General features: G+C 59.8%; 59 protein-coding genes (1 of these 59 only partly in view). 23 read left to right on the top strand and 36 right to left on the bottom strand.

The window, feature by feature from the left end; all coding sequences use genetic code 11:
• The 5 genes from EJA71_RS20560 to EJA71_RS20540 all read right to left on the bottom strand — a co-directional run.
• Nucleotides 1-775: the beginning of a GGDEF domain-containing protein gene (locus EJA71_RS20560; protein ID WP_158959402.1), read on the bottom strand. 1301 nt of this gene lie to the left of the window's left edge; 775 of the gene's 2076 nt are visible here — the first part of the coding sequence; it begins with the start codon at nt 773-775; the stop codon falls past the left edge of the window.
• The gene (locus tag EJA71_RS20555; RefSeq protein ID WP_158959401.1) at nt 772-1650 is read right to left on the bottom strand and encodes an endonuclease/exonuclease/phosphatase family protein; all 879 of its coding nucleotides are present in this window, start codon (nt 1648-1650) and stop codon (nt 772-774) included. The genes EJA71_RS20560 and EJA71_RS20555 overlap by 4 nt, the downstream gene beginning before the upstream one ends.
• 14 nt (nt 1651-1664) lie before the next feature.
• Nucleotides 1665-2306 (bottom strand): thiol:disulfide interchange protein DsbA/DsbL, encoded by a 642-nt coding sequence (locus EJA71_RS20550; protein WP_034152237.1) that lies wholly within the window; start codon nt 2304-2306, stop codon nt 1665-1667.
• Nucleotides 2307-2506: 200 nt separating this feature from the next.
• Nucleotides 2507-3124 carry a cytochrome c gene (locus EJA71_RS20545; RefSeq protein WP_158959400.1) on the bottom strand — a complete coding sequence of 206 codons (618 nt, stop codon included), beginning with the start codon at nt 3122-3124 and terminating at the stop codon, nt 2507-2509.
• A gap of 43 nt (nt 3125-3167) precedes the next feature.
• Nucleotides 3168-3458, bottom strand: coding sequence for a cytochrome c5 family protein (locus EJA71_RS20540; RefSeq protein WP_038365005.1), 291 nt, complete (start codon nt 3456-3458; stop codon nt 3168-3170).
• Between the two features lie 191 nt (nt 3459-3649).
• Here EJA71_RS20540 and yihA point away from each other — a divergent pair, with 191 nt between their 5' ends.
• On the top strand, nt 3650-4294 hold the full coding sequence (yihA, locus tag EJA71_RS20535; protein ID WP_158959399.1) for a ribosome biogenesis GTP-binding protein YihA/YsxC: 645 nt from the start codon (nt 3650-3652) through the stop codon (nt 4292-4294).
• Between the two features lie 281 nt (nt 4295-4575).
• Here yihA and polA read toward each other — a convergent pair whose 3' ends face one another.
• Entirely contained in the window at nt 4576-7380 is a 2805-nt protein-coding gene (gene polA / locus EJA71_RS20530) for a DNA polymerase I (protein ID WP_158959398.1), read from the bottom strand.
• 74 nt (nt 7381-7454) lie between these two features.
• Here polA and EJA71_RS20525 point away from each other — a divergent pair, with 74 nt between their 5' ends.
• Both EJA71_RS20525 and EJA71_RS20520 read left to right on the top strand, forming a co-directional pair.
• Nucleotides 7455-7751, top strand: coding sequence for a DUF2782 domain-containing protein (locus tag EJA71_RS20525; RefSeq protein WP_158959397.1), 297 nt, complete (start codon nt 7455-7457; stop codon nt 7749-7751).
• Nucleotides 7752-7812: 61 nt separating this feature from the next.
• Complete coding sequence (locus tag EJA71_RS20520; protein ID WP_158959396.1) at nt 7813-8766, top strand: homoserine kinase; 954 nt, start codon at nt 7813-7815, stop codon at nt 8764-8766.
• A 91-nt stretch (nt 8767-8857) separates the two neighbouring features.
• Here the strand turns inward: EJA71_RS20520 and EJA71_RS20515 are convergent, their stop codons facing one another.
• Complete coding sequence (locus EJA71_RS20515; RefSeq protein ID WP_158959395.1) at nt 8858-9778, bottom strand: zinc ABC transporter substrate-binding protein; 921 nt, start codon at nt 9776-9778, stop codon at nt 8858-8860.
• Between the two features lie 66 nt (nt 9779-9844).
• Between EJA71_RS20515 and EJA71_RS20510 the strand changes: the two genes are divergently transcribed.
• Genes EJA71_RS20510 through EJA71_RS20495 form a run of 4 tightly spaced genes read left to right on the top strand, consistent with a single transcriptional unit; the run spans nt 9845 to nt 12644 of the window.
• Entirely contained in the window at nt 9845-10327 is a 483-nt protein-coding gene (locus EJA71_RS20510) for a Fur family transcriptional regulator (protein WP_007911760.1), read from the top strand.
• Entirely contained in the window at nt 10327-11112 is a 786-nt protein-coding gene (znuC, locus tag EJA71_RS20505; RefSeq protein ID WP_007911759.1) for a zinc ABC transporter ATP-binding protein ZnuC, read from the top strand. Before EJA71_RS20510 ends, znuC begins: the two co-directional genes overlap by 1 nt.
• Complete coding sequence (znuB, locus tag EJA71_RS20500) at nt 11105-11893, top strand: zinc ABC transporter permease subunit ZnuB (RefSeq protein ID WP_008081222.1); 789 nt, start codon at nt 11105-11107, stop codon at nt 11891-11893. The genes znuC and znuB overlap by 8 nt, the downstream gene beginning before the upstream one ends.
• Nucleotides 11894-11930: 37 nt before the next feature.
• A complete protein-coding gene (locus EJA71_RS20495) occupies nt 11931-12644 on the top strand; it encodes a PA5502 family lipoprotein (protein ID WP_158959394.1) in 714 nt (237 codons plus the stop codon).
• Between the two features lie 76 nt (nt 12645-12720).
• Here EJA71_RS20495 and katE read toward each other — a convergent pair whose 3' ends face one another.
• Nucleotides 12721-14862: a catalase HPII gene (gene katE / locus EJA71_RS20490; RefSeq protein WP_158959425.1), complete on the bottom strand. Its 2142-nt coding sequence runs from the start codon at nt 14860-14862 to the stop codon at nt 12721-12723.
• Between the two features lie 260 nt (nt 14863-15122).
• Between katE and EJA71_RS20485 the strand changes: the two genes are divergently transcribed.
• The 3 genes from EJA71_RS20485 to EJA71_RS20475 all read left to right on the top strand — a co-directional run bounded on the left by EJA71_RS20485 (nt 15123) and on the right by EJA71_RS20475 (nt 17652).
• Nucleotides 15123-16130, top strand: a complete 1008-nt coding sequence (locus EJA71_RS20485) for a methionine ABC transporter ATP-binding protein (RefSeq protein WP_158959393.1) — start codon at nt 15123-15125, stop codon at nt 16128-16130.
• Complete coding sequence (locus EJA71_RS20480; RefSeq protein WP_016986455.1) at nt 16130-16804, top strand: methionine ABC transporter permease; 675 nt, start codon at nt 16130-16132, stop codon at nt 16802-16804. Before EJA71_RS20485 ends, EJA71_RS20480 begins: the two co-directional genes overlap by 1 nt.
• A 77-nt stretch (nt 16805-16881) precedes the next feature.
• Nucleotides 16882-17652, top strand: coding sequence for a MetQ/NlpA family ABC transporter substrate-binding protein (locus EJA71_RS20475; protein WP_122593150.1), 771 nt, complete (start codon nt 16882-16884; stop codon nt 17650-17652).
• Between the two features lie 280 nt (nt 17653-17932).
• Here the strand turns inward: EJA71_RS20475 and EJA71_RS20470 are convergent, their stop codons facing one another.
• The 5 genes from EJA71_RS20470 to EJA71_RS20450 are packed head-to-tail and all read right to left on the bottom strand — an operon-like array spanning nt 17933 to nt 21841.
• Nucleotides 17933-18568 (bottom strand): SCO family protein, encoded by a 636-nt coding sequence (locus EJA71_RS20470; RefSeq protein WP_007911741.1) that lies wholly within the window; start codon nt 18566-18568, stop codon nt 17933-17935.
• Nucleotides 18565-19464, bottom strand: coding sequence for a heme o synthase (gene cyoE / locus EJA71_RS20465; protein ID WP_158959392.1), 900 nt, complete (start codon nt 19462-19464; stop codon nt 18565-18567). Before cyoE ends, EJA71_RS20470 begins: the two co-directional genes overlap by 4 nt.
• Nucleotides 19452-20531: a heme A synthase gene (locus tag EJA71_RS20460; RefSeq protein WP_158959391.1), complete on the bottom strand. Its 1080-nt coding sequence runs from the start codon at nt 20529-20531 to the stop codon at nt 19452-19454. The genes cyoE and EJA71_RS20460 overlap by 13 nt, the downstream gene beginning before the upstream one ends.
• A 10-nt stretch (nt 20532-20541) precedes the next feature.
• Nucleotides 20542-21135: a hypothetical protein gene (locus EJA71_RS20455; RefSeq protein WP_158959390.1), complete on the bottom strand. Its 594-nt coding sequence runs from the start codon at nt 21133-21135 to the stop codon at nt 20542-20544.
• Complete coding sequence (locus tag EJA71_RS20450; protein WP_158959389.1) at nt 21101-21841, bottom strand: SURF1 family protein; 741 nt, start codon at nt 21839-21841, stop codon at nt 21101-21103. The genes EJA71_RS20455 and EJA71_RS20450 overlap by 35 nt, the downstream gene beginning before the upstream one ends.
• Nucleotides 21842-21912: 71 nt before the next feature.
• On the opposite strand from EJA71_RS20450, the gene EJA71_RS20445 reads away from it, so the two are divergent.
• On the top strand, nt 21913-22116 hold the full coding sequence (locus tag EJA71_RS20445; RefSeq protein WP_158959388.1) for a twin transmembrane helix small protein: 204 nt from the start codon (nt 21913-21915) through the stop codon (nt 22114-22116).
• Between the two features lie 9 nt (nt 22117-22125).
• On the opposite strand, the gene EJA71_RS20440 is transcribed toward EJA71_RS20445, so the two are convergent.
• The 4 genes from EJA71_RS20440 to coxB form a co-directional block, all read right to left on the bottom strand.
• Nucleotides 22126-23013, bottom strand: coding sequence for a cytochrome c oxidase subunit 3 (locus EJA71_RS20440; protein WP_122593163.1), 888 nt, complete (start codon nt 23011-23013; stop codon nt 22126-22128).
• 25 nt (nt 23014-23038) lie between these two features.
• Nucleotides 23039-23590, bottom strand: a complete 552-nt coding sequence (locus EJA71_RS20435; protein ID WP_158959387.1) for a cytochrome c oxidase assembly protein — start codon at nt 23588-23590, stop codon at nt 23039-23041.
• A 114-nt stretch (nt 23591-23704) separates the two neighbouring features.
• Nucleotides 23705-25291, bottom strand: coding sequence for a cytochrome c oxidase subunit I (ctaD, locus tag EJA71_RS20430; protein WP_007911725.1), 1587 nt, complete (start codon nt 25289-25291; stop codon nt 23705-23707).
• Between the two features lie 82 nt (nt 25292-25373).
• Complete coding sequence (gene coxB, locus EJA71_RS20425) at nt 25374-26501, bottom strand: cytochrome c oxidase subunit II (RefSeq protein WP_158959386.1); 1128 nt, start codon at nt 26499-26501, stop codon at nt 25374-25376.
• A 369-nt stretch (nt 26502-26870) separates the two neighbouring features.
• Between coxB and EJA71_RS20420 the strand changes: the two genes are divergently transcribed.
• Nucleotides 26871-27521 (top strand): hypothetical protein, encoded by a 651-nt coding sequence (locus tag EJA71_RS20420; RefSeq protein WP_158959385.1) that lies wholly within the window; start codon nt 26871-26873, stop codon nt 27519-27521.
• A gap of 135 nt (nt 27522-27656) precedes the next feature.
• Here the strand turns inward: EJA71_RS20420 and EJA71_RS20415 are convergent, their stop codons facing one another.
• The 3 genes from EJA71_RS20415 to EJA71_RS20405 all read right to left on the bottom strand — a co-directional run bounded on the left by EJA71_RS20415 (nt 27657) and on the right by EJA71_RS20405 (nt 31299).
• Entirely contained in the window at nt 27657-29183 is a 1527-nt protein-coding gene (locus tag EJA71_RS20415; protein WP_158959384.1) for a SulP family inorganic anion transporter, read from the bottom strand.
• Between the two features lie 90 nt (nt 29184-29273).
• Nucleotides 29274-30002, bottom strand: a complete 729-nt coding sequence (locus EJA71_RS20410) for a carbonic anhydrase (protein ID WP_064116616.1) — start codon at nt 30000-30002, stop codon at nt 29274-29276.
• Nucleotides 30003-30240: 238 nt separating this feature from the next.
• A complete protein-coding gene (locus EJA71_RS20405) occupies nt 30241-31299 on the bottom strand; it encodes a PA0069 family radical SAM protein (protein ID WP_158959383.1) in 1059 nt (352 codons plus the stop codon).
• A gap of 227 nt (nt 31300-31526) precedes the next feature.
• Here EJA71_RS20405 and EJA71_RS20400 point away from each other — a divergent pair, with 227 nt between their 5' ends.
• Complete coding sequence (locus EJA71_RS20400; protein ID WP_158959382.1) at nt 31527-31829, top strand: hypothetical protein; 303 nt, start codon at nt 31527-31529, stop codon at nt 31827-31829.
• Between the two features lie 150 nt (nt 31830-31979).
• Here EJA71_RS20400 and EJA71_RS20395 read toward each other — a convergent pair whose 3' ends face one another.
• The 3 genes from EJA71_RS20395 to EJA71_RS20385 are packed head-to-tail and all read right to left on the bottom strand — an operon-like array spanning nt 31980 to nt 35797.
• Nucleotides 31980-33251 carry a cytochrome c gene (locus tag EJA71_RS20395; RefSeq protein ID WP_158959381.1) on the bottom strand — a complete coding sequence of 424 codons (1272 nt, stop codon included), beginning with the start codon at nt 33249-33251 and terminating at the stop codon, nt 31980-31982.
• Nucleotides 33252-33263: 12 nt separating this feature from the next.
• A complete protein-coding gene (locus EJA71_RS20390; RefSeq protein ID WP_158959380.1) occupies nt 33264-35048 on the bottom strand; it encodes a GMC family oxidoreductase in 1785 nt (594 codons plus the stop codon).
• A gap of 2 nt (nt 35049-35050) precedes the next feature.
• Complete coding sequence (locus tag EJA71_RS20385; protein WP_158959379.1) at nt 35051-35797, bottom strand: gluconate 2-dehydrogenase subunit 3 family protein; 747 nt, start codon at nt 35795-35797, stop codon at nt 35051-35053.
• Between the two features lie 307 nt (nt 35798-36104).
• On the opposite strand from EJA71_RS20385, the gene EJA71_RS20380 reads away from it, so the two are divergent.
• The gene (locus EJA71_RS20380; protein WP_158959378.1) at nt 36105-36749 is read left to right on the top strand and encodes a dual specificity protein phosphatase family protein; all 645 of its coding nucleotides are present in this window, start codon (nt 36105-36107) and stop codon (nt 36747-36749) included.
• Here the strand turns inward: EJA71_RS20380 and EJA71_RS20375 are convergent, their stop codons facing one another.
• The 3 genes from EJA71_RS20375 to prlC form a co-directional block, all read right to left on the bottom strand.
• On the bottom strand, nt 36750-38780 hold the full coding sequence (locus EJA71_RS20375) for a M3 family metallopeptidase (RefSeq protein ID WP_158959377.1): 2031 nt from the start codon (nt 38778-38780) through the stop codon (nt 36750-36752).
• 112 nt (nt 38781-38892) lie between these two features.
• On the bottom strand, nt 38893-39186 hold the full coding sequence (locus EJA71_RS20370; protein WP_122593187.1) for a YheV family putative zinc ribbon protein: 294 nt from the start codon (nt 39184-39186) through the stop codon (nt 38893-38895).
• Complete coding sequence (gene prlC / locus EJA71_RS20365; RefSeq protein WP_158959376.1) at nt 39183-41234, bottom strand: oligopeptidase A; 2052 nt, start codon at nt 41232-41234, stop codon at nt 39183-39185. The genes EJA71_RS20370 and prlC overlap by 4 nt, the downstream gene beginning before the upstream one ends.
• 88 nt (nt 41235-41322) lie before the next feature.
• Between prlC and EJA71_RS20360 the strand changes: the two genes are divergently transcribed.
• Nucleotides 41323-41868 (top strand): gamma carbonic anhydrase family protein, encoded by a 546-nt coding sequence (locus EJA71_RS20360; RefSeq protein WP_158959375.1) that lies wholly within the window; start codon nt 41323-41325, stop codon nt 41866-41868.
• 29 nt (nt 41869-41897) lie between these two features.
• Nucleotides 41898-42548 (top strand): HAD family hydrolase, encoded by a 651-nt coding sequence (locus EJA71_RS20355; protein WP_158959374.1) that lies wholly within the window; start codon nt 41898-41900, stop codon nt 42546-42548.
• Nucleotides 42549-42663: 115 nt separating this feature from the next.
• On the opposite strand, the gene EJA71_RS20350 is transcribed toward EJA71_RS20355, so the two are convergent.
• On the bottom strand, nt 42664-43740 hold the full coding sequence (locus tag EJA71_RS20350) for an aminopeptidase (protein ID WP_158959373.1): 1077 nt from the start codon (nt 43738-43740) through the stop codon (nt 42664-42666).
• Between the two features lie 59 nt (nt 43741-43799).
• On the opposite strand from EJA71_RS20350, the gene EJA71_RS20345 reads away from it, so the two are divergent.
• Together EJA71_RS20345 and EJA71_RS20340 are read left to right on the top strand one after the other, a co-directional pair.
• A complete protein-coding gene (locus EJA71_RS20345) occupies nt 43800-44222 on the top strand; it encodes a hypothetical protein (protein ID WP_158959372.1) in 423 nt (140 codons plus the stop codon).
• Between the two features lie 40 nt (nt 44223-44262).
• Nucleotides 44263-44682, top strand: a complete 420-nt coding sequence (locus tag EJA71_RS20340) for a hypothetical protein (RefSeq protein WP_158959371.1) — start codon at nt 44263-44265, stop codon at nt 44680-44682.
• A gap of 6 nt (nt 44683-44688) precedes the next feature.
• Here EJA71_RS20340 and EJA71_RS20335 read toward each other — a convergent pair whose 3' ends face one another.
• Nucleotides 44689-44928 (bottom strand): DUF1161 domain-containing protein, encoded by a 240-nt coding sequence (locus EJA71_RS20335; protein ID WP_158959370.1) that lies wholly within the window; start codon nt 44926-44928, stop codon nt 44689-44691.
• A 267-nt stretch (nt 44929-45195) separates the two neighbouring features.
• On the bottom strand, nt 45196-45627 hold the full coding sequence (locus EJA71_RS20330; protein ID WP_158959369.1) for an OsmC family protein: 432 nt from the start codon (nt 45625-45627) through the stop codon (nt 45196-45198).
• Between the two features lie 242 nt (nt 45628-45869).
• On the opposite strand from EJA71_RS20330, the gene EJA71_RS20325 reads away from it, so the two are divergent.
• Complete coding sequence (locus tag EJA71_RS20325) at nt 45870-46871, top strand: LLM class flavin-dependent oxidoreductase (protein ID WP_158959368.1); 1002 nt, start codon at nt 45870-45872, stop codon at nt 46869-46871.
• Nucleotides 46872-47020: 149 nt separating this feature from the next.
• Here the strand turns inward: EJA71_RS20325 and EJA71_RS20320 are convergent, their stop codons facing one another.
• Nucleotides 47021-47242 carry a DUF1161 domain-containing protein gene (locus EJA71_RS20320; protein ID WP_158959367.1) on the bottom strand — a complete coding sequence of 74 codons (222 nt, stop codon included), beginning with the start codon at nt 47240-47242 and terminating at the stop codon, nt 47021-47023.
• 128 nt (nt 47243-47370) lie between these two features.
• Nucleotides 47371-47586 carry a dodecin gene (locus EJA71_RS20315; RefSeq protein WP_122593208.1) on the bottom strand — a complete coding sequence of 72 codons (216 nt, stop codon included), beginning with the start codon at nt 47584-47586 and terminating at the stop codon, nt 47371-47373.
• Between the two features lie 157 nt (nt 47587-47743).
• On the opposite strand from EJA71_RS20315, the gene EJA71_RS20310 reads away from it, so the two are divergent.
• Nucleotides 47744-48070, top strand: coding sequence for a YqjD family protein (locus tag EJA71_RS20310; RefSeq protein WP_007911686.1), 327 nt, complete (start codon nt 47744-47746; stop codon nt 48068-48070).
• On the opposite strand, the gene EJA71_RS20305 is transcribed toward EJA71_RS20310, so the two are convergent.
• Nucleotides 48043-48960: a LysR family transcriptional regulator gene (locus tag EJA71_RS20305; protein ID WP_158959366.1), complete on the bottom strand. Its 918-nt coding sequence runs from the start codon at nt 48958-48960 to the stop codon at nt 48043-48045. The two genes, EJA71_RS20310 and EJA71_RS20305, sit on opposite strands and share 28 nt — an antisense overlap.
• 114 nt (nt 48961-49074) lie before the next feature.
• Between EJA71_RS20305 and trpB the strand changes: the two genes are divergently transcribed.
• From trpB to EJA71_RS20290, 3 genes are all read left to right on the top strand, one after another.
• The gene (gene trpB, locus EJA71_RS20300) at nt 49075-50307 is read left to right on the top strand and encodes a tryptophan synthase subunit beta (RefSeq protein ID WP_105704795.1); all 1233 of its coding nucleotides are present in this window, start codon (nt 49075-49077) and stop codon (nt 50305-50307) included.
• Complete coding sequence (trpA, locus tag EJA71_RS20295; protein ID WP_158959365.1) at nt 50307-51119, top strand: tryptophan synthase subunit alpha; 813 nt, start codon at nt 50307-50309, stop codon at nt 51117-51119. The genes trpB and trpA overlap by 1 nt, the downstream gene beginning before the upstream one ends.
• A gap of 122 nt (nt 51120-51241) precedes the next feature.
• Nucleotides 51242-51697 carry an anti-virulence regulator CigR family protein gene (locus EJA71_RS20290; RefSeq protein ID WP_122593216.1) on the top strand — a complete coding sequence of 152 codons (456 nt, stop codon included), beginning with the start codon at nt 51242-51244 and terminating at the stop codon, nt 51695-51697.
• 95 nt (nt 51698-51792) lie between these two features.
• On the opposite strand, the gene EJA71_RS20285 is transcribed toward EJA71_RS20290, so the two are convergent.
• The 4 genes from EJA71_RS20285 to EJA71_RS20270 all read right to left on the bottom strand — a co-directional run bounded on the left by EJA71_RS20285 (nt 51793) and on the right by EJA71_RS20270 (nt 54842).
• Nucleotides 51793-53754, bottom strand: coding sequence for a DUF4105 domain-containing protein (locus EJA71_RS20285; protein WP_158959364.1), 1962 nt, complete (start codon nt 53752-53754; stop codon nt 51793-51795).
• Complete coding sequence (locus EJA71_RS20280) at nt 53751-54071, bottom strand: DUF2388 domain-containing protein (RefSeq protein ID WP_007911662.1); 321 nt, start codon at nt 54069-54071, stop codon at nt 53751-53753. The genes EJA71_RS20285 and EJA71_RS20280 overlap by 4 nt, the downstream gene beginning before the upstream one ends.
• Nucleotides 54072-54098: 27 nt before the next feature.
• Complete coding sequence (locus tag EJA71_RS20275; protein ID WP_158959363.1) at nt 54099-54416, bottom strand: DUF2388 domain-containing protein; 318 nt, start codon at nt 54414-54416, stop codon at nt 54099-54101.
• 108 nt (nt 54417-54524) lie between these two features.
• On the bottom strand, nt 54525-54842 hold the full coding sequence (locus EJA71_RS20270) for a DUF2388 domain-containing protein (protein WP_064389772.1): 318 nt from the start codon (nt 54840-54842) through the stop codon (nt 54525-54527).
• Nucleotides 54843-55044 lie beyond the last annotated feature (202 nt).

Raw genomic sequence — 55044 nt, 5'->3', positions numbered from 1 at the left:
CGCGGGCAATGGTAGGTGGTTCGAACGCAGCTACGTCGGGTTCCGCCTGGTGCTCTGAGAGCGGCGAGGGCGCCTCAGTCGCGGGCTCGGGCTGTTTGATAACGGCAGCGGCGATGACCGGCGCTGCAACAGCGGCAGTCTGCGCGGGCGCTGGTTCTGGCTCGGCTTCTGACGCGGCTGGCGTTTGCACTTCACGCGTTACCGGCGCCAGCACGGGTGCTTCTGCGTTCGGAGCTGGCGCTTCTTCGTTGTCACGAGTCCCAAACAAACGCTGCAGCAAGCCCGGGCGTCCCGGTTCGGCGGGCGTTTCCAGCTGACTCAACGCCTTGCCTTGCAAGCCGCTGAGCTCACTCAGCAGCAATGGCATTTCCCGCGCCGAACCGACGCGGCTATCCAGTTGCTTGGCGAATTTTTTCAGCGGCTGGGCGACTTCACGCGGCAGCGGCAACGCCTGCAACTGGCTGACCAGCGAGGTCAGTGCGGTGCTGACCTGATCGATGCGGGTTTCGCGGCGCTGCTCGGAATCGAGCACGGCTTTTTCCAGGCGCGGCAGCAGTGCGGCGAGGCCAGCGTCCATGTCGTCGGTGCGCACCACATCGCGCATCTCTTTCATGCACTGATCAACGACCTTGTCGGTGCCCTCAGCCGCCAGCGTGCTGCGTACCAGACCACGTCGAAGCAAGTCGAGCCGGGCGGCCCAGCGGCGTTCGAGTTTGTCCTGCTGTTCGATGCTTTTGAGGTACTTCTCTTTCCAGCGCTGGGCTTCGTCGCTCATTCAGGGGTTCCGCGAGGGGCAGGACTCATCGCGGGCAATGCATCGGCCGTGAGCGAACCCGGCAGACGAATCTCTACCGCGACCGGCAGGTGATCGGAAATCGGTTGGGCCAGCACTTCGACCTTTTCCAGGGTCAGGGTCGGGCTGAGCAAAATATGATCAAGGCAACGCTGAGGGCGCCAGCTGGGGAATGTCGCTTCCACCTGCGGAGCCAGCAAACCGAGATCGCGTAACGGTGACTGTTGTAGCAGATCGCTGGCGTGGGTGTTCATGTCACCCATCAATATTTGATGTTTATAGCCGCCGATCAACTCTCGAATGTAGCCCAGTTGCAGGCTGCGCGTACGCGCGCCGAGGGCCAGGTGCATCATCACCACCACCAGCGCTTCCGGGCCTTCGCCGAAGCGCAGCAGGATCGCGCCGCGACCTTTCGGGCCGGGCAGCGGATGATCTTCGATCGCCCACGGTTTCAGGCGACTGAGCACGCCATTGCTGTGCTGGGCCAGTCGACCGAGGTTGCGATTGAGTTGTTGATACCAGTAGGGGAAGGCGCCGAGATGGGCCAGGTGTTCGACCTGATTGACGTAGCCTGAACGCAGGCTGCCGCCATCGGCTTCCTGCAGGGCGACCAGATCGAAGTCGCCAAGCAGGTCGCCGATCTTTTGCAGATTGCCTGAGCGCCCGGTGTGCGGCAGCAGATGCTGCCAGCTGCGGGTCAGGTAATGCCGATAGCGCTCGGTGCTGATGCCGACCTGGATGTTGAAACTGAGCAAGCGCAGACGATGGTCTGCTGGCAGGCCCGTTGACGCCAGGTGATGCTCGTTGACCTGCGGATCATGCAGGCCAACGATGCGTTCAGACTTCCAGCGGCGCATGGCGGTTGCCGCGCTTAGTTGGCGGCTGCCTTGGTGGCCGCTCGCTCTTTGGCGACCAGTTGATCAGCCAGTTGCAGCGCTTGCTCGGCACCACCGGCAGAGCCGATGTCGAAACGGTACTTGCCGTTGACGATCATGGTTGGCACGCCAGTGATTTCATATTTCTTCGCCAGTTCGCGAGCCTTGACGATCTGACCTTTGATCGCGAACGAGTCGAAGGTGGCAAGGAACTTGTCCTTGTCCACGCCTTGAGTGGCGAGGAAGTCAGCCATGTCGTTCTTGTCGGTCAGCTTCTTGTGTTCTTTCTGAATTGCGTTGAATACGGCGGCGTGAACCTTGTGCTCGACACCCATGGCTTCGAGGGTCAGGAACATTTGGCCGTGAGCGTCCCACGGGCCGCCGAACATCGCCGGGATACGCACGAAGTTGACGTCGGATGGCAGCTTCTCAACCCACGGGTTGATCACCGGTTCAAAGGCGTAGCAGTGCGGGCAGCCGTACCAGAACAGCTCGACCACTTCGATCTTGCCAGGCTCTGCAACCGGTACCGGGTTAGCCAGCTCGACGTAAGGGGCGGCTGGTGCTTCGGCGGCTTGAGCGGTCACGCCGAACAGGCTGGCAGCGACGAGGGCGGCGCTGATGATCAGATTACGCATGCTTTACTCCTGGACAATTTGGGTCGCCTCGCGCGACCTGTTTTCAGACAGATCCTGGCGGGCATGAGTGCTGTAGTGTAACGGCAGCGGCCACAAAAAAGGGCGGCCAAAGCCACCCTTTTTATACTTGCTGCGACGGATTAATCGAGCGTTAACATTGCAGGAGATGTCCACCCCCTGCAGACCTCGATCCGCTGGCCTTAGTGCAGGCCCTGAATGTAGCTGGCAACCGCGGCGATGTCTTCGTCGCTCAGTTTGCGGGCGATGGTGCGCATGGTCATTGCGTCGCCGTCGTTGCTGCGCCCGGCCGCCGGATCTTCCTTGCGGAAGTCGGTCAGTTGCTTGGCGATGTATTGAGCGTGTTGGCCACCGAGGTGCGGGAAGCCGGCGGCGGCGTTGCCGGCGCCATTCGGCGAGTGGCAACCGGTGCAGGCTGGCAGGCCTTTTTCCAGGTTACCGCCACGGAACAGGGCTTCACCGCGAGCGACGATCTTCGGATCGGCGGCGCCGACACTGCCTTGCTGGCTGGCGAAATAGGCAGCGATGTCGGCCAGGTCCTGATCGCTCAGGTTGGTCAGCAGGCCGGTCATTTCCAGTACGGTGCGCTTGCCCGACTTGATGTCGTGCAATTGCTTGGTCAGGTAGCGTTCACCTTGACCGGCCAGTTTCGGAAAGTTTGGCGCCATGCTGTTCCCGTCCGGGCCATGGCAGGCTCCGCAAACGGCGGCTTTCGCCTGGCCCGCTGCGGCATCACCGGCAGCATGGGCGAAGCCAGAGATTCCCACGGTCAACAGCAGACTCACGATCAATTTGTTCATCAGCTAATCCAACTACGGCTAAGGGTTAAGTTATGGACCGGGTTTACTCGCTCATCCAAAGGATGATGGCTTGGTAATCCTCGGCACTGCAGTCCATGCACAAACCACGCGGCGGCATCGCCTTGAAACCCTGGGTCACGTGTTGCACCAGCGTCCCCATACCTTTCGCCAACCTCGGCGTCCAAGCTTCCTGATCGCCTCTTTTGGGCGCCATGGGTAGTTGGCCGGAATGACAGGCACCACAAACACGGTTGTACACAGCTTCCGGATCCTGTGTAGCCTGTGCGCTGTAAAGCGGCATCAAGACTCCGGCAGCCAGCAGCCATTTCGTCATAAAACGACCTTTTCAGGGTTGAGAGCGTTCTGCGTTCTAATGCGCAATCAAGGTCTGTCGCTCTCGTGAACTTCATCCTACGCTGGGACAAAGCACACACAAAATCTGCGGCATTATATACTGGCGTCACTGAAACGGAAGCGACACCGCGTTCCGCGCCCAATCCCGGCGCCGCCCACATCGGAAATCCCATGCAACTCAAGAATCCCATCCTCGGCCTGTGCCAACAGTCCACATTCATGCTCAGTGCCGCCAAAGTCGATCAATGCCCTGACGACGAAGGCTTCGAAGTAGCATTTGCCGGTCGTTCCAACGCCGGCAAATCCAGCGCGCTGAACACCCTGACTCACGCCAGCCTGGCGCGTACCTCGAAAACCCCGGGTCGCACACAGCTGTTGAACTTCTTCAAGCTAGACGAAGATCGCCGTCTGGTCGACCTGCCGGGCTACGGTTACGCAAAAGTACCGATCCCGCTGAAGATGCACTGGCAGCGTCACCTTGAGGCTTACCTCGGTGGCCGCGAGAGTTTGAAGGGTTTGATTCTTATGATGGACATCCGTCATCCAATGACCGACTTCGACCTGTTGATGCTCGACTGGGCCGTTGCGGCCGGCATGCCAATGCACATCCTGCTGACCAAGGCCGACAAGCTGACCTACGGCGCAGCCAAGAACACCCTGCTCAAAGTGCAGTCGGAAATCCGCAAGGGTTGGGGCGATCAAGTCACCATCCAGCTGTTCTCGGCGCCAAAACGCATGGGCCTGGAAGAGGCCTACACTGTATTGGCAGGCTGGATGGAACTGGCTGACAAAGGTGCTGAATTGCCTGCTGAGTAAATCGCAGGCAAAAAAAGCCCCGGATTTCATTGGGGAGGGAGAAATTCCGGGGTTTAAGTTCCGAACCGCTAGGGCGGGGTTCAGATATCTGCCAACACTTAACACAACATAGGAGCATCGAAGGGCTTCACCAGCCATTCAGTATCTCTGAGTGGTGTCCTTCCAGATTAGTTCAGATTTTTTTCAAAAAGCTTTGGAATAATCCCAAGCGCTTTTAGAAATAAGCAGGTTTTACCGGCGCCGCCGCGACATCAGGTCGCGGCAGACCGACATCAGATGGCTCAGTGAGCCTCATCCCAATTGTTGCCCACACCGACTTCGACCAGCAGCGGCACATCCAGTTTCGCCGCTTCGCTCATGTGTACGCGGATCTCGGCGCTGACCTGTTCGACCAGATCCTCACGAACCTCCAGCACCAGTTCATCGTGCACTTGCAGGATGACTTTGGCGTCCAGCCCGGACGTCGCCAGCCAGTTATCCACCGCGACCATGGCTTTCTTGATGATGTCGGCAGCGGTGCCCTGCATCGGCGCGTTGATCGCCGTGCGTTCGGCGGCGGCGCGTTCCTGCGGCTTGTTCGAGTTGATCTCCGGCAGGTACAGACGACGACCGAAGAAGGTCTCGACATAACCCTGATCCGCTGCCTGCGCGCGGGTGCGATCCATGTACTCGCGAACCCCCGGATAGCGGGCGAAGTAGGTGTCGATGTAAGCCTTCGCGGTCTTGGTGTCGACGCCGATGTCCTTGCCGAGTTTCTGCGCACCCATGCCATAGATCAGGCCGAAGTTGATCGCCTTGGCACCCCGGCGCTGGTCCGAGCTCACTTCGTTGAGCTCGACCTTGAACACTTCGGCGGCGGTGGCGGTGTGCACGTCGAGATTATTGCGGAAGGCGTTCATCAGGCCTTCGTCTTTGGACAGGTGCGCCATGATCCGCAGTTCGATCTGCGAATAGTCCGCCGCCAGCAGTTTGTAGCCCTTCGGCGCGACGAATGCCTGACGAATGCGTCGGCCTTCAGCGGTCCGCACCGGGATGTTCTGCAGGTTCGGATCGCTGGAGGACAAGCGACCGGTCGACGCCACAGCCTGGTGATACGAGGTGTGAATGCGCCCGGTGCGCGGGTTGATCTGCTCCGGCAGGCGATCGGTGTAGGTGCTTTTCAACTTGCTCATCGAACGGTGCTCCATCAGCACCTTCGGCAAGCGGTGATCGTCTTCGGCGAGTTTCGCCAGCACTTCTTCGGCGGTGGACGGCTGACCCTTGGCGGTCTTCTTCAGCACCGGCAGGCCGAGTTTCTCGTAGAGAATCACGCCCAACTGCTTCGGCGAGCCGAGGTTGAATGCTTCCCCGGCGATCTCGAACGCTTCGCGCTCCAGCGCGACCATTTTGTCGCCCAACTCGATGCTCTGCACGCCCAGCAGTGCCGCATCAACGTACGCGCCTTGGCGCTCGATGCGCGCCAGCACCGGCACCAGCGGAATCTCGATGTCGGTCAGCACGCTGGCCAGGCTCGGGATGGCGCTGAGTTTTTCGAACAGAGTCTGGTGCAGACGCAACGTGATGTCAGCGTCTTCGGCGGCGTACGGGCCTGCCTGTTCCAGGGCGATCTGGTCGAAAGTCAGCTGCTTGGCGCCTTTGCCGGCGATGTCCTGGAAGCTCACAGTCGTGTGATCCAGGTACTTCTGCGCGAGGCTGTCCATGTCGTGGCGAGTGGCGGTGGAGTTGAGCACGTAGGACTCAAGCATCGTGTCGAAGGCGATGCCGCGCACGGTGATGCCTTGGTTCTGATCGCCGCCGATGGCGCAATTGGCCAGGATATTCATGTCGAACTTGGCGTGCTGGCCAACCTTGAGCTTGCTCGGGTCTTCGAGAATCGGTTTCAGCGCGCGCAGCACGGTGTCGCGATCCAGCTGCTCCGGCACGCCGATGTACGAGTGGGTCAGCGGAATGTACGCGGCTTCGTTGGCCTGCACGGCGAACGACAGACCGACCAGTTGCGCCTGCTGTGCGTCGATGCCGGTGGTTTCGGTGTCGAAAGCGAACAGCTTGGCGTTGTTCAATTTTTCCAGCCAGACGTCGAACCGTGCCTGATCGAGGATGGTTTCGTAAGCGGCTTCAGCAGGAGCGGCGGGCGCTTCGTCCGCTGGCGCGCTGAACAGATCGCCGGCCGGCGCAGGCTCGGCGGCTGCGCTCAATTCCAGACGTTTGGCGTCGCGATCCAGATCATTGATCCAGCTTTTGAATTCCAGCAGCGAGTACAGCTCGTAGAGCTTGGCCGGGTCTTCTGCGCCCATCTGCAAGTCATCGAGTTCGATGTCCAGCGGCACATCGATCTTGATGGTCGCCAGTTGGTAGGAGAGGAACGCCATCTCCTTGTGCTCTTCGAGCTTGGCCGGCAGGGTTTTCGCGCCGCGAATCGGCAGGGTGGGGACGATGTCGAGATTGGCGTACAGCTCGGTGAGGCCGCCGTTGACCCCGACCAACAGGCCGGACGCGGTTTTCGGGCCGATGCCCGGAACGCCCGGAATGTTGTCGGACGAATCGCCCATCAGTGCCAGATAATCGATGATCTGCTCCGGAGCGACGCCAAATTTCTCCTTCACGCCTTCCACGTCCATCGAACTACCGGACATGGTGTTGACCAAGGTAATGTGGCCATCGACCAGTTGCGCCATGTCCTTGTCGCCGGTGGAGATGATCACCGGGCGATCCGCCGCCGCGCTGCTGCGCGCCAGGGTGCCGATGACGTCGTCGGCCTCGACGCCTTCCACGCACAGCAGCGGGAAACCGAGGGCGATCACGCTCTGGTGCAGCGGCTCGATCTGCACGCGCATGTCGTCAGGCATGCTTGGGCGGTTGGCTTTGTATTCGGCGTACATCTCATCGCGAAATGTCCCGCCCTTGGCGTCGAACACCACGGCGAACGGGCTGTCCGGGTACTGCTTGCGCAGACTCTTGAGCATGTTCAGCACGCCTTTGACCGCACCGGTCGGCAGGCCTTTGGAGGTGGTCAGTGGTGGCAGCGCGTGAAACGCGCGGTACAGGTAAGACGAACCGTCCACCAGGACGAGGGGGGCTTGGCTCATGAGCAGGATCAACCTTTTCGGCGGGTCCGGCGCTAGAATAGCGGGACCGTTGACGACAAAGGGACAAGGTTATCATGCGTACGTTAAATCGCTTGCTGCTGGTCGGTCTGATTGCTGTCTCACCGTTGGCCGCGATGGCGGCGGATGATGCGCCCGCCTCGGAGCCGGAAGTTACGATCAACACGCACACGGAAGGCGACAAGGTCATTCAGGAATACAGTCGCAGTGGCTTCGTCTATGCGATCAAGGTCACGCCGAAGGGTGGCAAACCGTATTTCCTGGTGCGCGCTGATGGTACGGACGCGAACTACATTCGATCCGACCAGCCGGATATGCTGATTCCGTCGTGGGAAATCTTTACCTGGAAGTAAGATTCCCGACTTTTAATCGGCGTCGCGTGAGCGCGACGCCTGAACTGAGCAGTTTTTAACCATGTCTGTGTTCACTCCCCTGGCTCGGCCCGAGCTGGAAACCTTTCTCGCCCCTTACGGGCTTGGCCGTCTGCTTGATTTCCAGGGGATCGCCGCCGGCAGCGAAAACACCAACTTCTTTATCAGCCTGGAGCAGGGCGAATTCGTTCTGACCCTGGTCGAGCGCGGCCCGGTGCAGGAAATGCCGTTCTTCATCGACCTGCTCGACGTGCTCCATGACGCCGATCTGCCGGTGCCGTATGCACTGCGCACCACCGACGGCGTGGCGCTGCGTGAGCTGAAAGGCAAACCGGCGCTGCTGCAACCGCGCCTGTCCGGCAAGCACATCAAGGTCGCCAATGCCCAGCATTGCGCGCAGGTCGGCGAATTGCAGGCGCATCTGCACCTGGCGACCCAAGGCGAGCGCATGATCAAGCGCAAGACCGACCGTGGTCTGGACTGGATGCTGGAGGAGGGCACGGAGCTGCTCTCGCACCTGAGCGATGAGCCGCGTGCCTTGCTGCAAAAGGCGCTGGATGAAATCACCGAGCGCAAAGACAAGATTCTCGCGCTGCCTCGGGCGAACATTCATGCCGACCTGTTCCGCGACAACGCGATGTTCGAAGGTACGCACCTGACCGGGCTGATCGACTTTTACAACGCCTGTTCAGGGCCGATGCTCTACGACGTGGCGATTGCCTTGAACGACTGGTGTTCGGACGAGGACGGTTTGATCGATGGGCCGCGTGCTCGCGCGTTCCTTGGCGCCTATGCAGCGCTGCGCCCGTTCACGGCGGCGGAGGCTGAGTTGTGGCCAACAATGTTGCGCGTGGCCTGTGTGCGGTTCTGGCTGTCGCGGTTGATCGCGGCGGAGCAGTTTGCCGGGCAGGACGTGTTGATTCACGATCCAAAAGAGTTTGAGCAGCGCTTGGCGCAGCGGCAGCAGGTCAATACACCTTTGCCTTTCGCCCTTTAAAAGCTTCGCGAGCAGGCTCGCTCCCACAGGATTTCGGTGATTCTGTGGGAGCGAGCCTGCTCGCGAATGGGGGCAACACCTAAGCCGGGGATTACAGAGATTCCAGGCATCCCGCCAAATCATTACCCAACTTCTCCAACACCTGCTCATACCCCTGAGCCGTCGCCGGGGTGTACCCGCCCAACGCATCCAGCTCTGCCAGTTTCACCGGCAGACCCGCCACCAGCGTCTCCGCCAGACGCGGACGCAACGGTGGCTCACTGAACACACAAGTCTTGCCGACTTCCTGCAAACGCTTGCGCATCGCCGCGACATGCTGCGCGCCCGGCTGCACTTCCGCCGCCACGCTGAACACGCCGGTGTGCTTCAGGCCATAAGCCTCTTCAAAATAATCAAACGCCTCGTGAAAGACGAAATACGGCTTGCCTTCAACACTGGCCAGACGCTGCTTCAGGCGCTGATCGAGTGCATCCAGACGCTCATCAAACGCCTTGGCATTGCTCTGATAGCGCTCGGCATTCGCCGGATCTGCGGCGCTCAAGTCAGCGGCCATCTTGTCGGCGATCACCCGCGCATTCACCGGCGATAACCATAAATGCGCATCCAGCGTGCCAGGACGATGATCGTGATCATGCTCGTCGGCGTCTTCGGCGTGGGAATGGCTGTCTTCAGCGAAGCGGCGCAGTTTCATCCCCGGCAGATCCTGCACCGCCACGCTCGGCAGCGTACGACCGTTCAGCACGCGCGGCAGGAAACCTTCCATGTCCGGGCCGATCCAGTAGAGCAGATCGACCGACTGCACCTTCCGTACGTCGGATGGCCGCAGCGCGTAATTGTGCGGCGAGGCGCCCGGCGGCAGCAGCACTTCGGGAATCGCCACGCCGTCCTGCACGGCCGCTGCAATCAGCTGCAACGGCTTGATGCTGGTGAGGACTTTGACCTCGGCCTGAGCCGAACCGATCAACAGAAAACTGGCGACAAAAGCCACAAAAACAGAAAAAAGTCGGGACACGATGACCACTCAAGGAGGCGAGAACGGGTAACATAATAACGTCTCTATCAAAACTCGTCGCCGCCCATGCCTATTACACCGATTGCCAGCCGTCCCCACGACCACTCACATTGCGTGCACAGCGCTCTGTCCGAGGCCGATACCTTGTGCGCCCAGAAAGGCTTGCGCCTGACCGCGTTGCGCCGCCGGGTGCTGGAATTGGTGTGGCAAAGCCACAAGCCGTTGGGTGCCTATGACATTCTCGCCGTGCTCAGCGAGCAGGATGGCCGCCGCGCTGCGCCGCCAACCGTCTACCGCGCGCTGGATTTTCTCTTGGAAAACGGCTTGGTACACCGCATCTCCTCGCTCAACGCCTTCGTCGGCTGCGTGCACCCGGAACACGCGCATCAGGGCCAGTTCCTGATCTGCCGCGATTGTCACGCCGCCATCGAACTTGAGCAAAAAGTGATCAGCGACGCGATCATCAACAGCGCCAAAGACGTTGGTTTCATCGTCGAAGCGCAGACCGTCGAAGTCGTCGGCCTGTGCTCCGGTTGCCAGGGGGCTTGATGAGCAATGCGTTGATCCGTCTGGAACAGGTCGCCGTCACATTTGCCGGGCAGGCTGTGCTGGACAACATCGAGCTGAGCGTCGAGCCGGGGCAGATCGTCACCCTGATCGGCCCTAACGGTGCCGGCAAGACCACGCTGGTGCGCGCCGTGCTTGGCTTGCTCAAGCCGGACAGCGGCAGCGTCTGGCGCAAGCCGAAGCTGCGTGTCGGCTACATGCCGCAAAAACTCCACGTTGATCCGACCTTGCCGCTGTCGGTGCTGCGCTTTCTGCGCCTGGTGCCGGGCGTTGACCGCCCGCGTGCGTTGGCGGCGCTGAAAGAAGTCGGCGCCGAGCACGTTATCGACAGCCCGGTGCAAAGCGTTTCCGGTGGTGAAATGCAGCGCGTGCTGCTGGCGCGAGCACTGCTGCGCGAACCGGAATTGCTGGTGCTCGACGAGCCGGTGCAAGGCGTCGACGTCGCCGGCCAAGCCGAGTTGTACAGCCTGATCACCCGGCTGCGTGACCGCCATGGTTGCGGTGTGTTGATGGTGTCCCACGATTTGCATTTGGTGATGAGCACCACCGACCAAGTGGTCTGCCTCAACCGTCACGTCTGCTGCTCCGGGCATCCCGAGCAAGTCAGCGGCGATCCGGCGTTCGTCGAGTTGTTCGGCAAGAACGCGCAGAGCCTGGCGGTTTATCACCACCATCACGACCACGCTCACGACCTGCACGGTTCGGTGGTCAAAGGGCCGGTCATTGGCCAACCTCACGTTCACGGAGACAACTGCAAGCATGGCTGATTTTCTGTTGTATGCCCTGCTTGCAGGTCTGGCGCTGGCACTGGTGGCCGGGCCGCTCGGTTCGTTTGTGGTCTGGCGGCGCATGGCCTATTTCGGCGACACCTTGTCCCACGCCGCGTTGCTCGGTGTGGCTTTGGGCTTTTTGCTGGATGTCAGCCCGACGGTGGCTGTGACGGTCGGTTGCCTGCTGCTGGCGGTGTTGCTGGTGACTTTGCAACAGCGTCAACCGCTGGCGTCCGACACGCTTTTGGGAATTCTCGCACCCAGCACGCTCTCTCTCGGCTTGGTGGTACTAAGCTTCATGCATGAAGTGCGGATCGACCTGATGGCCTATCTGTTCGGCGACCTGCTGGCGATCAGTCCGACCGACCTGGCGTGGATCCTCGGCGGCAGCGCGGCGGTGCTGGTGTTGCTGGTGACGCTGTGGCGGCCGTTGCTGGCAATCACCGTGCACGAAGAGCTGGCCAAGGTTGAAGGCCTGCCGGTCGCTGGCCTGCGCATGGCGCTGATGCTGCTGATTGCGGTGGTGATCGCCGTGGCGATGAAAATCGTCGGTGTGTTGCTGATTACTTCGCTGCTGATCATCCCGGCGGCTGCGGCACAGCGTCACGCCCGTTCGCCCGAGCAGATGGCGGTGGGCGCGAGCCTGCTGGGCATGCTCGCGGTGTGTGGCGGGCTGGCGTTGTCGTGGTTCAAGGACACCCCGGCTGGGCCATCAATCGTTGTGACGGCGGCCGCACTGTTTCTGTTGAGTTTTGTTCTGCCCCGTCGTGGGGTGTAGACTTGGCCGCTTTTTGCGCAAATAGAGAGTCGCAGGAATGAAGCCGTTCGCCTCCCGTTATCTGCTCCTTGTCGCATTTTCAGTGCTGCTGGGCGCCTGCCAAAGCACGCCGCCGGTGGCTGAAGTCCCCGATGCGCGGGCTACGGCCATCGCACAGCTGGAGCAAAGCCTGGCCAGCAGCGAACTGGCCACTGCCGAAGACCAGTTGGCCGTTTTGCAGAAAGAAACCCCAAACGACCAATCCCTTGAGCAATATCAGCGGCAGCTTGCCGAAGCGTATCTGCGTCGCAGCCAGATCGTGCTGCAGAAGGGAGATGTGAATGCGGCCGCCACTGCATTGAGCCGCGCCCGTGCGCTGATGCCGAAAGCCCCGGCGCTGACCGGTGGCGTTAACGGTGCCATTACCGAAGCGCGCAAGGCTGAACTGGAAAAGGCTGAAGCCGCGCTGTTGGCCGCCGAGGCCAAGCCGAAAGCCAAGGTGATCGATCCGACTGCCGAGAGCACCACGGTGGCGTTGAATATCACCGATAGCCGCAAACTTCGCCGGCAACTGGATGCCATCGCCGCCGATGTGGTGAATTATGAGTGTGCCGTTACGATTCAGGCACCACGCACGAATGACTATCCATGGTTGGCCACGTTGCTGACCAAGCGGGTGAAGAAGTTGAATCCGGATTTTGATCTGAAGATTGAGAAGCAGATCGTGCGTACAGTGCCGGCGCAGATGGTTCTGAGTCCGCGTAAACCGTAAAAAAGATCGCAGCCTGCGTCAGCTCCTACACATTCATTCCCTGTAGGAGCTGCCGAAGGCTGCGATCTTTTGCTTTTTACGCAGGAATGGCTTTCGCCTTAGGCTCCCGATCCCAAACCCGATGCTGCCCGATCGCCGCAAAGAACGGCTTGGTCAACGACGGCACATCCTTGCCCTGCAGCAAACCAGCATCCGCCTCCAGCTTCAGCAGATCCTGCAACTGCTTGGCATCCCCGTGTAGCGCAATCGCCTTCAAGTGCTTGTACGCCTCCAGCAGGTAATGCAACGCCACGCCGTCGCCGCTCAACGCCTTGACCGACGCCGCGCCACCCGGCACAAACACCGCATCGAAGATCACTGATGGCATGCCTTCCATGGACGCATCCACAGGCAACATCTTGCCGTCCGCGGTCTTCACCGGCGCCGAAGTCGGGCCGAGCAATTTCGCATGCGCACCTTCGGCGGCCAACGCCTTCTTCATTGCATCAATCGCTGCACCATCAACACCGTTCGCGGCAAGAATCGCCACTTTTCGGGTTTTGATGTTCTCTGGCAGCAAATTCGCCTGACTCAGCGACGGCGAGTGATCGAACGACACCTTGCGCACATCCACCGTGCCTTTGCTCGGCGCCGGTAGACCCAGGTTGGCCGCGACACGCTTGGCCAGTTCCAGATCGATGTTGGCGAGAATCTCGTTCACTTCCCGCGCACGGATAAATTCACGCTCTACTTTGCCCAACTCGAAGCTATAGGCCGCAATGATGTGCTCTTTCTCATGGTCGCTCATGCTGTTGAAGAACAAGGTCGCCTGAGAAAAGTGATCGCTGAACGATTCGCTGCGCTGGCGGATCTTGTTGGCATCGATGCGCTCTGGATAACTCTCGAAACCACCGTCCTGCGCGGCCGGCGGTGTCTCTTTCGGCCAGCCGCCATCAATCGAGTTCGGCTCGTAGGAAGCACGGCCCTTGTCGATCACCGTACGGTGCTGCGCATCGCGCTGGCCATTGTGGAACGGCGCCACCGGGCGGTTGATCGGCAGCTCATGAAAGTTCGGCCCACCGAGTCGGCTGATTTGCGTATCGGTGTAGGAAAACAGCCGACCTTGCAGCAGCGGGTCGTTGGAGAAGTCGATGCCCGGCACGATGTGCCCAGGGCAGAACGCAACCTGCTCGGTCTCGGCAAAGAAGTTGTCCGGGTTGCGGTTCAAGGTCATTTTGCCCAGCGGCGTGATCGGCACGATTTCTTCGGGGATCAGCTTGGTCGGGTCGAGGATGTCGAAATCGAAGTCGTGCTCGTTTTCCTCTTCGATGATCTGCACACCGAGTTCCCATTCCGGGTAGTCGCCCATCTCGATCGCTTCCCAGAGGTCGCGACGGTGATAGTCGGTGTCCTTACCGGCGAGCTTCTGCGCCTCGTCCCACACCAGCGAACAAGTGCCGGCAGTAGGGCGCCAGTGGAATTTGACGAAGCGTGATTTGCCTTCAGCGTTGATCAACCGGAAGGTGTGCACACCGAAGCCCTGCATGCTGCGCAGGCTTTTCGGGATAGCGCGGTCGGACATCGCCCAGATGACCATGTGCGCCGATTCCGGCACCAGTGAGACGAAGTCCCAGAAGGTATCGTGGGCCGAGCCGCCGGTAGGGATTTCATTGTGCGGCTCGGGTTTCACCGCGTGGACGAAGTCGGGAAACTTGATCGCGTCCTGAATGAAAAACACCGGCATGTTGTTGCCGACCAGATCGAAGTTGCCTTCATCGGTAAAGAACTTCACCGCGAAACCGCGCACGTCGCGTACGGTGTCGCCGGAACCACGCGGGCCCTGCACCGTGGAAAAGCGCACGAACACCGGCGTCTTTTTCCCCGGATCCTGTAGGAAACCGGCCTTGGTCAGCGTCGAATGGTTCTCGTAGGCTTGAAAGAAACCATGGGCGCCGGTGCCGCGTGCGTGAACGATGCGCTCTGGAATTCGCTCATGGTCAAAATGCGTGATCTTTTCCCGCATGATGAAGTCTTCCAGCAATGACGGTCCGCGCGGGCCGGCCTTGAGGGTGTTTTGGTTGTCGGCGATTTTCACGCCTTGATTCGTGCGCAGGGCCTGGCCGGTGGCGTCGGAGCGAAACTTCTCGAGGCTGTCGAGTTTGGCGTTGGTGTTGGCGCGATCCGGTGTATCGGTTCCGGCCATCTGGCTTTTGTCGGACGTAGGCTTCTTGCTCATCAGTCGTAAACTCCTCGGTTGACCCCGATGCTTGCCGGGGACTCTTGAGTGGTTCCCAGGCACGGCACCCAGGGTTTTCAAGTCGCTTAACTAGTGACTGATGGGCTGCTTTGGACGTTCCTTTTTTATGACCTTTGATCTTGTTATTGCCAAATCGAAGGTTAATTGCGAAATAAATGCTAAGAACCTCTATACGGACAGGCTAAAATGCGCGCCCGGCTAACCGCTGATCCTTTTCTAACGCGCCCCACAAGGTTCGCTACGTGATCGAGTTTCAAAACGTCCACAAGACTTACCGCGTCGCCGGTAAGGACATTCCCGCGCTGCATCCGACCAGTCTCTCTATCGAGAACGGGCAGGTGTTCGGCCTGATCGGCCATTCGGGCGCGGGCAAAAGTACCCTGCTGCGCCTGATCAATCGCCTGGAAGACTCCAGTGGCGGCAAGATCTTTGTCGACGGTGAAGAAGTCACCGCGCTGGACGCTAACGGTCTGCGCCGTTTCCGCCAGCAAGTCGGGATGATCTTCCAGCACTTCAACCTGCTCGCCTCCAAGACCGTGGCCGACAACGTAGCGTTGCCGCTGACCCTGGCCGGTGAACTGTCGAGCAGCGACATCGACAAGCGCGTCGCCGAGTTGCTGGCGCGGGTCGGCCTGTCCGATCACGCCAGGAAGTACCCGGCGCAATTGTCCGGTGGCCAGAAGCAGCGCGTCGGCATCGCTCGCGCCCTGGCGACCAAGCCGAAGATTCTGCTGTGCGACGAGGCCACCAGTGCCCTCGACCCGCAGACCACCGCGTCGGTCCTGCAACTGCTGGCCGAGATCAACCGCGAACTGAAGCTGACTATCGTCCTGATCACCCACGAGATGGACGTGATCCGTCGCGTCTGCGATCAAGTGGCGGTGATGGATGCTGGCGTGATTGTTGAGCAAGGTTCGGTGGCCGATGTGTTCCTGCATCCAAAACACCCGACCACCAAGCGTTTCGTCCAGGAAAGCGAGCAGGTCGACGAGAGCGAGCAGCGCGATGACTTCGCTCACGTGCCGGGCCGCATCGTGCGTCTGACCTTCCAGGGCGAAGCGACCTACGCGCCGTTGCTCGGTACTGTCGCCCGGGAAACCGGCGTCGATTACAGCATCCTCGCCGGACGCATCGACCGCATCAAAGACATTCCGTACGGGCAATTGACCCTCGCCGTCACCGGTGGCGACATGGAAGCGGCGTTCGCCCGCTTTACCGCCGCTGATGTTCACATGGAGGTATTGCGCTAATGGAAGACCTGATCAGTTTCTTCACCAACATCGACTGGTACGAAATCTGGCTGGCCACCGGCGACACGATGCTGATGCTCGGTGGTTCGCTGCTGTTCACCGTGTTGCTCGGCCTGCCGCTGGGGGTGCTGCTGTTCCTTTGCAGCCCGCGCCAGTTGCTGGAAAACCGTGGCCTCTACGCGTTCATGTCGCTGGCCGTGAACATCCTGCGTTCGCTGCCGTTCATTATTCTGTTGATCGTGATGATCCCGTTCACCGTGCTGATTACCGGCACTTCGCTGGGCGTGGCCGGTGCGATTCCGCCATTGGTAGTCGGCGCGACGCCATTCTTTGCGCGACTGGTGGAAACCGCGCTGCGTGAAGTCGATCGCGGCATCATCGAGGCGACCCAGTCGATGGGCGCGACCACGCGGCAGATCATCATGAACGCCTTGCTGCCGGAAGCCCGCCCGGGCATCTTCGCGGCGATTACGGTGACGGCGATTACACTGGTGTCCTACACGGCAATGGCCGGTGTGGTCGGCGCCGGTGGTCTGGGTGACCTGGCCATTCGTTTCGGCTACCAGCGTTTCCAGACTGACGTGATGATCGTCACTGTGGTGTTGCTGTTGATTCTGGTGCAAGTGCTGCAGATGGTGGGCGACCGGTTGGTCGTGCATTTCTCGCGCAAATAACCGGTTTTGTAATCAAGAGATGAGCCGGCCATTCGCTGGCAGGCGCCAGACGGGCGCTTTGAAAAGGAGTTAGCTGAATGAAAAAACTGATCGCTGCTTTCGCTGCCGTTGCAGCATTCTCGGCCCACGCCGAAACCTTGACCGTGGCCGCTACCCCGGTGCCGCACGCAGAAATCCTCGAGTTCGTGAAGCCGGCGCTGGCCAAAGAAGGCGTGGATCTGAAGGTCAAGGTCTTCACCGACTACATTCAGCCAAACGTACAGGTCGCCGAAAAGCGTCTGGACGCCAACTTCTTCCAGCACCAGCCGTACCTCGATGAGTTCAACAAGGCCAAGGGCACCGACCTGGTCGCCGTGACCGGTGTGCACTTGGAGCCGCTGGGCGCTTACTCGAGCAAGCTCAAGGATCTGAAGGATCTGCCAAGCGGCGCTAACGTGGTGATCCCGAACGACGCCACCAACGGCGGCCGTGCGCTGTTGCTGCTGGCCAAGGCTGGCGTGATCACGTTGAAGGATCCGACCAACATTCTGTCGACCGTCAAAGACATCGCGACAAACCCGAAAGACCTGAAGATCCGTGAACTGGAAGCCGCGACCATCCCGCGCGTGCTGACCCAGGTTGACCTGGCGCTGATCAACACCAACTACGCGCTGGAAGCCAAGCTCGATCCGTCCAAGGATGCGCTGGTGATCGAAGGTAATGACTCGCCGTATGTGAACATCCTCGTGTCCCGCCCGGACAACAAGGACAGCGACGCGATGAAGAAACTGGCTGCAGCCCTGCACAGCCCGGAAGTGAAGCAATTCATCACCGAGAAGTACAAAGGTGCGGTATTGCCGGCGTTCTGATTTAGATTGCAGCAACGAAAAGGGGACGCCATGAGCGTCCCCTTTTTTGTGTCTGGTGAATGGCTTTTGACCTGCTGTGAAGCTTCCCCTCACCCCAGCCCTCTCCCGGAGGGAGAGGGGGCCGACCGAGGTGTCTGGCGTCATACATCGACCTGAAAGATCCATTCGATCATGGATTCAAAGCAGCACGTTCATTTCTGCGTAATTCTTGAATATCCCCCATTCGGTCCCCTCTCCCTTTGGGAGAGGGTTAGGGTGAGGGGCTTTTGACTGTAGGCGATTACTTGCGGTTAAGCATGACCGGGAGTTGCGCCACCAGTTTGGCGTTGTTCAGCGGCGCACGAATAAAGCCACGCTGGGTGCCATCCGGGCCGATCACGGCGAGGTTGCCGCTATGGTCGACGGTGTAATTCGGCTTGCTCGTATCGGCCGGAATAAACGGAATACTCACCGCATTCGCGACCTTCTGCAGCTCTTCAATCGAGGTCGGCGTGAGGCCGACAAACTGCGGATCAAAGTAGCCCAGATACTGCTTCAACTGCTTCGGGTTATCGCGGTTCGGGTCAACGCTCACCAGCACGATCTGCAATTTATCCACAGCGTCTTTCGGCAGTTCACTCTTGATCTGCCGCAGCTGCGCCAGTGTGGTCGGGCAGATGTCCGGGCAGAAGGTGTAGCCAAAGAACAGCAGGCTCCACTTGCCTTTCAGCTCGTTGATCGCCACCGGTTTGCCGTCCTGATCGGTCATCGTCACGTCCGGCAAATTACGGCTCTGCGGCAGCAGGATGATGCCGGCGTCGATCAGCGCGGTGGGGTCGCCCTGGCCCTTGCCGCTCAGCACTTTGTTGACGGTAAGTCCCAGGATCAGCGCGATCACGGCGACGAGAATGAAGACGGTTTTCTGGGTTCGAGTCATAGGTTCAACAGTAAGTAGTGGTCTACGAGCAGGGCGATGAACAACAGGAACAAGTACCAAATAGAGTACTTGAAGGTGTTGATCGCCGCGTGCGGCCGAGTGCCACGGTACAGCACCACGGCCCATTGCAGAAACCTTGCGCCCAGACCCAGTGCGCACATCAGGTAGAGCACGCCGCTCATGTGGATCACGTACGGCAGCAGACTCACCGCCAGCAGCGCAAACGTGTACAGCAGAATATGCACCTTGGTGTAGTGCTCGCCGTGGGTGACCGGCAGCATCGGGATGTCGGCCTTGGCGTATTCCTCTTTGCGATGAATCGCCAGCGCCCAGAAGTGCGGCGGCGTCCAGGCAAAGATGATCAGCACCAGTAACAACGGTTCGGCGCTGACGTGGCCGGTGGCAGCGGTCCAGCCGAGCAGCGGCGGGGCGGCGCCGGCGAGGCCGCCGATGACGATGTTCTGCGGCGTCGCACGTTTGAGAAACCCGGTGTAGATCACCGCGTAACCGAGCAGCGAAGCGAGGGTCAGCCAAGCGGTCAGCGGATTGGTGAACGTCAGCAACAAGGCCTGACCGAGCAGCGCCAACACCAGTGCAAACGTCAGCGCCGCCGCCGGCGAAACCCGGCCCTCGGCCAGCGGTCGTTTGTGCGTGCGCGCCATCACTGCATCGATGCGCCGATCCACCACATGATTGACCGCCGCCGCGCCGCCCGCACACAGGGCAATCCCCAGATTGCCGAACACCAGCACCGTCCACGGCACCCCGGCGCGGGTGGCGAGAAACATACCAACCAGCGAGGTGATCAGCATCAGCACCACGACTTTCGGTTTGGTCAGCTCCAGATAATCGCGCCAGATCGCCTGATGCGGACGTTCGCCAATCAGAATCGCCACGGCGTTTCTCCTTTAATAGTGATGGGCGCGGCGGAATTTTTGCGCGGGCTCAGGCGCCAGCGTGCGAGCACCGGTTGTTTGACCCGGACCAGGCTGGTACGCGCGTGATAGTTGACGAGCACCATCGTCAGTAACAGCGCCGCACCGCCAGCGTTATGTGCGACCGCCACGGGCAGCGGTAGATGGAACAACACGTTGCTGATGCCGAGGGTGATCTGCGCCGCGAGCGCAATCAGCACCAGACCGGCCAGCCGCGTCATGCCGACCACTTTCAATTGCCACGCGAGACCGAGCAGCACCAGCGTCACCAGCAAAGCGCCGATCCGGTGAGTCAGGTGAATCGCCGTGCGTGCATCACTGTCGAGTTGCCCGCCCAGATAATTCGGACCGATGTGTTGAGTCAGATGAAACCCATTGGCGAAATCCGCTGGCGGCAGCCATTGCCCGTGGCACGTAGGGAAGTCAATGCACGCCACCGCCGCGTAGTTGGAACTGACCCAGCCACCCAGCGCGATCTGACCAATCACCAACAGCAATCCCGCCGTCGCCCAATACTGCAAACGCTTGGGCACGGTCAGCGCCGGAAGCACGCCGGACAATCTAAGCGTCAGCAAAAACAACAAACTCAACGTCGCAAAACCGCCGAGCAGATGCCCGGTGACCACTTGTGGCCAGAGCTTGAGCGTCACCGTCCACATGCCGAACGCCGCTTGCGCAAACACCACCGCCAGCAGAAACAGCGGCAGCTTCAACGGCTGCCCCGGATGACGACGATTGACCCAAGCACGCCCGGCGAGAATCGAAATCAGCAGGCCGAGGGTGCCGGCGAAGTAGCGGTGGATCATCTCGTTCCAGCCCTTGTGCGCCTCCACCGGCGAGTCGGGGTAATGCAGTTCGGCATGGGCCAGTTGCGCTTCGCTTTTCGGCACGCTGATAAAACCGTAGCAGCCCGGCCAGTCCGGACAGCCGAGGCCAGCGTGGGTCAGGCGCGTATAGGCGCCGAGCAGCACCACAATCAGGGCCAGCAGGGTGGCAAACAGCGCGAGGCGAAATCCAGGTTTGGCCATGACGATGCCCTTATCCGATGTTCGACAGTTTCAGCAGATGACGCAGGTCGTTGAGCAGATCCTTGCCTTTCACATTCGGCTCGTAACGCAGCACGAGGTTGCCGTGCGGATCGATGATCCACAGCTGTGGCGTGGCTTTGTCGCCAGTTGTCTTGCTGAACGTGGTGGCGTCCAGTGGATAGCGTTGCAGTTGCGGATATTCGCGGGTCAGCTTGGCCTCGTAATCGGCGCTCACCGGTTGCGCCACGGCGAGGGCATGGCTGGCGCGCCCGGCGTCACGACCGAGGCCGATTTGAATCTGCCGCGCGAGATACACCAATTGCTGGCAATCCACCGCGCAATCCTTCGGCGCGGTGACCAGCATCTGCCAGCGCTCTTCGTCGGCCTGCACACCGAGGTCGGCGCGGGTCTGGCCGTTGCCGATCAGTTCGCCGTGATAGCTGCGACCTTCCGGCACCCAGAACTGCAATTTGTACATGCCGGTGGCGAGCACCATCGGGCCAATCACGCCGAGCAAAATCAGCAGTAATTGAATGCGCCCGCGCCGACGGGGCGCGGCGGGTTTCGCCTCAGACATGCTGGGTGGATTCATGGCCGTTCCCATGGTGTTTCTCCTTTGCGTTGTGCAAGCCCAAATAGACGTAGAGGCCGAGCAGGGCGGTGGCCATGGCGAACCACTGCACGGCGTAACCGAGGTGTTTTTCCGGGCCCATGGCGACTACCGGCCAATCGGCCTCGTAGCTGGCCGGGCCGGGTTCGGCGCGTAATTCGTAGGCGAAGCCGTCGCGGTCGAGGGTTTTCCACAGCTTGGCCGGCACGACGGCGGTGATGGTTTGCGGCCAAGTGCTGCTGACCGGATCGGCGTGCAACTGGAAAGTGGCGCCGGGTGCGATGTAGACCCAGGCGTCGACATTCAACGCGTCAGTGGGCGTAGTGAATTGCGGCGGTACACGGCGATCCGGCCATGGCAACCAGCCGCGATTGACCAGCAGCCACAGGCCGGTGCGTTGATCCTGAAACGGTTGCAGCAGCTCGACGCCGACCTTGCCGTTACGCTGACGGTTATCCAGCAGCAAACTGTGCGCGGCATCGAACTGGCCGTGCAGGTGCACGCGGCGATAGGCCGGATCGGCGCTGCTCAGCAATTCGGTGCTGGCCATCGGTTCGGCCGCGCGGCGTTCGGCGTAACTGGCGAGCAGTGCGCTTTTTTCGGCGCCACGGCTCAGTTGCCAGAAGCCCAAAGACACCAGCAGCGGCAGTAATAAAGCGACCACCACGGTCGGTATCACGCCCGGGCGAAAGCGCTTCATGGCTGCGCCATAAAGTCAGTCGTCGCGCTCGCTATACTCAATTGCATCGCCTGTCCCCCGGAGTTCTTCCCATGCTCAAAGCAGCGATCGTCCTGATGCTGATTGCCACGGTGATCAGCCTGTTCAGCGGCCTGTTTTTCCTGGTCAAGGACGACAGCAGTTCCAATCGCCTGGTCATCGCCTTGAGTGTTCGGGTGGCATTGGCCGCTGCCACCGTCGGCTTGATCGCCTGGGGTTTTTACAGCGGCCAATTGGTCTCGCATGCGCCTTGGTAGCGTTAGTCCTCAGAGCACGTAAACGAAGATGAACAAGCCGATCCACACCACGTCGACGAAGTGCCAATACCAGCTCGCCGCTTCGAAGCCGAACTGGTGCTCGTTGTCGAAGTGGCCCTTCATGATGCGCATCAACATCACAAACAGAATGATGGTGCCGATGGTCACGTGGGCGCCGTGGAAACCGGTGAGCATGAAGAACGTCGCGCCATAAATGCCCGAACCGAGGGTCAGGCCCAGTTCGTGATAGGCGTGGATGTATTCCTCAGCCTGGAAACCGAGAAACGCGCAGCCCAGCAGCACGGTGATCGCCAGCCAGATTTTCAGTGCGCCGCGATGGCCCTTCTTCAAGGCATGGTGGGCGATGGTGATGGTCACGCTGGAACTGACCAGCAGGATCGTGTTGATCAGCGGCAGGCCCCACGGGCTGATGACGTCCTTGGGCGGCGGGAACAGTTTCGGATCCGGCGTGTGCAGCAGCGGCCAGGTGAACTGGAAGTTCGGCCAGAGCATGTGGGCGATGCCTTTCGGCCCTTCGCCACCTAGGGCCGGCCCGGAGACGTGGCGCACGTAGAACAGCGCACCGAAGAAGGCGACGAAGAACATCACCTCGGAGAAGATGAACCAACTCATGCCCCAGCGAAACGAGCGATCCAGTTGCGCGCTGTAGAGTCCCGCGCGACTTTCCTTGATCACCGCGCCGAACCAGCCGAACAGCATGTACGCCAACAACAGGCCACCGACGAAAAAGATGTACGGGCCGTGGGATTCCGGGCGCGTCGCCTTCAGATCGTTGAACCACACGGCCAGGCCGTACACGGTGATGGCCATGCCGAAGGTCGCGATGATCGGCCATTTGCTCTGGGCCGGAACGTAATAATGCTCATGAGTTGCCATTTATTGTTCTCCTTATCGGGCACGCTCAACCGCCAGTGTTTACAGCCACCGGAGGATGTCGGGCGGTGATATCGAACAGCGTGTAGGACAGCGTCAGGTGCTTCACATCCTTGGGCATGTCGCGGTCAACAATGAAGCGCACCGGCATCTCGATCTGCTGACCGGGCTGCAGCACCTGCTGGGTAAAACAAAAACATTCGGTCTTGTGGAAATATGCCGCCGCGTTGCTCGGCGCGATGCTCGGCACGGCTTGCGCACTCATCGGTTTGTCGGTGGGGTTGCGCGCGATGAAGATCATTTCGTTGACCGCGCCGGGGTTGGCGGTGAGTTCGTCATGTTTGGGATAAAAATCCCACGGCATGTCGACATTGTTGGTCGAGAGAAACTGCACGCGCACCTGGCGCGAAGTGTCGACCACTTGCTCACCCTCGTACTGCCCGGCGGTTTTGCCGTTGATGCCGAAGGCTTTGCACATCACGTCGTAGATCGGCACCAAGGCAAACCCGAAGACAAACATCGCCGCCACGACACCGAGCAGGCGAGTGACGAGTTTTTTCGTCGAGATTGAGTCAGCCATGGTGTTCAGCCTCCACATGAATCTCTGTGGGAGCGAGCTTGCTCGCGAAGCAGGCGTTGCGGTTTCTCAGTGAAACCGAGTTATCGTTCTTCGCGAGCAAGCTCGCTCCCACAGTCATTTCACTTCCGGCGGTGTGGTGAAGGTGTGATATGGCGCCGGTGACGGCACGCTCCACTCCAGACCTTCCGCGCCATCCCAAGGCTTGGCCGGTGCCGGCGGGCCGCCGCGAATGGTCTTGATCACGATGAACAGGAAGAAGATCTGCGTGGCGCCGAACATGAACGCGCCAATCGAGGAGACCATGTTGAAGTCGGCGAACTGCAGGTTGTAGTCCGGAATCCGTCGCGGCATCCCCGCAAGGCCCACGAAGTGCATCGGGAAGAAGGTCAGGTTCATGCCGACGAACGACAGCCAGAAGTGCAGCTTGCCGAGGGTTTCGTCGTACATGTGGCCGGTCCATTTCGGCAGCCAGTAATAGGTCGAAGCGAAGATCCCGAAGATCGCCCCCGGCACCAGCACGTAGTGGAAGTGCGCGACCACGAAGTAGGTGTCCTGATACTGGAAGTCCGCCGGGGCGATGGCCAGCATCAGCCCGGAGAAACCACCGATGGAGAACAGGATCACGAACGCCACCGCGAACAGCATCGGCGTCTCAAAGGTCAGCGAGCCTTGCCACATGGTGCTGGCCCAGTTGAACACCTTCACGCCGGTCGGCACCGCGATCAGCAGCGTGGCGTACATGAAGAACAGCTCACCCACCAACGGAATGCCGACCACGAACATGTGGTGCGCCCAGACGATGAACGACAGGAACGCGATGCTCGCCGTGGCGTAGACCATCGAGGTGTAGCCGAACAGCGGTTTGCGCGAGAAGGTCGGGATGATCGAGCTGACGGCGCCGAAGGCCGGCAGGATCATGATGTACACCTCGGGGTGCCCGAAGAACCAGAACACATGCTGGAACAATACCGGGTCACCGCCACCGGCAGCACTGAAGAAACTGGTGCCGAAGTGGATGTCCATCAGCATCATCGTCACGCACCCGGCCAGCACCGGCATCACCGCGATCAGCAGGAATGCGGTGATCAGCCAGGTCCAGACGAACAGCGGCATTTTCATCAGGGTCATGCCGGGGGCGCGCAGGTTGAGGATGGTCGCGACCACGTTGATCGCACCCATGATCGAACTGATCCCCATCAGGTGGATGGCGAAGATGAAAAACGTCACGCTTTCCGGCGCGTAAGTGGTCGACAGCGGCGCATAGAACGTCCAGCCGAAGTTCGGCCCGCCACCGGGGGTGAACAGGGTCGACACCAGGATCAGGAACGCCGCTGGCAGCAGCCAGAAGCTGAAGTTGTTCATCCGTGGCAGGGCCATGTCCGGCGCGCCGATCATCAACGGGATCATCCAGTTGGCGAGGCCGACGAACGCTGGCATCACCGCACCGAAGACCATCACCAGACCGTGCATGGTGGTCATCTGATTGAAGAACGCCGGCTCGACGATTTGCAGCCCCGGCTGGAACAGTTCGGCACGAATCACCATCGCGAACGTTCCGCCGAGCAGGAACATGGAGAACGCAAACCACAGGTACAGCGTGCCGATGTCCTTGTGGTTGGTGGTCAGCACCCAGCGCATCAGGCCTTTGGCGGGGCCGTGGGCGTGGTCGGCATGACCGTGGTCATCGATGACAGCGCTCATGGCCGGTCTCCTTTACGTGAGTGGATGGGGCAGGCCGGGGCGCGCGGCCCCGACCGGTTCACGACGTACGCGATAGACCGGCTCATTTGCTTTCCGCCTGTTTCAGCTCCAGCACTTCTTTTGGCGTGACCATGTCGCCCTTGTTGTTGCCCCAGGCGTTACGTTCGTAGGTCACGACCGCTGCGATATCGACTTCCGACAGCTGCTTGCCGAACGCCGCCATGGCGGTGCCGGGCTTGCCGTGGAAGACAATGCTCAAGTGGCCTTCTTTCGGTCCTGTGGCGATTTTCGAGCCCTTGAGCGCCGGGAACATCGGCGGCAGGCCCTGGCCTTCGGCCTGGTGACAGGCGACGCAAGTGGTGTGGTAGATCTTGTCGCCACGTTCCTTGAGTTCGTCGAGGGTCCATTCCTTGCTGGTCAGCTCTTTGAGCTGCGCGGCCTCGGCCTTGCGATCGGCGAGCCACTTGTCGTAGTCGGCCTTCTCCTTGACCTCGACCACGATCGGCATGAAACCGTGATCCTTGCCGCACAGTTCGGCGCACTGGCCGCGGTAAATGCCGGGCTTGTCGATGCGCGTCCACGCTTCGTTGACGAATCCCGGGATCGCATCGCGTTTGACCGCGAAGGCCGGCACCCACCAGGAGTGGATAACGTCGGCGGAGGTCACGAGAAAGCGCACCTTGGCCCCGGTCGGCAGCACCAACGGCTTGTCGACCTCGAGCAGGTAATGCTCGCCCTTGGCTTCCTTGTTGTGGATCTGGTCGGCGGGGGTGGCCAGGTTGCTGAAGAACTCGACGTCCTGGCCCAGGTATTTGTAGTGCCACTTCCACTGATAACCGGTGATCTGGATATCGATATCCGGCTCACTGGTGTCGTACATCTTGATCAGGGTGGCGGTCGCCGGCACCGCCATCGCCACCAGAATCAGCAGCGGCACGACGGTCCAGAGAATTTCGACGGTGGTGCTTTCGTGGAATTTTGCGGCGACCTGCCCGGTAGAACGGCGGTGCACCATCATCGACCAGAACATGGCGCCGAAGACGATGATCCCGATCACCACACAGATCCAGAAAATGGTCATGTGCAGGTCGAATACTGCGTGACTGATTTCAGTCGCTCCAGGCGCCATATTCACAGTCCAGGCAGCGTGCGCCGGACTGAAAATCGACCACAACAGGAGGCCCATCCAGACGTGTGGATGTCGCATCATTGCGGGTTCCCCTTATCGTTCTTGTTATCCCGCCGGCTTTCGCCTGCGGCAAGGGAGCGGCTGCATCAGACTACGAACTTGAATCGCCGGGCCTTGCTGCGGGTGCAGTCGGGCGTCATCAGCTAACTCCATTCATTGGCGAGTATAGACAGCGTCGGGGAATTGCAATGTGCCGAGGTAAATCATCTGAAACAGCTGGCACTTGCGTTCAAGGTCACGAATGGAGAAGGATGCAGACGAGTGGTGGCAAATCGATATAACGCAGGCGCATCAAGGATGAAATAATTATGACAAATGCGTCTTAGCAATTTTCGTAAGCCAGCTAACTTATGTCTTCCCTCTTTCATTGCCTTGTTTCCTGGAGTTTTCATGAACACCGCCGCATTGCGCGAGCAGATCCAAAAAGCCCAACAGCACGAAAAAGACACCGGCCTGCTGACCCGTCAGCTGGAAAGCAAGCTGCCTCATTTACACCCGGCGATCCAGTTGCCGGAAGCCGACGCCCAAGGCGTGCTGACGCGTTTTGTCGCCGCCTACATCGATGAAGTGCCAGACCTGCTGGATGCAGCCAATGAAGTCGCCAGGGAAGCGGGAATCGAATCGCAGATCAAACCGGTGCTGAAAATCGCCGAGCAGTATTTCCTCCAGCCGCCGGCGATCATGGCCGGTCACGTTGGCCTGGACAGCCTGCTCGACGAGGCCTATCTGGCGCACCGTTTTGTCGAAGAGGTCAACGACCTGTACATCAAGCATTTCGGCCAGCCACTGATCCCCTTGGACATGACGGTCGCCAACTTGATTGCTCACCAATTGATCGGTGAGGAATTTGCCAACCAACTGGACGAAGCGGTGCATCACGCCATCGACGAGATGCTCAACGACGAGAGTTTTGCTCTGGAATCGGTAGAAATCTACCGCGACAAACTCAGCAGCCCGGACACCGGCGCCGCGTGGAAACGCTGGCCGTGCATGGGCCGCCGACTGGGTGTCGGCCTGGAACTCGACCAGCCTGCTGCGTAATCCAGAGCTACACCCAAATACCTGTGGGAGCTGGCTTGCCAGCGATAGCGGTGGATCAGTCAACATTGTCTGTGACTGATAGACCGCCATCGCTGGCAAGCCAGCTCCCACAGGGTTTTTTTTTGACTGGGAAATTTAACCGGCCGCACCGATACCAGTGTTCGTCCGAACCCGTCCCTCAAGCCTGCGCTTCAATCCGCGCGACTCGATCAACAGCTTCGAGCCCTTCGCCGCATTCGCCCGGCCCCATTCTTCCAGCAACTCCAGACACGAATGGTCGATGTAGCTCAGGTTATTGAGCGGCACATGCACCGTCGTGCCCACCGGAATACTGCCCAGCACTTGGGTCAGTGCCGGCACCTTGAGGAAGGTCGCCGCGCCGACCAGACGCAACTCCATCTCGCCGTCCTGAGGCAGATCGATCAGGCTGATCTTCAACCGTGAAGCCTTGAATGCCAGTTTCAACAGAGTCAGGCCGAAACCGAGCAGCACACCGGTCAGCAGGTCAGTGAAGATGATTGCCAACGCCGTTGCCGCGTAAGTGAACATCGGCATCCGCCCATAACGGCTCAAGCCGCGGAAGGCTTTCAGGTCGACCAGTTTGAAACCGGTGTACACCAGCACGCCCGCCAGACTCGCCACCGGAATGCTTTGCAGCACACTCGACAGCAACAGCACGAACGCCAGCAGCCACAGGCCATGGAAGATCGTCGAATAACGCGTGGTCGCACCGGCCTGAACGTTGGCCGAACTGCGCACGATCACCCCGGTCATCGGCAGCGCCCCGAGCAGACCGCAGAGCATATTGCCGACGCCTTGCGCCGACAGCTCACGGTCGAAGTCCGAACGCACGCCGCTGTGCATGCGATCCACCGCGGCGGCGGACAACAGCGTTTCGGCGCTGGCGATAAACGCCACGGCGAAGGCAGCGATCAACAGCGTCGGATCGGCGAGACTGAGCAGATCTGCCGGCCTCAGCCAATCAATGGCTTCCGCCAGATTCGCCGGCACCTCGACGCGCTTCACCTGCAACGCCAGCATCAAACTGGCAACCGTCGCCAGTCCCACCCCGAGCAGCGCACCCGGAATGAACCGCAGCGAATGCGGGCGGAATTTTTCCCACAGCCACATCACCGCAATCGTTGACAGCCCGAGCAACCCGGCCTGCCAGCCGAACGACGGCAACGCCTGTGCTACGGCTGCCGGGAACGCCGCGAGGTTATCCAGCCCGGAAGGTTTCGGCGATGCATCGAGCATCACGTGTACCTGTGAGAGCACGATCAACACGCCGATCCCGGCGAGCATGCCGTAGACCACTGCTGGCGCCGTGACCCGAAACCAGCAACCGAGCTTCAAGCGCCCGGCCACCAGTTGCAGGAAACCGGCGAGCAGCAGAATCGGCCCGAGCATTTCGATGCCGTGCTGGCGCACCAGTTCAAAGACCAACACCGCCAGACCCGCCGCCGGGCCACTGACCTGTAACGGCGAACCCGCCAGCCACCCGACCACCAGACCACCGATGATCCCGGTAATCAAACCTTTGGCCGGCGGCAACCCTGAGGCAATCGCAATACCCATGCACAGCGGCAGGGCGACCAGAAACACAACCACTGAAGCGAGCAGCTCCCGTGGCAACACCGCTTTCAATTGAGCCGCACGCATGGCGATTCTCCCGAAGTTTTCTTCAGGCATGGCAAGGCCGGGCCGCTGAATCAGCGACCGGCGTCAAACCACACAGATGTTTAGGAGGATTTAGAAGCGCGCTTTGGGCGTCGCCACCGGAATCGGATGGCTGCCGTCGAGCGGCAGGAAGCGTCCCTGATCCGCGTCGTAAGCTTTGATTTCGCTGGTTTCGATGTTGTAGACCCAGCCATGGATGAACAGATGACCGTTCGCCATGCGCGAGGCTACCGAAGGATGGGTACGCAAGTGCTGCAACTGGGCGATGACGTTTTCCTCGGTGAGGATCGGCATGCTTTCTTTTTCGTCGGCGCAGTGACAATTGTCATGCACCATGGTTTTCGCGACTTCAGCGTGGCGCAGCCAGGCTTTGACCGTGGGCATTTTTTCCAGGCTGTCCGGGTTGAGCACCGCACGCATGGCGCCGCAATCGGAGTGGCCGCAAATGATGATGTGCTGCACGCCGAGGGCCAGCACCGCATATTCGATCGCGGTGGACACGCCACCGTTCATCTGGCCATAAGGCGGGACAACGTTGCCGACGTTACGGGTCACGAACAGATCGCCAGGCGAGCTCTGGGTGATCAGCTCGGGGACGATGCGCGAGTCGGCGCAGGTGATGAACATCGCTTTTGGCGCCTGGGCCGTGGCGAGTTTCTTGAAGAGTTCTTCCTGCTGCGGAAAAACCTCATGATGAAAATGCAAAAAGCCGTCTACGATCTGTCGCAGCGCTGCATCGGCGGATTCCGCTTCAGGGGTTTGCGCCGACGCAGCCAACGGCTGTTTATCCTTGTCACTCATGATTCATCCTCTTTGGCGGATTAGGGGAGTCGTTCCCATGTATTCCGGTATGAAGCCAGTGGCTGTTTAAAACATCCGGGTCATCCCGACCCGTCAGTCACTCGATGAACAAGGTAGCCGCCGAAACTTAACTCAAACTGAATCAAACGCTCTAGAACGTGTGTTCCAGGTCACAAAAAACGTGACTGGGTGATTTCGGCGGAAGGATTCCAACCCCTCAACCATAGGTCAATTGTCGCTAAATCAACGACATCTGGCGACCCGGCGGACAGAAGGCAGTGCAATCGAGGTTGTAGCCTTCGCGGTGATTCAGACCCAGACGTTTGATCGCCTTGGCAAAGCGTTGCGCGAGGAGGTCGGCGAATACCCCTTCGCCACGCATGCGTGCGCCGAAACGGCTGTCGTAGAGTTCGCCGCCCCGGCTCTGGCGGATCAGGCTCAGCACATGCGCCGCCCGTTGCGGGTAGTGCGCTTGAAGCCATTCCTCGAACAGCGGGGCTACTTCCAGTGGCAGGCGCAGCATCATGTAGGCAGCGCTTTGTGCGCCGGCGGCATGGGCTTCGGTGAGCAGGCTTTCGATTTCGCTGTCGTTGATCATCGGAATCATCGGCGAACACAGCACGCCCACCGGAATTCCCGCCTCGCGCATCACCCGGATAGCGCGTAACCGCGCTTTGGGAGCCGCGGCGCGCGGTTCCAGAATGCGTTTGAGTTCGTCGTCCAGCGTGGTCAGGCTGATCATCACCGCCACCAGTCGTTGCTGCGCCAGCTCTGTGAGCAGATCGAGATCGCGCAGGATCAGCGAACCCTTGGTGACGATGGTTACCGGGTGCTTATAGCGCAGCAGCACTTCGAGGGTCTGGCGGGTGATCCTGTGTTCGCGCTCGATCGGCTGATACGGATCGGTGTTGGAGCCGAGATTGATCGGCGCACATTGATAACCGCGTTTGCTCAGTTGTTCTTCCAGCACCTGGGCGGCGTTGGTCTTGGCGATCAGCCGGGTTTCGAAGTCCAGACCCGGCGACATGTCCCAATAGGCGTGGCTCGGTCGCGCATAGCAGTAGATGCAGCCATGCTCGCAGCCGCGATAGGGGTTGATCGAACGATCGAAGGGCAAATCCGGCGAAGTGTTGCGGGTGATGATGGTTTTCGCGGTTTCGATCATCACTTCGGTATTTTGCGTCTCGGGCACTTCCTGATACCAGCCGTCATCCTCCGCCACCGAGCGATTCGGTGCGAAGCGGTTGTGCGGGTTGGTCGCGGTGCCGCGTCCGCGTGGGGGAATTGGAGGGTTCATGCTCAGATCGCCGTGACTGTATGTGCATACAGTATCTTCTGCCTGCGCACTTGAACAGTGCCGTTCGGCGCCCATACGGCGTGATAGAGATAACAGTAACTTAATAGGGCCTGAAGTTTAGTCCGGTAGTTTGGCGATACATATTGAACATGGCGATTGTTGGTGATTGTTCAGTACTATCAATCGCGTCATCTCTGACGCAAATATTATTTTAAAAGGAATTTAATATGGGCTCTCTTAATCGTCGTGGTATTTTTCTGCAAAAGCTCGGTCCTACGCCTATTGATCCAGGTGAAGTTCTGGTTCAGATGCAGTTCGCTTATGTGCAAACAGGCTGGGATGCTGAGAAATCCGTGGAAACTTTCCAACTCGAAAACTCCAGCTTTGTCACGGCAGCCTCTTATGATGGTGGCCAGACCTTCAGCGTTCGCAATGAAAAAGATGTGGACGGCGATGGTGACATCGATGCTCAGGATAAAGCCAAGTTGCTCGCACTGGCGAAGGCTTATGCAAGTATCAACACGCCTTGATGGCGTTGGACGATGAATCGCCTTAAAGCGTTATCTATCACTTGCTTTGCGCTTGTGCTCTAGTAAAAGTCTGCGGCGTTATTATCAGTCCATAATAAACAAGGCCTGCCGAAGTTTCGGCAGGCCTTGTGTTTATTACGCTATATAAGTTTACAGATCGTTGTTCTGTTGATCAGACTTGCGCAAGTCTGCAACCTCAGCCGCTTTGACGGCTACGCCCTTGTTGCCCCAACTTCCACGAATAAAACTCACCACGTCCGCCACTTCCTGATCCGACAGCCGCCAGGCGAAACCCGGCATGGTGAAAGTAGAAGGCGCGCTGTGCGTCGCCGGCAAAGTCCCACCCTTGAGCACAATGTTGATCAGCGACGTCGGGTCATCCGATTGCAGCACCGGATTACCCGCCAATGCCGGGAACACTCGCGTGTAGCCGTGACCGTCGGTGCGGTGACACGCCGCGCAGTTGTCGATGTACACCGAGGCTCCGCGTTGGCTGTCGTCACCGCTCCACAGGGCTTTGGCGGCTTTCTCGTCGTATTGATGCGGTTGATCGGCAGGATCATTGGCCGGCAGCGACTTGAGGTAGCGGGCGATGGCGGTCAGGTCGGCGTCGGTCATGTATTGCATGCTGTGGGTGACCACATCACTCATGCCGCCGAACACCGCGCTGCGATCGCTGCGCCCGGTCTTGAGGAACTGGACCAGTTGTTCTTCGTTCCAGCCGCCGAGCCCATCCTTGTGATCGCCGCGCAAACTTTTGGCGATCCAGCCTTCCAGCGGCGCACTGCCAGCGAGGAAGTTACTGCCATCGGCCGCACTCAAGGATTTTTCCTGCATGGTCAGCGCACGTGGTGTGTGGCAGGCGCCGCAGTGGCCGAGACCTTCGACCAGATAGGCGCCACGGTCGATCACCGGGTCGGCACTTGTCGATTGGTAATCCTCGACCTTCGGCGCAAACATCCAGCGCCAGCCCATCAGCGGCCAGCGCATGCTCAGCGGCCACGGAATGTCGCTGTCCTTGTTCTCCTGCGCGACCGGTTCTACGCCGTGCATAAAGTACGCGTACAACGCTTTCATGTCGGTTTCGCTGACACGGGCGTAGGACGGATAGGGCATCGCCGGGTACAACGTACTGCCGTTCTTGGCGACACCATGGCGCACGGCCTGATCGAAATCCTCGAAGCTGTACTCACCGATACCGGTTTTATCCGGGGTGATGTTGGTCGAGTAGATCGTGCCGATCGGGGTTTCCATCGGCAGGCCACCGGCGAACGGCTTGCCGCCCTTGGCCGTGTGGCAAGCCACGCAGTCACCGGCGCGTGCGAGGTATTCGCCTTGTTTGATCAAGGCTTGATCAACGTCAGCCGCGTGGATTGAGGCGCTGCCGAGCAGTGCCAACGTCGCGATAACGAAATTCTTCATGGTCATCGCTCCTTAAGGGTGAACCAGCGGGCCGGGGTTTTTCAGGTATTGCTCGCGGATCGCTTTCGCCGACCAGTAGGTCAGTGCAGCCACCAGACCGGTCGGGTTGTAACCCAGGCCTTGCGGGAACGCCGAGGCGCCCGGCACGAAGACGTTGTGCACGTCCCAGCTCTGCAAGTAACGGTTCAGCGCGCTCTTCTTCGGATCGGTGCCCATGATCGCGCCACCGTTGAGGTGGGTGGTCTGATACGCCGCCGTGTTGAAGTGGTCGCCAACCTGCTTGCTGATCACGGCGATGGCTTTCGGGCCCATCGCTTCGGCGACCTTGCCCATTTTCTCAACCATAAAGCGGTTCATCTTGATGTCGTTTTCCTGCCAGTCGAAGGTCATCCGCAGCAGCGGCAAGCCGTAGGCATCGCGGTACACCGGATCGAGATCGAGGTAGTTGCCACGGTAGGACTGATGCGCGCCGTGGGCGTCCATCGACACCTGGTGGGTGTAGTAATCGGCGGTCGCGCGTTTCCAGTCACTGCCCCAGGCCGGTGTGCCCGGCGGGTTTGAGGTGCCGGCAATCGGTCGACTGCCCGCCTGGTTGACCCACATCGGCGAACCACCGACGAAGCCGTGTGGGCCGTGGTCGAAGTTGTCGGCGTTGAAATCGTCCAGCGCCACGCCATTGCCGCCGGCACCGATAAAGTTGTTGGTGTGGGTGTCCTTGTCGAAGAACGCCTTGATGGTCGCCATGTTCTGGTAGGCGAAGTTGCGCCCGACCACGCCTTCGCCGGTGATCGGGTCGTACGGTTTGCCGATGCCGGAGAGCAGCATCAAACGTACGTTGTGCAGCTGGAACGCACCGAGGATCACCAGATCCGCCGGTTGCTCGATCTCGCGACCCTGAGCATCGACGTAGGTAACGCCGGTGGCTTTGCTTTTGGTGCTGTCGAGGTTGATGCGCAACACGTGAGCGTTGGCGCGCAGCTCAAAATTCGGCAGCGGCTTCAGCGCCGGCAGAATGTTCACGTTCGGCGACGCCTTGGAGTACATGTAGCAAACATAACCGCTGCAGAAACCGCAGAAATTGCACGGGCCCATCTGCGCGCCGTAAGGGTTGGTGTATGGCCCGGAGGTGTTTGCGGACGGCAGGTTGTAGGGTTTGTAACCGACCTCTGTCGCCGCTTTGCCGAACAGCTGTGCGGAAACGGTGTTCTTCTGCGCTTCCAGCGGGAACGGGTTGGAACGATCCGGCGCATAAGGGTTGCCGCCCTTGCCCTGACCGACCAATTGACCTTTCACCGTCCAGGCCTGGCCGGAGGTGCCGAAGACTTTTTCAGCGAAATCGAAGAACGGCTCCAGCTCTTCATAGCTGACGCCGAAGTCCTGGATGGTCATGTCTTTGGGGATAAAGCTTTTGCCGTAGCGCTCTTCGTAATGGCTGCGCATGCGCAACTCGATCGGATCGACCCGGAAGTGCACGCCCGACCAGTGCAGGCCGGCGCCACCGACGCCGTTGCCCGGCAGGAACGCGCCCAACTGGCGGTTCGGCAGGGCGATGTCGTTAACGCTGTGGCGAATGGTGACGGTCTCTTTGGAGATGTCCTGAAAGAGTTTTTTCCGCACGCTGTAGGTGAGTTCGTCGATCACCTGTGGATAGTTGCCGTCGGGGTAGGTGTCCTGCATCGGCCCGCGCTCCAGCGCCAGCACGTTGAGACCCGCCTCAGTCAGCTCCTTGGCCATGATCGCGCCGGTCCAGCCGAAACCAACGATGACTGCGTCAACCTTCTTCATTACCGTTGCCATGCTTACGCCCTCTCGCCGCGAATCGAAACTGCCGGGAAGGGGTATTGCTCGTTGCGTTCCACCCAATCCATGAAATCGGCGCGGGCGCCGGGGAAGCCGATCATGGTCCAGCCAACCATGCCTTTGTTGCCGCCATGGATCGGGTCACAGAAGAACCCTTCCTTGGTGTTTTGCAGCAGCAGATTGAAGAAAATCTTCGCCGGAACGGCATCGAACTGTGGCTTGCCGGCTTCCAGTTGCTTGAGCAAATCGTCTCGGGTAGCGCTGTCTTGCTCAGCAAATACTTTACCGTTGAGGGATTTTGCCCACTGATCCGTGGCGGCGATGCCGAGGCGATAAATCTCTTTTGGCACCAGTTTGCTCTGCCAACCCATTTCCGGCGCGGCGTCGGCATTGAACGGGCCTTGCATGTACCACAGCGCGCCGGCGGCGTAGGGCGTGTTCATCTGCCGGTCGATGTATTCCGGCACGCCGGCTTCCAGCGCGCCTGGGCCTTGGGCATCGTTGGGAATCAACTGCGCGACGGCGGCATTGATGAACGCCCATTCTTCGGCGGTGAAGTAGCTCGGTTGATAAACACCGGCGTCGGCGCGTGCGGGTTGCGGCGCGGGTGCAGCAGGCGCAGTTTCGGGCGCTGCTTGCAGGACGCTGCTGCCCAGGCCGGTGCCGGCCAGGGTGACCACTGGAATCAGGGTCAGGGATTTGCGCAAAAACTCACGCCGCGGGTTGTCTCGATCTTGATCAGACATGGGGGGCACCTCATCAGGCATTAAGGGGTTTCAACCGTTTCTGCGAACGGCTTGAGGTTTTTTCGTCGCGACGGCAAGGGGCTGACCCGGTAAATCCGGACACGTCTGCAACATCATGTGACAAATGGTAGCAGGCTAAGCTTCCTGATAAACCGATTCAGCGCAAAAAAGACCGGGTTTTCACCCATGAAACAGATGAAGGAGTAGGGATTCACGTTTCTTTGACAAGCGCCTCACGGGGCTTTGACCGGCGAGCGACGAAGCTGCGGCCTCGCTCACTGAACAATCCCGATACGGTCAACCCAGCATGTCCCGAGTGCGTTTGTTTCCTGCTTTGTATTTATCGTTTGTTGCGCTGCTGCAGTGGATGCCGGCGCAGGCTGAAGGCGCGACATCGGTTCGTCCGACCGAGTGGGCGCAGCCGGTTGAGGTGCAATACAACCTGTTCCAGATGTCACCGACGCTTTATCGCAGCGCATTGCCCGATGGCGGCGCCGTGCCGTTGCTGAAAAATCTCAAGGTCGCCACGGTGATCAACTTCCTCCCGGAAGCCGACAGCAATTGGTTGTCCGCGCCGGGTATCAATCAAGTGCAATTGCCCTATCGCACCAATCACGTCGACGACGCTGATGTGCTCAAAGCCTTGCGGGCCATTCAAGCCGCCGAAGCCAACGGCCCGGTGTTGATGCATTGCAAACACGGCTCCGATCGCACTGGGCTGATGGCGGCGATGTACCGCGTGGTCGTTCAAGGCTGGAGCAAAGAAGACGCCTTGAGCGAAATGACCCAAGGCGGTTTTGGTGAGAGCGGCCATTTTCGCGACAGCGTGCGCTATGTGATGCAGGCCGATGCCGACAAGTTGCGCACTGCGCTGGCCAATGGTGATTGCAGCACCAGCGCGTTCGCTACCTGCTCGATGAAGAGCTGGTTTCAGTCGGTCAATCTCAAATAGTCACGAGAGGTCGGCGGGTGCAAACAGCTCATCAACTGGTCGGCCCAGAAAAACCTGAGCCGCACTGACCAGCGACTGAACATCGCCCGGTGTGAAGAAGATTTCGCGAAACTCTCGGCCCGTCGTCGGGTTGAATACCCAATCCTGCTCAAACCTTTTGAACACCTCGGTGGCCAAAACCCGGGACCAGAGGTAGGCGTACACCATGGCTTGGTAACCGGTCACCATGTAGTCAAAACTGTTGGCGAACCGGCAATTCTCCGGCAGTTTGAGTTGCGGGACTTTCGTTTGCACGTCTTTGAACACCTGCGCGACGCTACGACCATCACCGTGACTGGCGTGCAGGTCAAAGTCCAGCAGGGCCACGGTCAGCTGAATGGCGGTTTGTCGGCTGGCCTGGCTTTGCAGGGCAGCCAGGACGGCATCGATGCGCTTCTCGCTCAAGCGCTCACCGCTCTGATGGTGCGCGCTCAACCACAAGAGGAACTCCCGGGAATAGCACCAGCGCTCAAACAGCTCTCCGGCGAACTCCGCCGTCGGGCGCGCCATCTGCGAAATGCCGGAAAGCGTGTGGTGGGGAGAGCGCGTCAGGATGTGTTGCAGGCAGTGGCCAAACTCGTGGAACAGCACGCGCAGATCAAGGTGCTCGAGCAGGGTTGGCTGGCCATCGATTGCTGATGCCAGGTTCCACGAGATCAGAGCGATCGGCAGCACCGGTCGACCTTCGGCGGTGATCCGACGGTTTCGCAGGGTTATCGTGCCGGCAAAGTCCAACGTGTTCTCGCCTTTGAACGGATGAAGATACAAGTAACCGATGGTCTGCCCGTGTTCGCTGACTTCGAACAGGCGCAGGTGATCGTGCCAGCGTTCGAACGTTGCCAGCTCGGTAATGCCCACGCCAAACATGCGCTCACAGAACTGGCACAGTCGGCGCAACGTGCCCTCCAGTGGGAAGTAGTCACGCAGGTCTTCGAGTGCGCCGTCGAACTGCTCATTGCGCAGTTGTTCGACGAGAAACTCCTGATCCCAGCCCTGTACGTCAGGGAGGCCGCGTGCAAGCGCAAATGCATCGAGCCTCTCGGAGTCCTGCGTTCGTGCCCGCTCACTCGACTCGGTCATCCGCGTCATGAACGCACTGATAGTCGCTGTCGATTCGCCTGAGACCGAGGCCTGACGCAATTGCGCGAAATTGTCGTAGCCCAGCAGTCCGGCTTTCTGGTGCCGCAGTGTGAGCAACGATTCGAGCACGGGACCGTTGTCATGCTGGCCGGAGTGGGGGCTTTGCGCCGAGGCGCGCGTGAAGAAAGCGAGAAAATATTCTTCGCGCAAGGCGCGATGTTGCGCGTACGTCATCACCTGCAAATGAGTGTTGAGATCCAGCGGAATCAACCAGCCGGTGTGGCCGGCCGCTTGGGCCAGTTGGGCGAAACGTTGGCGGGCGGCGTCAGGCAACCCCGCCAGGTGGGTGATGTCATCAACACGCTTGTGCCACTGGGCACTGTCGCTTTCGAGATTGTTCAGGAATAGCGCTTCCAGGCGGCTGATTTCGGCATTCAACCCGGCCAGTTGCTGTTGGCGTTCAACCGTCAGCTCAATTCCGGATAAACGAAACTTGCGCAGGATTTTTCCCAGCGCCGCTTGACGAGATGCATCGAAATTGCGCGCGATGGGGCTTTTTTCGAGGCTTTGATAGGCACGGAACAGTCCTCGATGGCCCATTTTCCATGCTCTGTATTCCTCGACTGCGTTGCTGCACGTTGCCGTGGCGATGATCCAGTCCGTCTCGTTGGGGTGAGCCATCGAGAGGACTTCAATCACTGCAATGGTTTCTTCAAGCTGAGCATCGGTTGCATCGACCGCCAACACCAGATCATCCCAATTGGGCGTGTGTGCCTGGCTGGCCACGATATTGTTGATGACCTGTCGATTGGTCGCGACGAGGGTGGTGATCGCTGGCACCAGATGTTCGGCGCGTACGCTGGACCAGGGCGGCAGGTCCCAGGTGTGTAACAGTGGATTGAAATCGGGCATGGCGTCTTCCTTGACGTCTGGTGGAAAAGTCCAGATTAGGCAGGAAGCGTGGGGAGGGGGCGGTAGACAGATACCACCTTCCACCATCGAAACGGTGAAAGGTGGGGCTGACTCAGTGTTGCTCGTCGGGCTTCTTCTTCAGTTTCGGGTTCGGAAAAAACTGCACCGCCTGCACATTCTTGTCCGGCGCCGGCTTGTCGAGCGCGCTGGTGTTGACCCGCGTGCCGAGCTCTTTAGGCACCGAAAGGCCTTGGGCATTCAACGTGTCGGCATAACCACAGGCCACGCATTCGCGGTGCGGAACATCGTCCTCGCTCCACATCATCAACTTGTCCGGCTCGCTGCACGCCGGGCAGACTGCCCCGGCGATAAAGCGCTTCTTGGTAATCACAGGCCCCTCACTCATGCTGCCGCGTCCTCACTCAGGCCGCTGTGGCGCAAGAGTGCGTCAATCGACGGCTCACGGCCACGGAAGTCGACGAACAGCACCATCGGCGCCTGTGAGCCGCCGCGCGCCAGAATCGCCTCGCGGAAGGCGCGACCGGTTTGTGCGTTGAGCACGCCGTCTTCTTCGAACTTCGAGAAGGCATCGGCCGACAGCACTTCAGCCCACTTGTAGCTGTAGTAACCCGCCGCGTAACCGCCGGCGAAGATGTGCGCGAAGCTGTTCGGGAAGCGGTTGTAGGCCGGCGGACGCATCACCGACACCTCGTCACGCACGCCTTCCAGCACTTGCAGTGGACTGCGGCCATCACCGTGGGTCGCGTGCAGTTCGAAGTCGAACAGCGAGAACTCCAGTTGACGCACCATCATCAGGCCGGACTGGAAGTTTTTCGCCGCGAGCATTTTCTCCAGCAGGTCCTGCGGCAGTGGCTCGCCGCTTTCGTAGTGAGCGGAAATCAGCGCAAGGCCTTCCGGCTCCCAGCACCAGTTTTCCATGAACTGGCTCGGCAGCTCGACCGCGTCCCAGGCCACGCCGTTGATGCCGGAAACTCCGGCGTGATCAACGCGGGTCAGCAAGTGATGCAGGCCGTGACCGAATTCGTGGAACAGCGTGGTCACTTCATCGTGGGTCAGCAGCGCAGGCTTGCCGCTGTCGGCCGGGGTGAAGTTGCACACCAGGTTGGCCACCGGACTTTGCAGTACGCCGTCGACGGTGCGGCGACGGTCGCGGGCACCGTCCATCCACGCACCGCCACGCTTGTTGGCGCGGGCGTAGAGGTCGAAGAAAAAGCGGCCGACGTGCTGGCCGTTTTCCTTGATTTCGAACAGGCGCACGTCCGGGTGCCAGGTGTCGAAGCCTTTCTGCTCGGCGATTTCGATGCCGTACAGACGCTGAACGATGGCGAACAGACCGCCAAGCACCTTGTCGATCGGGAAGTAGGCGCGCAGGGTTTCCTGGGCGACGCTGTAGCGTTGTTCGCGAAGTTTTTCGCCGTAGAAACCGCTGTCCCAGCTTTGCAGATCGGCGCAGCCCTGTTCAGCGGCATACGCGCGTAACTGTTGCAGATCTTGCGCCGCGAACGGCTTGCTGCGCTTGGCCAGATCACGCAGGAAGCTCAGCACCTGATCGCTGGACTCGGCCATTTTGGTGGCGAGGCTCAGTTCCGAGAAACTGGCGAAACCCAGCAACTTGGCCAATTCCTGACGCAGGTCGAGGATTTCTTCCATCACCGGGCCGTTGTCGTTCTGGCCGGCGTTCGGGCCTTGATCCGAGGCGCGGGTGCAGTAGGCCGCGTAGACTTCTTCACGCAGCGCACGGTCTTGCGCGTAGGTCATCACCGCGTAGTAGCTCGGGAATTCCAGGGTGATCAGCCAGCCGTCGAGGCCTTTGGCCTGCGCGGCGGCAGCCATTTGCGCCTTGGCCGAATCGGTCAGGCCAGCGAGGGCGGCTTCGTCGGTGACGTGTTTGGTCCAGGCCTGCGTGGCGTCGAGCAGTTGATTGGAGAAGCGGCTGCCCAGCTCGGACAGTTTGCTCTGCACTTCGGCGTAGCGTTTCTGTTCGGCTTCCGGCAGGTCGATACCCGACAGACGGAAGTCACGCAGGGCGTGTTCCAGAATAGTCTTCTGCGCCACGTCGAAACCGGCGGCTTCCGGACTGTTGGCCAGCGCTTCATAGGCCTGGAACAGTTCGCGGTTCTGGCCCATCTCGGTGGAGTAGGCGCTCAGGGCTGGCAGGCACGACTCGTAGGCTTCGCGCAGTTCGGCGCTGTTGCACACGGCATTGAGGTGGCTGACCGGGCTCCAGGCAGCGCCGAGGCGGTCATTGAGTTCGTCCATCGCCAATACCAGGCCGGCCCAGGTAGGGTTCTGAACCTGAGTCTTGAGGATTTCGGCAATGGCGGCGCGGTTGTCGGCCAGGATCGTTTCGATGGCGGGCAGGACGTGTTCGGCACGGATCGTGGAGAACGGTGGCAGGTCGTAGGACTGCAGCAGAGGGTTGTTCACGCTCACGGTTGGCACCTTGGCTGGGGAAACATTGCCCCATCTTAATTACAATCGGCACTCACCGCAGCTATCGGCGACAGAGAGAGAATTTATCGTGTCCCTTCGCAAGTACCAGAATCACACCCCCAGCCTGAGCAAAGGCGCATTTGTCGACAGCTCGGCGGTGGTGATCGGCGACGTCGAAATCGGCGCAGACAGCTCCGTCTGGCCGCTGACCGTGATCCGTGGCGACATGCACCGCATCCGCATCGGTGCGCGCACCAGCGTGCAGGACGGCTGCGTGTTGCACATCACCCACGCCGGCCCGTTCAACCCCGACGGCTTCCCGCTGCTGATCGGCGATGACGTGACCATCGCCCACAAAGTCATGCTCCACGGCTGCACCGTTGGCAGCCGCGTGTTGATCGGCATGGGCAGCATTGTCATGGACGGCGCGGTGGTTGAAGACGACGTGATCATCGGCGCCGGCAGCCTGGTGCCGCCGGGCAAGCGTCTGCAAAGCGGCTTCCTGTACGTGGGTAGCCCGGTGAAACAGATCCGTCCGCTGACGGACAAGGAAAATGCCTTTTTCACCTACAGCGCGGCGAATTACGTGAAGCTCAAGGACCTGCATCTGGCCGAAGGCTACGACACACTCTGAATCGAATTTGCGACTGCTCAGGAATACTCATGCATTACCAAACCGTACTGTTCGACCTCGATGGCACCCTGACCGACCCGCGTGAGGGCATCACCCGTTCCATCCAGTTTGCCTTGGCTAAGCTCGGCATCGATGAGCCGGACCTGACCAAGCTCGAACACTTCATCGGCCCGCCGCTGTTGCAGGCGTTCATGCAGTTTTACGAGTTTGACGAGGCCAAGGCGTGGCAGGCGGTGAATTTCTATCGCGAGCGCTTCAAGGTCACCGGTCTGTATGAAAATCGCGTGTTTGAGGGTGTTACGCCGTTGCTGGAAACCCTGAGCGGGCAAGGTCGGCAGCTGTACATCGCGACATCGAAGCCGTGGGAATTCGCCCGCGAGATTGCCCGGCATTTTGATTTCGCCCGGCATTTCAAGGTGATTTATGGCAGCGAACTGGACGGCACGCGGACCAACAAGGTTGAGCTGATTGCGCATCTGATCAAGGAAGAAGGGCTGGATCCTGCGAATACGCTGATGATCGGCGACCGTAAGCACGACCTGATCGGCGCGCGCAGCAATGGGCTGGATGCAGCGGCGGTGGGTTATGGGTTTGGCAGTTTTGAAGAGTTGAATGCCGAGTCGCCGGCTTATCACTTTGAAACGCTGGATGAGTTGCATCAGGCGTTTTTGCAGCGCTGACAAGTACGCCATCGCTGGCAAGCCAGCTCCAACAGGTGAGCGATGTACTCAGGTTCACCGCTGTCCCTGTGGGAGCTGGCTTGCCAGCGATGAGGCCAATTCAGTCACTGATGTCTCAAGCGGCGGCCAACGCTTTCAGCGCCGCTTTGCGTTCTGCGACAGGCAGGCCCCCCAACCGCTCAACCTCTGCATAAAATCTCACCCAATCCCCCCCGACCTGTTTGAACAACGCCGAAAACGCCGGCACCCACTGGTCATACAGCCCAAACGGCAACAGCCGCGCATTGTTCAGCGGCGCATTCACCCAAGCGTCATAACGCTTATCCCCGGCCCACTGGCTGTCCCTCATCAGCCTGTAGTCACGGCGAAACTGCTCGAACTCCGCTGCTTTGCGTTCGCGCATCTGTTCGGTCGACAGCGGCTGTGCGTACAACTTTTCCAACCGTGACCGCACATCCAGCACCAACTCGATGAACTGATCGCGCTGCTTCAACCGTGAGTGAGTGTCCGCTGGCAACCCGCGAAACGCCCGCCACTGCCGCGTACCTTCCTGTTCGACAAACGTGGCGAAGGACTCGTTGAACTCGGTGTCGTCCTTCACATAGAAACGTTGATGGGCCAGCTCATGAAAGATCAGCGTGGCCAGGCGCTCATCGCCCCAGCCCATCATTGAATTGAGGATCGGGTCGTTGAACCAGCCGAGCGTCGAATAGGCCTCGACGCCGCCAATCGACACGTCCATGCCCTGCAAGCGCTGGATCGCTGCTTCACCGCGCGCCGCACTCTGGCTGTAGTAACCGCGATAGGCCACGCAGCCGGCAATCGGAAAGCAATGATTCTGCGGCGTCAGGGAAAACTCCTGAGTGGCGAACACGTTCCACACCACAAATGGCCGGCCAATGTCGGCATACAGGCGATAGCTCTGGTTATCCGGCAGGCGCAGATGTTCGCTGGCGAACGCCCGGGCCTTTTGTGACTGGGCCAGGTGCGTGCGCAATTTCGCATCGCGGCTCGGGTCGGCGATGACTTTTTCCACCGGCTCCCGCGCGCGCAGCAACTGCAGCTGGCCGCTGGCCAACTGGCTGTAATAGCTGACGCTGGCGCAACCGTTGAGCAACAAAAACAACACACCCGGAAACAAAACCCGAAAAACGCGATCAAGTAACCCAAGGCTTGGAAACGGCCTGATCAAAATAAGAAATCCCCCGGAGAGTCTGCTGGCAAGACTATCCCGCCTAAAGGAGCACCGCTATGCGCATGTTTATGCTGACAGGGGGCCTGCTGACGCTGGCCGGTTGTGCCAATTTCGGCATGCCCGATCCCGACCCTTCTCAAGCCTGGATCGACCTCGATGCCCGACAACAGGACACGGCGCTGCAAGCGCTGCAAGTCGATACCACCGCTGCGGTCGATAAACGCTACTTCGAAGTGCAACCCGGCAGCCATGAGTTGAAGGTGCGTTATCAATTTCCGGTCGAAGCGACCAACATCGGCCCCGACGCTGAGCCGCTGTGGCGCGATTGCCAGTTGAGTGTGAAATTCAAGGATTTCAACGCAGGCCAGCGTTATCAGTTGCAGGCCGGCAGTATTGGTTTCCGGCCATGGGCCAAACTCTATGACGAGCAGCGCAAAGTCGTCGGCCAAGGTACGCCGGCGGGCTGCCAGAGCACTTGATCGGCGCTATGCTGAATATCCAGACCTGTGGATATTCATCATGCGCACGTTGCTGTTATTGCTCGTTGCCAGTCTTTTGGCCGGTTGTCAGACGCCGCTGCCGCCGGTCGACCCGCAAATGGCCTGGGTCGACTTTTCAACGCCGACGCCGGGCGGCAAGTTGCTGATGGCCGAACGTCTGGACAACCAGCGTTTGAATGACGGCCGCTATTTTCAGGTCACCCCCGGCAGCCATGAATTGCGCGTGCGCTTCGACTTCGAAGTGTTCGGTGGTGGCGGCGCCTTGATGACCGGGCCGGTTGAGCGCCTGTGCTACCTGTACATTCGCTACGACCATTTCGAGGCCGGGCAACGATACCTGCTGGAGGGGCGTTCGCTGGCGTTCACCCCGAGTGCCCGGCTATATAACGCCAGACGCGAGATCGTCGCTGAAGATCGCCAATACAACTGCATCAACTGAAGTGTCTCAGCTATCGTTCTTCTGATAGATGATCGCTTTGGTGCCGTTTTCACATGAACCGACCACCATGGCGATGTCATGTTTTGCGGCTTCTTCCTTGCTGACGATTTCCAATGTGTAAGACGGCACTCCTTTAGCCTGGATCTTGACTTCGATCTCTTTCTTGAGTTCTTCGCAGTCTTTGGGTGCCGCAATTACCGAGGTGGCCAGTGCACTGCAGAGGATCGCCAAGCCGATACGTTTCATGAGTGAAGCTCCCTGAGGCAGCGCGCACGGGCGTGCGCTGAAGCTGCTGTCGTTGATTCGACCATACTTTTACAGCGAGGGTTCTGACTTCGCTCACAACTTGTGCGACTGTGCGTACGAAAATTTGCGTGCGACGAAAGCCTTGTGGGAGTCTGGCTTGCCAGCGATGACGTCGGCACAGCAACTATAGATGTTGCCAGACACACCGCTATCGCTGGCAAGCCAGCTCCCACAGGATTTATGTTGCTGTTACTTGAACGGGTCGAATCAGCTGACCAGTGAAGCCTCAAGGGTGATCTTCGCATTCAGCACTTTCGAAACCGGGCACCCTTCCTTGGCCTTGTTGCTCAGTTCTTCGAACTGCTCCTGCGTCGCCCCGGGAATTTTTGCTTTGAGAATCAGCTTCACCGCGGTGATCGCGAAACCGCCTTCAACCTGATCGAGGGTCACTTCCGCGTTGGTATCGATGCTGTCGGCCTTGAGGCCCGCATCGCCGAGAATCATCGAGAACGCCATGGAGAAACAACCGGCATGCGCCGCGCCGATCAGTTCTTCCGGGTTGGTGCCCTTGCCGCCTTCGAAGCGCGCCTTGAAACCGTATGGGGCTTCTCTGAGGACGCCGGTTTCGGTGGAAATCGAGCCGATACCGGTTTTCAGATCACCTGCCCAATGTGCCGATGCTTTCTTCACGATAGCCATGTCTTCCTCCTCGTCTCTGGCGCGGAAACGCCGCGTCGTCGTGGTTTGTTGCTTGCAAGGCTTCTGAGGATAGACGGCGGAACAAAGTTCAGCCCGGTTGAATCGTTGACTTTTTTAGTAGGAAATTTCGACTCGGCTATTGAAACTCGGGTATATGCCCTCATTGCATAAAACACGCTTATGAATTCGGCAGGTTTTCGTTCGTATCAATAACCTGCCTCCCGACTCGGAGACGCAGGTTTATGAAGCAACTGTCCGACGTAAAATTTTCCACTCTCGATTTGGTGCCAGTGCGCGAGAACGGCAGCCCGGCGCAGTCACTGCGTAATTCGCTGGACCTGGCGCAGCACGTCGAGAAATTCGGCTACACGCGGTTCTGGGTCGCTGAGCACCACAACATGGACGGCATCGCCAGTTCCGCGACTTCGGTTTTGCTGGGTTATCTGGCAGGCGGCACGTCGACCATCCGTGTCGGCTCCGGTGGCGTGATGTTGCCCAACCATGCGCCGCTGGTGATCGCCGAGCAGTTCGGCACCCTTGAAAGTCTGTACCCGGGACGGATCGATCTCGGTCTTGGCCGTGCGCCCGGTTCTGATCAAATGACCGCACGTGCGCTGCGCCGCGAACGCTCCGGCAGCGCCGATGATTTCCCCGAGGACGTTGCCGAACTGGTGCGCTTCCTCGGCCCGCGTACCCCGGATCAACGGGTAATCGCGATGCCGGGCACCGGCACCAATGTGCCGATCTGGCTGCTCGGCTCCAGTCTGTTCAGTGCGCAGTTGGCCGGCGAGCGTGGTTTGCCCTACGCCTTCGCCTCGCATTTCGCGCCGCGCTTCATGCACGAGGCGATTCGGGTCTATCGCAATCACTTCAAGCCGTCGGCGGTGCTCGACAAGCCGTACGTGATGCTCGGCGTGCCGCTGGTGGCGGCGGATACCGATGAGCAGGCGGATTATCTGGCGACGTCGGTGTACCAGCGCATTTTGGCGTTGATGCGCGGGCAAAGTCTGGTGCAGCGTCCGCCGGTGAAAACCATGGACGGTTTGTGGCTGCCGCATGAGCGCGAGGCGGTGGGTGATTTCCTCGGTCTGGCGATGGTTGGCAGCCCACAGAAGATCCGCGCGAAGCTGGAAGTGTTGGTTGAACAGACTCAGGCGGATGAGCTGATTTTCACCAGTGATCTCTACGAACACGCCGACCGCGTGCATTCCTACGAGCTGCTGGCACAGGTCATGAAGGGATAACGCGCACCCCTGTAGGAGCTGCGGCACGCTGCGATCTTTTGATCTTCGGTTTGAAAAATCAGGATCAAAAGATCGCAGCGTGCCGCAGCTCCTACACGGGAAACAAAAAAGCCGACGCATTCACGTCGGCTTTTGTATTTCAGGCGCAATCAACCGCGCTTGTAGACGATTTCCTTGGTGCCACCTTCACAGGTGCCGACAACTTCGCCGCCATTGGCGCCCTTGTCGACAATCTCCAGCGAATACCCGGAAACGCCCTTGGCATCCAGCTTCGCTGCGATCTCGCTTTTCAGCTCTTCGCAAGGCTTGCCGGCAGCAATCGCACCACCCGCAAGGCTCAACAAACCTACTGCCAACATGAACTTCTTCATCGGTCGCACTCCCTGGTCGGATTGAAAGAGGCGGGCATCGAGTCATCCACTCGATGCACTCACCCTGTAGCGCTTTGCCATTCCTATGGCACTCGGCCAGCGCGCAAGTTCAGAAGACTAGACCAAACTCAGCTGCTGGCAATCTTGAAGCCGACTTTCAACGTCACCTGAAAGTGCGCAACCTTACCGTTTTCGATATGACCACGGGTTTCGGTGACTTCAAACCATTCCAGGTTGCGAATGGTCTTGTTGGCTTCAGCCAACGCGTTGTTGATGGCGTCTTCGATGGTGGTGGTGGACGAACCGACCAACTCGACTTTCTTGTACGTGTGATGGTCACTCATAACGAACTCCTTGGCGTGTGGAATTGAGACTAGCAGTGAATCTGCACTGTTGATTTCGGCGGCGCCGAGCAGGCGAAGTTCAGATTTTCTGCACTTTCTCAAACCACTGAAGTCCCAACCAACACACGCCACTCATCACCAATGCAGGAGAGCCACCATGGCCAACACCTCTTTACGTAAAGCCTCGTTGCAAAGCATGGAAGCCGAGATCGAGAGTCTGCTCAAGTCGTTGGAAAGCCTGAAGGACGACGCTTCGGACGAGTCGCGCAAGACCCTCAAGGCGCTGAAAAGCAATGCCGAAAGTGCGCTGAAGCATTCGCGTCACCTGCTTAGCGATGCCTATGAAGAAGTCAAAGTGAAAACCCGCGAGACCGGCATTGCCACTCGTGATTACGCCCAGGAACATCCGTGGACAACCGCCGGTGTAGCGGTTGGTGCGATCGGTTTGCTGGCCGCTTACTTGCTGTTCAAGCGCGGCGAATGATCGCTCTGGTGCAGCTCATTCTTGAGCCATTGCGCCAGTTGCCGAGCGCGCCCGTCTGCGGCGCGCTTGGGTAGCCACAACGCCAGTTGCGCCGGGGTTTCACAGAAGCCCCACGGCGCAACCAGGCGACCCGCTTTCAAATCTTCCGTCACCAACGGCTCCGGCGCGATCGCTACGCCGAGACCGGCGACTGCTGCTTCCAGCAAATAATACAAATGCTCAAAACCTTGCCCGAGCTTCAGCGCCTTCGCGTCGAGGTCGCTTTGCTGTGCCCAGCTCGGCCAGGCTTGTGGGCGCGAGGTGGTGTGCAGCAGCGGTTCATCAAGCAGTGCAGAGGCTGGCGCTGGTTGTAGACGTTGATAACCGCTGAACAGCGGGCTCATGACCGGCCCGATGCGTTCTGCGGCCAATTCGTAAACCTGCATGTCTGCCGGCCATGGCGGCTCGGCGAACAGCAGCAGAGCATCCAGACCCGGACGCCGAGGATCGAGATCGCCTTCACCTGCCGACAGATGCAGACGCAGGTCGGGCAGATCGGCATTCAAGCGCCCCAGACGCGGAATAAACCAGCGTGCGAGCAAGCTTCCAGAGCAACCCAGTACGAACGGTGCATCGGCGGTGTTCTGCGTGAGTTCAGCACAAACACTGCGCAACCGATCAAACGCCTCACCGCTGGCATCGCGTAAACGCATACCCGCATCTGTGAGTTTCAGGCCGCGCCCGTCCTTGACGAACAGACTGACGCCCAAGTGTTCTTCCAGCACCTTGAGCTGACGGCTGACTGCGCCGTGGGTAACGTGCAGTTGCTCGGCGGCCTGACTGACGCTGTTCAGCCGGGCGGTCGCTTCGAACGCGCGCAAGGCGTTCAGCGGGGGAAGGTCGTGGCTCATGGTATCTGTGAGTTTTCCTGACAGGTTGTGGCGATCTTATCGGTTTTCAGCTTAGAAGGTCAGGGGTAGAGTGGTCGTCATTGTCTCTTGACCCGAATTCACCTGGAGCGACTCATGACCCAGACTTCGAACACTTCCAATCTGCGTAACGGCCCGGACGATAACGGCCTGTTTGGCTCGTTCGGTGGCCGCTACGTGGCGGAAACCCTGATGCCGTTGATCCTCGATCTGGCCCGCGAATACGAAGCGGCCAAGGAAGATCCTGCATTCAAAGAAGAATTGGCCTACTTCCAGCGTGATTACGTCGGACGTCCGAGCCCGCTGTATTTCGCTGAACGCCTGACTGAGTTCTGCGGCGGCGCGAAGATTTATCTGAAGCGTGAAGAGCTGAACCACACCGGCGCGCACAAGATCAACAACTGCATCGGCCAGATCCTGTTGGCGCGGCGCATGGGCAAGAAACGCATCATCGCCGAGACCGGCGCCGGCATGCACGGCGTGGCCACGGCCACCGTCGCTGCGCGGTTCGGTCTGGATTGCGTGATCTACATGGGCACCACTGACATCGAACGCCAGCAGGCCAACGTGTTCCGCATGAAACTGCTGGGCGCTGAAGTGATTCCGGTGGTTGCCGGCACCGGCACCCTGAAAGACGCAATGAACGAAGCCCTGCGTGATTGGGTCACCAACGTTGACAGCACCTTCTACCTGATCGGCACCGTGGCCGGCCCGCACCCGTACCCGGCAATGGTTCGCGACTTCCAGGCCGTCATCGGCAAGGAAACCCGCGACCAGTTGCAAGCGCAGGAAGGTCGTCTGCCGGACAGCTTGGTGGCGTGCATCGGTGGCGGTTCCAACGCAATGGGCCTGTTCCACCCGTTCCTCGACGACAAGAGCGTCGAGATCATCGGCGTTGAAGCCGCGGGTTACGGCATCGAAACCGGCAAGCACGCGGCGAGCCTGAACGGCGGCGTTCCGGGCGTGTTGCACGGCAACCGTACTTTCCTTTTGCAGGACGACGACGGCCAGATCATCGACGCCCACTCGATTTCCGCTGGCCTCGACTACCCAGGCATCGGCCCAGAACACGCATGGTTGCATGACATCGGTCGCGTTCAGTACACCTCGGTGACTGACGACGAAGCACTGGATGCGTTCCACAAATGCTGCCGCCTGGAAGGGATCATTCCTGCACTGGAAAGCGCCCACGCTCTGGCTGAAGTGTTCAAACGCGCACCGAAACTGCCGAAGGATCACCTGATGGTGGTCAACCTGTCGGGCCGTGGCGACAAAGACATGCAGACCGTCATGCATCACATGGAACAGTCTAAGCAGGAGAAACACTGATGAGCCGCCTGCAAACGCGTTTTGCCGCCCTCAAAGAACAGAACCGCGCCGCGCTGGTGACCTTCGTCACCGCCGGTGATCCGGACTACGACACCTCGCTGGCGATCCTCAAGGGTTTGCCGGGTGCCGGCGCCGACGTGATTGAACTGGGCATGCCGTTCACCGACCCGATGGCCGACGGCCCGGCGATCCAGTTGGCGAACATCCGTGCCTTGGGCGCCAAGCAGAACCTGGTGAAAACCCTGCAAATGGTTAGCGAGTTCCGCGAAGGCAACAGCGACACGCCGCTGGTGCTGATGGGCTACTTCAACCCGATCCACATGTATGGCGTTGAGCGCTTCATCACTGACGCGAAAGAGGCGGGCGTCGACGGTCTGATCGTGGTCGACATGCCACCTGAGCACAACGCTGAACTGTGCGATCCGGCGCAGGCTGCGGGGCTCGACTTCATCCGTCTGACCACCCCGACCACTGACGATGCGCGTCTGCCGAAAGTGCTCAATGGCAGCTCCGGTTTCGTTTATTACGTGTCGGTGGCCGGTGTGACCGGTGCTGGCGCTGCAACGCTGGAGCATGTTGAAGAGGCGGTCACCCGTCTGCGCCGTCATACCGACCTGCCGATCAGCATCGGTTTCGGTATCCGTACCCCGGAGCAAGCGGCGGCCATCGCGCGTTTGGCCGACGGTGTTGTGGTGGGCTCGGCATTGATCGATCACATCGCCAACGCGACCACACCAGCGCAAGCCATCGACGGTGTGTTGAGCCTGTGCTCGGCACTGTCTGAAGGCGTGCGTAAGGCCCGCGTCAGCTGAAGGTAAAGTTCCTGATACAGAGGAATTAGCACCTCAAAGCACAGACTAAATGAGCAAGACCGAGGGCTTCAGAACACCGTTCTGCAGCCCTTTTTGCTGTTTGTGCCGTGAGGAAAGACCCGATGAAAATGCCGAAACGTCTGATTGCCGGACTGGGTGTGTTGATGATCAGCGCGACCCCGCTGCTGGCCAGCGCCGATCCGCGCGATGATCACGACCACGGCGGCCCGCAGCAGGGCCAACACGACAACCGCGGCGACAACCATGGTGATGATCACCGCGGCCCGCAGAACAACCACCGTGGTGGCCCGCCACCGCGCGACTTTGGCCCAGTGCGCCAGACCATTCGTGATAATCATGGCTACTTCGTACGCGGCGCACCGCCGCCTCCGGGGATTCATCTGGAGCGTGGCCGGCCGTTGCCGCACGGGTATTACGGTGAGCGTCTGGACGGTCGTGCGCTGGGTCGCTTGCCGGTGTATCCGGGCTACGAATGGCGCCGGGCCGGTGGCGATATCGTGCTGATCGCAGTGGGCACCGGGATCGTTTACGAAATCCTCGATGGCGTCCTGTATTAATCGTTAGTCAGTCAAAAGATCGCAGCCTGCGGCAGCGCCTACAGGAATATCCACAAATCCATGTAGGAGCTGCCGCAGGCTGCGATCTTTTGCTTTCAAGGCAATTCAAGTCCACCAGAGGCCTTGTGCAATTTGCGCAAATGCGCGCCGATCTGCTTCACATTCTCCTCACTCGCCGCAATCTCCGCAGCGCGCTTGGGCTCCAGTAACTTGCGCACTTCTGCGTCCAGATCACCGGACAGCACCAGCAGCTTTTTCTGCCGCTGGCTGCTTTCATCCTCCAGCCGCTTGAATTCGCTCGGCTGTGGCAAACCATAACCGCGACTATCGAGCAACTCCGCCGGGCGACTGAGGAAGCCGCTGTTGGCGAGAATTTCCTGCAACGTTGCGTTGGCCTTGTCCATACCACCGTTCTCCAGCTCCCGCGCGCCGAGGTAGCGTTGCTTGACCTCGTCCTGAGCCAGCAACAACTGACGTCGATAACTTGCCTGCTCCAGCAACAACAACGCGGCGCTGGTGCGCAGATCCGCACGCTCGAACCACTCGCGGCGCTCTTCGGCAGTCAGGGACAGCCATTCCTCGACGGTGGTCTGTTTGATCGGCAACTGCTTCTTCAACACATCAAACATGGCCTGATAGCGATCGCGGAATGAGTCGAAGCGATAACCCAGACGCAGCGCCTCTTTCGGATCGTCGAGCACACTGGTGTCCGCCAGACCGCGCCCCTTCATCACTTCCAGCAAGCCGTTGGGCATGATGCTGTCCAGACCCACGAACTGCGTGTTGTCGCTGCCGCTGCGCAACAGTTTCAAGCCTTCCACTGCGCAGTTGTTGGAGAGGAAAAAGTAGTTGCCGTCGTAGCTCCAATGCATCTCGGCGGCGTGTTCGACCACGCCTTCGATCTCGTCCCGGGACAGGTTGATCGGTACGGAGGCGAGGCTGCGCAGTTCGGTCTTGGTGTATTCGTCGATGACTTGCGCCAAGGGCAGGACGAACAGCCGCGACGGGTATTTGCCAACCAGTCCGTCCCAGCTCGACAACTGCACATCACCGACAAAGGCGCGGTACGACAGCACCAAATGCTGATCGAGATCGAGTCGGCAATCCGGCCCGCGTGGCCGCCCCGGTGCGCAGATCACCAGACGCAACATGCTGTGGCCCCAGCGGCTGACCCAGTTCTGGTTGGCCTCGGCCAGCAGGTAGTCGACGGCGTAGACCCGTTCCGGATCGACTTGCCCTAACGGTTGTTTGGCGAAGTCGTTACCGGCATTGAGAAACGCGAAAGTCTTGCTGCACGTATCCTTCTCCGCTGGCGCCCAGCCGAAGTGTTGCTGGTAATAGCGATACAGCGCGGGGCGACGGCAGGCGTAGCTCGGGTCGAGGAGGAAATACTCCATGTTCACCGCGACGAACTCTTTCGGGCTGGAGATTTCGTAAAGGTCGGGGCTGCGGGCGATCTGCCGATTGTGCTGCTCACGCTCACCGCGACGGCCGACGTATTGCTGCCAACCGGCGAGGTCGAGCAAGCGCGGATCATCGCTGAGGGTAAAGCGACGGCCGTTCTGGCCACGGCATTCATCGGGGATGCCGATCAGCCCGGCGCTGTTGAAGCGGCGGGTGCAACGCTGGATCAGCGTGCGCTCGGCGTCCGGCCACAAGCGGGCGCGGTCATAAATGTGGGTGATTTCGTGCAGCACCGTGGCGAGCAATTCCTGGCGCACAGTGCCGTGGGGGCGATTGGTTTTTTCTTTCGCTGCGCTGCCATCGGTGAGGCCGGCGAGCAGTTTGCGGTTCAGATCGAGTTCGGCAACCAGCGTGGCCTGGCCGTAGGCATTGGCGGGCATGTCGTCAGTCCAGCCGACATCGATGCGTCGATCCAGCCGCTCGATAAAGCTCGGCGGCAGTTTTTGCATCGCCTCATCGATCAGCGCCTGGCTGGCCTGTTGTTGGGCGGGGCTCAGACCGTCGGTCTTGAGCCGCAATTGCAGGCCGGCGTGGGCGCTGTTGCCAAGTAGCAACAACGCGCCGGCCAGCAGCCAGGCGCCGAGTGACTTCACAGTGCGAGGATGGCTTCGGCGAGTACCTGATCACTGGCGTCGCGGGCTTCCGGGACGCGCGTGCGCAATGTGTTGAGGGCGGCTTCAAGGTGCGCGCCACGGATATCACCGTTAGTGGCGACGAAGCTGGCGGCGTCATCGTGCGCTTCGCGGATGATTTTCGAATCGCGAATCGAGGTGGTGGTGTCGGAGGTGAAATCGATGGTGCGCTGGGAGGCACGAACGATGATGTTACTGGTGGCTACCAGGGTGTGCGCCTGGGCCACATCGGCCAACAAAAACAGGCCAAGGGCGGCAGCAATCAGCGGGCTACGCATGGAACGACTCCGAAAGGACAGGGATAGCTATTGGACGAGAATTGCCTCTGCCAGTTCAAGGTCGCTGACATGAAGTTTTGGCCGGGTTTTGCGCAGATAATGCAGCGCTGATTCCAGCCTTGCGCCCCGCCATTCCCCTTCAGTGGCCACGAATGCGGCGGCATCATCGTGGGCCGCCAGCAGCAGTTTACGGTCGAAAGGCGCGGAAGACACCATGCTGGTGGCGTAACCACTGACGACGGTGCCTTGTGTCGATGCATTAAAAGCATCAAAGGCATCGACCGACGTCGCCCAGCAGGCGGTGAACAATACGGAAGGGATCAGTAGATTTGGAAGAAAGCGCATTGGACTCGATTACGGTTGGCGAGCCCAAAGGCTAGCGCAATGCCCGGGCCAGAGCCAGCGCCAAAGCATCGGGACACGGTCGGGCGTGTCCCGAGATGGCGCAAGCGCTTAGATCGTCAGGATGGCCTGAGCGAGCTGTGCATCGGTCGCTTGCAGCTGTGGCGCTTGGTGGCGGATGTGGTCCAGCGCGCTTTCCAGTTTCACGCCACGGATCTCGCCCTGGCTGGCGACGAAGCTGGCTGCGTCATCACGGGCAGCGAGAACGATTTTGTCGTCACGGAAGGACGAAGTGACGTCGGAAGTGGCGTCGGACGATGATTTCAGTGCGCCAACCACGGCATCGGTGGTGACGATGAAGCTGGTAGCGCTGGCGTTGGCAGCCACGGCCAGCAGGGCAGCAGCGCTGAGCAGACGAAGACGGGACATAGGGTAACTCCTGTGGATAAACCGTATTGAGAGGTGGCTCGGTATCTGAGGAGTCAGACGCCTGTTGCGCATCATTCGCCACGTTCTGCATGGATATTAGGCTCACATTCGAACGCCAAACCAGCCTCCAGACGAAAAACCTTAGGAGCTGCCGAAGGCTGCGATCTTTTGATCTGGATTTTCAAGATCAAGAGATCGCAGC

This window comes from Pseudomonas sp. PB106, from assembly GCF_009764645.1.
GTDB lineage: Bacteria > Pseudomonadota > Gammaproteobacteria > Pseudomonadales > Pseudomonadaceae > Aquipseudomonas.
This window is presented reverse-complemented; position numbering and strand designations above follow the sequence as displayed.

Excerpts from the sequence above, each read along its gene's own strand:
- EJA71_RS20550 (WP_034152237.1), bottom strand. The coding sequence starts at position 2,306 with ATGCGTAATCTGATCATCAGCGCCGCCCTCGTCGCTGCCAGCCTGTTC.
- EJA71_RS20275 (WP_158959363.1), bottom strand. The coding sequence starts at position 54,416 with ATGCGCTTTCTTCCAAATCTACTGATCCCTTCCGTATTGTTCACCGCC.
- EJA71_RS20390 (WP_158959380.1), bottom strand. The coding sequence starts at position 35,048 with ATGGCAACGGTAATGAAGAAGGTTGACGCAGTCATCGTTGGTTTCGGC.
- EJA71_RS20460 (WP_158959391.1), bottom strand. The coding sequence starts at position 20,531 with ATGGCCAAACCTGGATTTCGCCTCGCGCTGTTTGCCACCCTGCTGGCC.
- EJA71_RS20355 (WP_158959374.1), top strand. The coding sequence starts at position 41,898 with ATGCATTACCAAACCGTACTGTTCGACCTCGATGGCACCCTGACCGAC.
- EJA71_RS20420 (WP_158959385.1), top strand. The coding sequence starts at position 26,871 with ATGAACACCGCCGCATTGCGCGAGCAGATCCAAAAAGCCCAACAGCAC.
- EJA71_RS20330 (WP_158959369.1), bottom strand. The coding sequence starts at position 45,627 with ATGGCTATCGTGAAGAAAGCATCGGCACATTGGGCAGGTGATCTGAAA.
- znuC (WP_007911759.1), top strand. The coding sequence starts at position 10,327 with ATGAGCAATGCGTTGATCCGTCTGGAACAGGTCGCCGTCACATTTGCC.
- EJA71_RS20440 (WP_122593163.1), bottom strand. The coding sequence starts at position 23,013 with ATGGCAACTCATGAGCATTATTACGTTCCGGCCCAGAGCAAATGGCCG.
- EJA71_RS20380 (WP_158959378.1), top strand. The coding sequence starts at position 36,105 with ATGTCCCGAGTGCGTTTGTTTCCTGCTTTGTATTTATCGTTTGTTGCG.
- EJA71_RS20280 (WP_007911662.1), bottom strand. The coding sequence starts at position 54,071 with ATGCGTAGCCCGCTGATTGCTGCCGCCCTTGGCCTGTTTTTGTTGGCC.
- EJA71_RS20545 (WP_158959400.1), bottom strand. The coding sequence starts at position 3,124 with ATGAACAAATTGATCGTGAGTCTGCTGTTGACCGTGGGAATCTCTGGC.
- ctaD (WP_007911725.1), bottom strand. The coding sequence starts at position 25,291 with ATGAGCGCTGTCATCGATGACCACGGTCATGCCGACCACGCCCACGGC.
- EJA71_RS20445 (WP_158959388.1), top strand. The coding sequence starts at position 21,913 with ATGCTCAAAGCAGCGATCGTCCTGATGCTGATTGCCACGGTGATCAGC.
- EJA71_RS20315 (WP_122593208.1), bottom strand. The coding sequence starts at position 47,586 with ATGAGTGACCATCACACGTACAAGAAAGTCGAGTTGGTCGGTTCGTCC.
- EJA71_RS20450 (WP_158959389.1), bottom strand. The coding sequence starts at position 21,841 with ATGAAGCGCTTTCGCCCGGGCGTGATACCGACCGTGGTGGTCGCTTTA.
- EJA71_RS20540 (WP_038365005.1), bottom strand. The coding sequence starts at position 3,458 with ATGACGAAATGGCTGCTGGCTGCCGGAGTCTTGATGCCGCTTTACAGC.
- EJA71_RS20370 (WP_122593187.1), bottom strand. The coding sequence starts at position 39,186 with ATGAGTGAGGGGCCTGTGATTACCAAGAAGCGCTTTATCGCCGGGGCA.
- EJA71_RS20325 (WP_158959368.1), top strand. The coding sequence starts at position 45,870 with ATGAAGCAACTGTCCGACGTAAAATTTTCCACTCTCGATTTGGTGCCA.
- EJA71_RS20340 (WP_158959371.1), top strand. The coding sequence starts at position 44,263 with ATGCGCACGTTGCTGTTATTGCTCGTTGCCAGTCTTTTGGCCGGTTGT.
- EJA71_RS20305 (WP_158959366.1), bottom strand. The coding sequence starts at position 48,960 with ATGAGCCACGACCTTCCCCCGCTGAACGCCTTGCGCGCGTTCGAAGCG.
- EJA71_RS20525 (WP_158959397.1), top strand. The coding sequence starts at position 7,455 with ATGCGTACGTTAAATCGCTTGCTGCTGGTCGGTCTGATTGCTGTCTCA.
- znuB (WP_008081222.1), top strand. The coding sequence starts at position 11,105 with ATGGCTGATTTTCTGTTGTATGCCCTGCTTGCAGGTCTGGCGCTGGCA.
- EJA71_RS20475 (WP_122593150.1), top strand. The coding sequence starts at position 16,882 with ATGAAAAAACTGATCGCTGCTTTCGCTGCCGTTGCAGCATTCTCGGCC.
- EJA71_RS20270 (WP_064389772.1), bottom strand. The coding sequence starts at position 54,842 with ATGTCCCGTCTTCGTCTGCTCAGCGCTGCTGCCCTGCTGGCCGTGGCT.
- EJA71_RS20495 (WP_158959394.1), top strand. The coding sequence starts at position 11,931 with ATGAAGCCGTTCGCCTCCCGTTATCTGCTCCTTGTCGCATTTTCAGTG.
- EJA71_RS20435 (WP_158959387.1), bottom strand. The coding sequence starts at position 23,590 with ATGGCTGACTCAATCTCGACGAAAAAACTCGTCACTCGCCTGCTCGGT.
- trpA (WP_158959365.1), top strand. The coding sequence starts at position 50,307 with ATGAGCCGCCTGCAAACGCGTTTTGCCGCCCTCAAAGAACAGAACCGC.
- EJA71_RS20400 (WP_158959382.1), top strand. The coding sequence starts at position 31,527 with ATGGGCTCTCTTAATCGTCGTGGTATTTTTCTGCAAAAGCTCGGTCCT.
- trpB (WP_105704795.1), top strand. The coding sequence starts at position 49,075 with ATGACCCAGACTTCGAACACTTCCAATCTGCGTAACGGCCCGGACGAT.
- EJA71_RS20395 (WP_158959381.1), bottom strand. The coding sequence starts at position 33,251 with ATGAAGAATTTCGTTATCGCGACGTTGGCACTGCTCGGCAGCGCCTCA.
- polA (WP_158959398.1), bottom strand. The coding sequence starts at position 7,380 with ATGAGCCAAGCCCCCCTCGTCCTGGTGGACGGTTCGTCTTACCTGTAC.
- yihA (WP_158959399.1), top strand. The coding sequence starts at position 3,650 with ATGCAACTCAAGAATCCCATCCTCGGCCTGTGCCAACAGTCCACATTC.
- EJA71_RS20455 (WP_158959390.1), bottom strand. The coding sequence starts at position 21,135 with ATGGGAACGGCCATGAATCCACCCAGCATGTCTGAGGCGAAACCCGCC.
- EJA71_RS20480 (WP_016986455.1), top strand. The coding sequence starts at position 16,130 with ATGGAAGACCTGATCAGTTTCTTCACCAACATCGACTGGTACGAAATC.
- EJA71_RS20345 (WP_158959372.1), top strand. The coding sequence starts at position 43,800 with ATGCGCATGTTTATGCTGACAGGGGGCCTGCTGACGCTGGCCGGTTGT.
- EJA71_RS20375 (WP_158959377.1), bottom strand. The coding sequence starts at position 38,780 with ATGCCCGATTTCAATCCACTGTTACACACCTGGGACCTGCCGCCCTGG.
- EJA71_RS20470 (WP_007911741.1), bottom strand. The coding sequence starts at position 18,568 with ATGACTCGAACCCAGAAAACCGTCTTCATTCTCGTCGCCGTGATCGCG.
- EJA71_RS20310 (WP_007911686.1), top strand. The coding sequence starts at position 47,744 with ATGGCCAACACCTCTTTACGTAAAGCCTCGTTGCAAAGCATGGAAGCC.
- EJA71_RS20555 (WP_158959401.1), bottom strand. The coding sequence starts at position 1,650 with ATGCGCCGCTGGAAGTCTGAACGCATCGTTGGCCTGCATGATCCGCAG.
- EJA71_RS20410 (WP_064116616.1), bottom strand. The coding sequence starts at position 30,002 with ATGAGTGACAAGGATAAACAGCCGTTGGCTGCGTCGGCGCAAACCCCT.
- EJA71_RS20335 (WP_158959370.1), bottom strand. The coding sequence starts at position 44,928 with ATGAAACGTATCGGCTTGGCGATCCTCTGCAGTGCACTGGCCACCTCG.
- EJA71_RS20290 (WP_122593216.1), top strand. The coding sequence starts at position 51,242 with ATGAAAATGCCGAAACGTCTGATTGCCGGACTGGGTGTGTTGATGATC.
- coxB (WP_158959386.1), bottom strand. The coding sequence starts at position 26,501 with ATGATGCGACATCCACACGTCTGGATGGGCCTCCTGTTGTGGTCGATT.
- EJA71_RS20415 (WP_158959384.1), bottom strand. The coding sequence starts at position 29,183 with ATGCGTGCGGCTCAATTGAAAGCGGTGTTGCCACGGGAGCTGCTCGCT.
- EJA71_RS20405 (WP_158959383.1), bottom strand. The coding sequence starts at position 31,299 with ATGAACCCTCCAATTCCCCCACGCGGACGCGGCACCGCGACCAACCCG.
- EJA71_RS20320 (WP_158959367.1), bottom strand. The coding sequence starts at position 47,242 with ATGAAGAAGTTCATGTTGGCAGTAGGTTTGTTGAGCCTTGCGGGTGGT.
- EJA71_RS20510 (WP_007911760.1), top strand. The coding sequence starts at position 9,845 with ATGCCTATTACACCGATTGCCAGCCGTCCCCACGACCACTCACATTGC.
- EJA71_RS20385 (WP_158959379.1), bottom strand. The coding sequence starts at position 35,797 with ATGTCTGATCAAGATCGAGACAACCCGCGGCGTGAGTTTTTGCGCAAA.
- EJA71_RS20520 (WP_158959396.1), top strand. The coding sequence starts at position 7,813 with ATGTCTGTGTTCACTCCCCTGGCTCGGCCCGAGCTGGAAACCTTTCTC.